The following is a 56,321-nucleotide window of genomic DNA, read 5'->3' on the forward strand; positions in this document are numbered from 1 at the left end:
CCCTGGATCCCCAGACGACGCACGAGGTGCTCGCGCTGCTTCGTCGGGTGAACGAGGAGCAGGGCGTGACGATCGTGATCATCACCCACGAGATGGACGTGATCCAGACGCTCGCGACCAAGGTCGCCGTGATGGAGAACGGACGCGTCGTGGAGAAGGGCGACGTCTTCCAGGTCTTCTCCGACCCGCAGAACCCCGCCTCGCAACGCTTCGTCGGCACGGTGATCAAGGGCGTGCCCTCGCCGGCCGAGATCGCGACACTGCGGGAGCGGCACGCGGGCCGACTCGTGACCTTCTCGTTCCGCGACGGCTCCGCCTCCCAGGCGCAGGTCTTCGTCGACCTCGCCCAGGCCGGGCTGGAGTTCGAGCTCGTCTACGGCGGCATCAACGACATCCGCGGCCGCGCGTTCGGGCACCTCACGCTCGCCATCCGCGGCGACGAGGCCGTACTGCGACGCACTCTGGCGGCGATCGCCGAGAGGGTCGACGTGACCGAGATCGGGGAGGTGCGCTGATGGACCGGCTCATCGAGCTTGCCCCCGAGTTCTGGACCGCGGCGGCCGAGACGCTGTACATGGTCGCGATCGCCCTCGTGGCGGGCGGGCTGCTCGGCGGCGTGATCGGCACGGGGCTGTACACGACACGTCCGGGCGGACTGCTGCGCAACCGCGTCGTCTACGGCATCCTCAACCTCCTGGTGAACTTCTTCCGCCCGATCCCGTTCGTGATCTTCATCGCGGCGATCCAGCCGCTCACCCGGGCGGTGATCGGCAGCGGGATCGGCATCAACGCGGCCGCGTTCGCCCTGTCGTTGGCCGCGTCCTTCGCCATCGGGCGCATCGTGGAGCAGCATCTCCTCGCGGTGTCGCCGGGGGTGATCGAGGCGGCCCGCGCCATGGGAGCGGGCCCCTGGCGGATCCTCGCGACCGTCGCCATCCCGGAGGCCCTGGGCGGGCTGATCCTCGGGTACACCTTCATCGTCGTCGGCATCATCGACATGACGGCGATGGCGGGCGCGCTCGGTGCGGGCGGGCTCGGCCACTTCGCGCAGTCGTACGGTTTCCGCCAGTTCGAGCCCGTGGTGATGTGGGCCGCGATCGTGCTCATCGTCGTCTTCGTCCACCTGGTGCAGACGCTCGGAACCTGGCTCGCCCGCGTCGTGATGCGGCGCTGACGCGGGGCGAAGATCATCCTCCCGTAGGGGGTCGGACGGTACCGCAGGAGGACGAGGGGCGGGGGAGCGTCTTCGTACCGTGGTGTCATGGCCGACCTCCTCCCCGCGCTCCTGACGACGCCGTGGCTGCCCCTGGTGGTCTTCGCGTTCTGCCTCATCGACGGCTTCTTCCCTCCGATCCCGAGCGAAACCGTCGTGATCGGGGCGCTCACCCTGATGCTGTCGGCGGGCACGGCGGCCGGGGGAGCGCCGTACGCTGCGGCCGGGGTCATCGCGGCGGCCGCGCTGGGCGCCGCGGCGGGGGACAGCATCGCCTACTACCTCGGCCGCCGATTCGGGCTCGCGCGCTGGGCGTGGCTGCGCCGGCCGCGCGTGCAGAAGGCGCTGGAGTGGGCAGGGGCCCGGGTGCATGCCCGCCCGGCGATGCTGCTGCTGACGGCTCGCTACATCCCCGTCGGGCGGGTCGCGGTGAACATGACCGCCGGCGCCACCCGGCTGCCGTACCGGCGCTTCCTGCCGCTGAGCCTGCTCGCGGCGGTCTGCTGGACGGCGATGAGCATCCTGCTGTCCGTGTTCGCGGCGAGCTGGCTGGGGCACTCGCCGGTCCTCGCGGCCGTGGTCGGCGTCGTGATCTCGGTGATCCTCGGTCTGGCCGTCGACCTCGTCGCCCGGCTCGTCCGGCGGATCCTGCAGCGCCACGACGGCGCGGCGGAGGCCGCCGACGCGGCCGGCACGGTCAGCGCCGGGGAGCGGCGCTCAGAGCTCGTCGGGTGACGAACCGGCGGTCCTCGCCGGTGAGCGGATCGGTGAAGCGCAGCTCCCGGGCGAGCAGCTGGAGCGGGTGCGCGAAGTCGTCCGGCGCCTCCGGGAGAAGGTCCGGGTAGAAGCCGTCCCCGAGGATTCCCGCCCCGAGCGCCGCGAGGTGCACACGGAGCTGATGCATGCGTCCGGTGTGCGGGCGAAGGCGGGTGTGCAGGACCGCGTCGTCGAACCCGATCAGCTCGATCCGCGTCTCGGCGTTCGGCTCGCCCTCCCGGTCCACCTGGACCGTGACGGTGCCGCGGAGCTTGTCGATCCGATTGCGGTAGACGATCGGGAACTCGTGACCCGCCAGCCGCGGGCGCGTCGGGTCCCAGTCCGCGGGCAGGGCGGAGACCGCCTCGTACACCTTCTCGACCTCGCGCCGCTCGAACAGGAGCTGGTACGCGCCGCGGGTCTGCGCGCGGGCGGAGAACATCAGCAGGCCCGCGGTGGCGCGGTCGAGACGGTGGATCGGCGTCAGCTCGGGGTTCTCCAGGCGGTTGCGCAGCCGGACCAGCGCCGAGTTCTGCAGGTACTTGCCGCCCGGGGTGGTCGGCAGGAAATGCGGTTTGTCGATGACCACGAGGTCGTCGTCGACGTGGAGGATCTCCTCCTGGAACGGGATCTCCCGCTCGACGGGCGGCTCGCGGTAGTACCAGACGAAGTCGTGCGCGCCGAGGGCGGTGCCCCGCGTGAGCGCGGAGGCGTCCGCCGCGACGATCTCGCCCCGGTCGAAGCGCCGCAGGAGCCGCTCGGGGTCGAGGTGGAAGAACCGCTCGACCATGTAGTCGGCGATCGTCGGCCACGGGCCGGTGCGGGGGACGCGCAGGCGGGTGGCGCCGACACCGTCGCGGACGGGGAGCGGGGACGCCATGCCCATGGGTCGACCGTCGCCGGGCTATCGTGCGTCGTAGCGGCAGGTGACCGTGCCCGTGCCCGTCTCCTCCACGACGATCTCGCCGTTCCAGAGGATCTGGCACTCGACCTGCGCGGAGGCGTCCTCGCGTGCGGCCTCGACGGTCAGCTCCGCCCAGGAGCCGGTGGTCGGGAAGCTCTTGTATCCGCCGTCGGAGGGCCAGGTCATCGTGTCCGACTCGCCCTCGGAGGAGAAGGTCGCGTACAGCGTGCCCGGGCCCTGTCCGCGCAGCTCGACCTGGTCATGCGGGGCGGACAGCGCGGCGAGACCGAAGAGGAAGACGGCGAGCAGCGCCACGTCCACGGCCAGCGCGACGATCGCCGAGACCAGGGCGGCGCGAGGACGGCGGGCACGGATGCCGAGCACGAGCCCTGTGACGGCGGCCGCGGCCGCGATCAGCAACAGGATCCCGAAGACGACGTTGCGCGGTGCGAGGTACGGGATCACCAGGGCGGCGCACAGGAGCAGGGCCGCGGACGACAGCCAGATGGCGGTCGTCGCCGTGCGTGACCGGACCCGCGAAGGCGCGTCGGATGCGGCCGGGAGAATGGTGTCGTCAGACATGAGGCGCTCTCGAAACTTCTGGGGGCGTGCCCGACATGCCGCAGGGCGTGGACTACTCTACCTGCGGGGGGAGAGTCGCGCTTCTCGTGCTCTTCGATCCGTCCTCATCGGGCGAACGACGAGCGACGGGCTCCCCGGACGACGATGCAGGGAGATGTGCGGTGGCGACCTACGGCGAACTCGACACGATCATCGGCCAGATGAAGAAGGCGGCGATCGACTGCTGGATGGCGGATCAGGACTTCGACCCCACCTGGGGCAACGCGGACTGGTCCTACAACAAGTGGGGCTGGGCCCCCTACCAGTACCGACGGCCCGCGGCGGACGGCAGCGGGGGCGGTCAGAGCGTCGGCTACGGCGACGGCGTGACGTGCGAGGCGCAGTTCGACGAGATCCGTTCGGCGATCGACAGTCTCGTCGAGCGCTGGAAGGGGCTGCCGACGGGATCGGCCGCGGAAGGGCCGCAGGGGCAGAACGCCGCGGCGGCCGCGATCCTCGGCAGCGGCGGAGCCGGGCCCTCGGTGCAGAACAGCGGTGAGATCTCCGACGCGAACAACAAGGTGTACGGTGCCGTCCAGGAGATGAAGGGCCTGTTCGTGGCCCCGTTCCTGATGAAGTACTGCACGAAGACCTCGACGATCCAGAGCGGACTGGCTCAGGCGAACGTCATCCTGCACGCGAACTACTCCGCGCAGGCCGCGATGTGGACCGCGGTCCGCAACGACGTGGCGACGATCTGCGACAACGCGCGCAAGGCATGGAAGACGCAGGCGGAGACCGCCGCCGCCGAGAACGCGAAGTTCCAGCTCTCCGTCGCGGGGGCCGTCGTGTCGGCCATCGCCGCGGTGGTGACCGCACCGACCGGGCTCGGCGTCGCCGTCGGGGCGCTGGCCACGGTGGCGGCCGGGATCACGACGGCCGTGGCCAAGGTCTCGGAGAACGCCGCCGTGGAGATCTCCGGGAACTCCTACAGCAGCATCTACAGGTCCACGGCCGAGGCGCTGAACAAGCTGAACGAGTCGATCACGGCGCAGGAGAGGGCCCTGAACGACGCGATGACCGAGGCGATGAACACGATCCACGGCAACATCGCGGACTACAACCTCGACGCCGTCTCGCTCGGAGACATCCCCGCCACGGACGGGACGATGCAGATGGACCGGACGCTGTCCTCGACCGCCTCCAGCCACATGGTCCTCGTCGACGAGGCGCTCGCCGAGGCCCACACCGCGCTGGGGAGCCCCCCGGGATCGAACCCGACCCCGCGCAGCTCCCTGGTGGGCGTCTATCAGGGCACCCACACGTCGGCGACCGCGCTGTGGACGCTGACCGCGCGCTGCCTCGAGCTGACCTCGGCCGAGTACAGCCGCGGACGCTCGCTGTTCGACGCGACGGTCGAGGACTACTTCTCGGCGGACGCCTCCGCGAAGCAGAAGGTCGCCGAGCTCCTGGCGGACGAAGCGCTGACGACCGAGGTGGGAGTCTGACATGTGGGAGAGCCGAGTCCTCGGGCCGATCGAACTCGACGGCGGGTCCGGAGGCGGGTGGATGGACACCGAGATCGACTTCCTGGGCACGCCCCTGCCGGTCCGTCTGGAGATCGACCACCCGGACCGTCTGACGCAGTCGTTCATCGACGGGCTCGACGTCGTCCTGGAGCGGCTGGAGATCCCGGACCGGATCTCGCGGGACGCCATCGCCTCCGCGCTGCGCAACGAGGCGTCCGCACCGGCGCAGCTGTACCGGGCGTGGGAGCGGACCCCGTCGGGCGCCCGGCGTTCCGCCGACGAGTTCCTCGCCGGGCTGCAGCCGAGGAGGATGACGATCACACCGGACGGCGGGCGGGTGAACCTCGACCGGGTCGTGCTGAAGTACGGCCTGGCGGACGCGTCGGTGTCGGGCGAGATCACCGTGCGTCTGCCCGCGGCCTCCAGCGGACCCGAGATCGATCCCGCGCCGCGTCAGGGGTACTGAGGGGCCGCCCTCAGAGGTCGAAGCTGAGGCTGAGCTTTCGCAGCAGGGCCGCGAGGCGGTCGCGGTCGCCGCGGGAGAGCGCCGACAACAGCGTCGCCTCGGCGTCCACCAGCCGGGTGATCGCGGCGTCCACGCGGACGCGCCCGTCGTCGGTGAGCGTGACGAGGACGCTGCGTCCGTCGCCGGGATCGGACTCGCGTCTCACCAGGCGGCGTCCGACGAGGCGGTCGATGCGGTTCGTCATCGTCCCGCTCGTCACGAGGGTCTGCTGCATGAGCTGCTTCGGCGAGAGCTGGAACGGCGCCCCCGCGCGACGCAGCGCCGAGAGCACGTCCCATTCCCACGCCTCGAGGTCGCTGCGGCGGAACACGTCCCGACGCGCGCGGTCGAGGTGGTGCGAGAGCCGGTCGACGCGGGAGAGGACCTCCAGCGGCGAGAAGTCGAGGTCGGGGCGCTGACGGTCCCAGGCCGCCACGATCCGATCGACCTCGTCGCCCTGTGCGGCCGCGTCCGTGCTCATCCGCCCATTATCCCGCCCGCGGCCCGCTGGCCGGTTCTCCCGGGTCCCGCGGACTGTTTCCCCGGTGTTCGCGCAGGGGAGCGGCGTCGGCGCGTGGCAGACTTGTCGGGCGGCCCGGGCGGCCGCGGTCCGCCGTGGTGTAATGGCAGCACGACAGCCTTTGGAGCTGTGAGGTTCAGGTTCGAGTCCTGGCGGCGGAGCATGACCGGTAACGACCTCGCCATCATCGTCCTGGCAGCGGGCCAGGGGACGCGCATGCGTTCGCGCCTGCCCAAGGTGCTCCACCCCATCGGCGGGCGTCCGCTCGTCGGGCACGTCCTGGCCACGGCCTCCCGGCTGGGCGCCGCGCACGTGGAGGTCGTCGTGCGCCACGAGCGCGATCAGGTGGTGGCCGCGCTGGCGGACGCCTATCCCGGGGTCGTGTTCGTGGACCAGGACGAGGTCCCGGGGACGGGGCGCGCGGTGCAGGTCGCGCTCGAGTCCCTGCCGACGGAGTTCGTCGGCGACGTCCTCGTGCTCTCCGGCGACGTGCCGCTCCTGGAGGCCGACACGCTGCGTGAGCTCGTGGACGCGCACCGGGCGGCCACGGCCGCAGCGACGCTGCTGAGCGCGGTCGTTCCGGATCCGACCGGCTATGGTCGCGTCATCCGCGACGCCGACGGACATGTCGCCCGCATCGTCGAGCAGCGCGACGCCACCGCCGAGGAGGCCGCGGTCACGGAGATCAACGCGGGGATCTACGTCTTCCGCGCGCCGCTGCTGCGCTCGGCCCTCTCGCGCGTCGAGCGGCACAACGCGCAGGGCGAGATGTACCTCACCGACGTCGTGGCGCTGCTGCGCGGCGACAGCGAGCGGGTCTCGGCCACCGTCACCGCCGACGTCCCGTCCACGTTCGGCATCAACGACCGCGTCCAGCTCGCCGAGGCGGCGCGCACGCTCAACGACCGGATCGTGCGCCGCTGGCAGCGCGAGGGCGTGACGGTCCTGGATCCTGCCACGACCTGGATCGACGACGAGGTGACGCTCGCCCCGGACGTGACCATCCTGCCGAACACGCAGCTGCTGCGCGCGACGGTCGTCGCGGAGGGCGCCACCATCGGCCCGGACACGACCCTGACCGACTGCGAGGTGGGGGAGGGCGCGACGGTGCGGCGCACCGACGCGAACCTCGCCGTGATCGGCGCCGGTGCCACCGTCGGGCCCTTCTCCTTCCTCCGCCCGGGCACCGTGCTCGGCGCGAACGGCAAGATCGGTGCCTACGTGGAGACGAAGAACGCGCAGATCGGCGAGGGCAGCAAGGTCCCCCACCTCTCCTACGTCGGCGACGCGACGGTGGGGCGCGGGGTCAACCTCGGCGCCAGCACCATCACCGCCAACTACGACGACGTCAACAAGCACCGCACGGAGATCGGCGACGAGGTGCACACTGGCGCGCACACGGTGCTCGTCGCGCCCGTTAGGCTGGGGGACGGCGCGAAGACGGGTGCGGGCGCCGTCATCCGCAAGGATGTCCCCGCCGGTGCCCTGGCCATGACCGTCGCCCCTCAGCGCAACGTCGAGGGGTGGGTCGAGAAGAACAGGGCAGGCACGGCGGCGGCGGAAGCCGCCGCGCGGGCCGATTCGGCGGAATAGGCGGGTCCGATGGGGCGCAGCAAGAAGAAGACGGTCGAGCTGGATCGGGACAACGGCATCGCGCCCGGCCTGATCGCCAAGACGAAGAAGCGGCTCGTCGTCGCGGGAGGGCGCTCGGTCCCCGAGCTCACTCGCCAGGTCGCCGATGCGCTGGGCACCGAGATCGCCCCCGTCGAGCACCGCACCTTCGCCTCCGGCGAGATCTACGCGCGCTTCGAGGTCTCGATCCGCGGCTGCGACCTGTTCATCGTGCAGTCCTTCGGAGAGCCGGTGAACGAGTGGCTCATGGAGACGCTCATCATGCTCGACGCGGCCAAGCGGGCCTCCGCCAAGCGCATCACCGTCGTCGCCCCGTACTATCCGTACTCCCGTCAGGACAAGAAGGGGCGCGGTCGGGAGCCGATCAGCGCCCGTCTCGTGGCGGATCTGCTCAAGACCGCCGGCGCGGACCGCGTGATGAGCGTGGACCTGCACGCCGCGCAGATCCAGGGGTTCTTCGACGGTCCGGTCGACCACCTGTTCGCCAAGCCCGTGCTGCTCGACCATTTCGAGCGGAACCTCACCGCGGAGGACCGCGAGACGCTCACCATCGTGTCGCCGGACATGGGCCGAGTGCGGGTCGCCGACACCTGGTCGGACAGCCTCGGCGCACCGCTCGCCATCATCCACAAGCGCCGGGATCCGAAGGTCGCCAACCAGGTCTCCGTGCACGAGATCGTCGGCACCGTCGAGGGCCGCACGTGTCTCCTCGTCGACGACATGATCGACACCGGCGGCACGATCGTGAAGGCGGCGCAGGCGCTCAAGGCCAACGGCGCCCGCCGCGTCATCGTCGCCGCGACGCACGCGGTCTTCAGCGACCCGGCCTCCGACCGACTGCAGGACTCCGCGATCGACGAGGTCGTCGTGACGGACACGATCCCGTTGACCGAGTCCCGTCGCTTCCCGACGCTCACGGTCCTCCCGATCGCGCCGCTGCTGGCGACCGCGATCCGCCAGGTCTTCGAGGACGGCTCCGTCACGAGCATGTTCGGCGGCGACGCCTAGGCACGGCTCCGTCCCGATCTGCACACTCCGTCCCGATCTGCACACCAATTCTGTCCATTCGCCCGCGGATCGGATCTTGGTGTGCGGATCGGACCGTGGGCCGCGGAACGGTCGGGCCCCGATCTGCACACGCCGTCCCGATCTGCACTCGAATTCGACCGGTTCGTCCGTGGATCGGGATCTGGTGTGCGAATCGGGACACGGGCGGGCGGGTCGCCGCTAGGCGGGACGGCGGTCGGTGGCTACGATCGTCCCATGGTCGCGTCTGCAGCACCGGAAGGTGATGCGAGGGGGGACGCCGCCGGACCGGGACGCCCTGGCGGTCCCGGACGGCTCCTTCTCGCACTGACGATCGCGTGCGGCGTGCTGCTCGCGACGACTCTCGGCCTCGGCGTCGCCGTGCTGGCGTTGTCCGGGGCGCGGGCGGATGCGGCGCGGCCGGCGCCGACCGCCTCCCCGACGCCGTCTCCGACCGTGTCGATCCCCGTTCCGGACCTGCAGGAGGTGCAGGGGTTCGAGATCGGCGTGGTCTCCGATCTCGAGATCGGCGGCGTCGTGATGGCGAAGGCGCCGACCGGCGAGTTCAGCAGTGTCCACGCCGTGATCGTCAACCGCGCCGAGACGGCGATCGACGCGTTCTTCGACGTCACCTCATATGACGCCGAGGGCGGGATCGTCGCCCGCTTCCCCACCAGCGCCTACCTGCTCCCCGGGCAGCGCTCCCTGCTCACCGGCATCCTTCCACGCGACCTGACCGGCGTGTCGCGGATCCTGATGGAGCAGACCCGCGGCGGAGAGACCGAGACCGTGGCCGCCGGCACCGTGGAGCTGAAGGACGTCCGCAGCGCCGCGGAGGGACGGGTGGAGGCCCAGTTCGTGTCCACGCTCGACCGACCGGCGCCGCTCGCCGACGTGTACGTGGTCGGGTTCAGCGGAGACGAGATCTTCGCCGTCGGGCAGACGGTCGTTGACATCCCCGCCGCCGGCGAGTTCGGAGCCACGCTGTCGATGTATCTGGCGACCAAGGGGGACCCCGCCGAGTTCACCGAGATCCCCGCCGACGCCGATTATGAAGCGTTCTTCGAGTTGGAGCGGCCGCGATGAGCACACCTCCGGTTCCGCCTCCTTCCGGTCCGCCCGCACGGACACTGGCCCTCCCTCGGCGCCGGCCCCTCATGTTCGCGCTCGCGGTGGGTGCAGCGGTGCTCCTGGCGGCGACGATCGGCCTGGGCGCGCGGACGCTCCAACTGCTCGCCGACGCGCAGGGGGCGTCTGCTCCCGCGTCGTCCTCGACGCCGACGCCCGACGCGACGACGCCCCCGCCCGATCCCCTCGGCGCGGCGCCGGGCTACACCCAGGAGCCGCTGACCGCGCAGGGCGTCCAGGTCCTGGTGAACTCCGTGTTCACGGTCGAAGAGCTCGCGCTGACGCGCTGGGTGTCGGACGACGCCTTCACGACCCTCTACGCCCCGGTGCGCTATGACGGAGAATCGCCGTTGTCCGGTTCCTTCTCCTTCGACGTGACCGCGTACGACGCCGAGGGCAGGATCCTCGAGCGATCGCCGACCAACATCTCCTGGCTTCCGGACCAGCGCGAGGGGATGCTCTCGGTCGCCCTCCAGACGGACCTTCCGGAAGCCGCGCGGTTCGTGATCGACCAGACCGTCGCCGAGGAGGCGCCTGCGCCGCTCGCCGGTGCGCTGTCGCTGCAGGGCGTGGAGGTGGAGGACGGGATCCTCCGGGCCGTGATCGCGTCCGGTCTGACGCAGCCGACCGGTCAGGCCGACATCCTGATCGGCGGCTACGCGGACGGCGTGCTCTTCGCCGCCTGCAGCGTTCCGACGCTCGGGATCCCTGCCGGCGGGAGCCTCGAGGAGTCCTGCATCTTCAACGCCGTCGGCTCTGAGTTCGTCCCCGAAGGGGAGATCCCGGTCGTTCCCGACGAGGCCGAGTACCGGATCACCCTCTCCCTCTCGCCCTGGTCATAGGACACGACCGGCGCTCGCCCGGCCGTCTCGACTCAGTGCGCGAGGTCAGATGACGGGCGCCCGGGGAGGACGTGGTCGCCGCTCGCGGACTCCGGGCTCGTGGCGTCCGGAGCCGGGGCGTTCGGGGTAGGGGCATCCGGAGCGGGATGCGCGAGGGGCAGGCGGATGAGGAACTCCGTGCGGCCCGGCTCGCTCGCCACCTCGATGGTGCCGTCGTGTCCCTCCACGATCGCCTTCGTGATGGCCAGGCCCAGCCCCGTGCCGCCGGTCGCGCGGGTGCGGGACCGGTCGCCGCGGGCGAAACGGGCGAACAGCTCGTCGCGCACCGAGGCGTCGATCCCGGGACCGTCGTCGAGGACGCGGAGCACGGCGTGCGCAGGCTCCGTCCCGAGCCGCACGACGATGCGGGTGCCCACAGGCGTGTGCGTGCGGGCGTTGGCCAACAGGTTCGCGATCACCTGCTGCAGACGGCCGGAATCCCCCCGCACCTCCACGGGCTCCGCCGGGACGTCGATCTCCCACTCGTGGTCCGGTGCGGTCGGGCGTGCGTCCTCCACGCCCTCGATCGCGAGCCGGGTGAGGTCCACCGGCGTGTGCACGAGCTCGCGGCCCTCGTCCAGCCGGGCCAGCAGCAGCAGATCCTCGACGAGACGGGTCATCCGCAGGGACTGGGCCTGGATGCGCTCCAGCGCCGTGTGCGCGGTCTCGGCCGCCGCCGGACCCTGGCTCTGCCGCAGCGACCGCAGCGACAGCTCCGAGTACCCCCGGATGGAGGCGAGGGGGGTCCGCAGCTCGTGGCTGGCGTCGGCGACGAACTGCCGCATCCGTTCCTCATTGCGCTGCCGCGCCGCGAGCGAGGTGTCGACGTGATCCAGGAGGGTGTTCAGCGCCGCGCCGACCAGCCCGGTCTCGGTCCTCGGGTCGGCCTCCATGGCGGGGACGCGCTCCTGGATCGAGACGTCGCCGCGGTCGAGCGGCTGGTTCGCGACGCGGTTCGCCGTCGCGGCCACCGCACGCAGCGGCCGCAGGCTCACCCGGATCGTGATGGCGGTGGTGACGGCCAGCAGGATGAGCCCGCCTGCCGTGGCCAGCGCGATCACCGTGAACAGCGTGGACAGCGTCTTCTGGATGTCGTTGCGCGGCAGCCCTACGATCATCGTGAACGCCTCCGTGCGCCCTCCCGAGACGAGCTGCACGGAGGGGACCTGCACGGCGTCGAGCTGGTAGGAGCCGAGCTCGCCCAGGCTCGCCGTGCTGTTGCCCGTGCGCAGTGCCGCGACGGCGCGGACGATCTGCTCCTGGCCGACCGTCGTACCCTGGTAGTCGGCCGTGACGATCAGGCCGTCGGGCGGCGTGCCCTCCGTGGGGATGACGACGAGCAGGAGGCCGGGCTGGACGTGCTGCTGGTCGAGGATCGTGCTGGCGCTGGGGGCGCTCACGGACATCCCGGAGCGGATCTGGGCGACCTGCTCCAGTCGGTCGGTGTGGGTGCGGAGCTGGTTGGCGAGGCTGTCCTCGAGGGCCCGCCCGAGGAAGACGCTGGTCACGATGGCCACGATCACGAGGATCAGCGACACGATCCCGATCACTGCGCCCATGAGCCGCGTCTGCAGCGTGAGCGGACGCCGCGGCGGCTCGGGGCTGTCGACCGGGGTCATCGGGTCCGGCTCACTGCGGCGCCTTGATCATGTAGCCGACGCCGCGGACGGTGTGGATGAGGGGGGTGCGCCCGGCGTCGATCTTCTTGCGCAGGTACGAGATGTACAGCTCCACGACGCTCGAGCGTCCGCCGAAGTCGTAGCTCCACACCCGGTCGAGGATCTGGGACTTGGACAGGACCCGGCGCTCGTTGCGCATCAGGTAGCGCAGCAGCTCGAACTCGGTCGCGGTCAGCTCGATCTCGGTGTCGCCGCGCATGACCTCGTGGCTGTCCTCGTTCAGCGTGAGGTCGCCGACCTGGAGGACCGAGTCGCCCGCGTCCGAGGCCGCGCCGCCGCTGCGCCGGATGACGGCCCGCAGCCGCGCGACGACCTCCTCCAGGCTGAACGGCTTGGTCACGTAGTCGTCGCCGCCGGCGGTGAGCCCGGCGATCCGGTCGGTCACCGCGTCCTTGGCCGTGAGGAACAGCACCGGCACCATGTTCCCGGACTCGCGCAGGCGCTTGAGCACCCCCATCCCGTCGAGGTCGGGCATCATCACGTCGAGCACCAAAGCGTCGGGGCCGAACTCCCGGGCCACCTGAAGGGCCTCGAGCCCGGAGCCGGCGGTGCGCACCTCCCAGCCCTCCATGCGCAGTGCCATCGAGAGGAGGTCCGTGAGCATCGGCTCGTCGTCCACGGCGAGGATGCGGAGGGGACTGCCGTCGGGGCGGCGGAGGTCGGGATGCGAGTGGTCGCTCATGCCCCCATTCTCCTCGGTCTGCTATGTGTTTCCTATGAGAGCGGCCGGACCGGGGGACCGGCGTCCGTAGGGATGTCGGTGGCCCGCCCTAGTGTCGGCGGAATGAACCCCGCAGAACTGCAGGATCACGTCTCCGGAACCGTGCTCACGGCGAAGGACACCGGGTGGGACGAGGCGCGTGCGTTCCACTCCGGACGAGGGGAGCCGGATGCGATCGTCCGCCCGGTGGATGCGTCGGACGTCGCCGCCGCGGTGCGGATCGCCGCGGCGTCGGCGACACCCGTTGTCGTCCGCGGCGGCGGACACAGCGCCTGGGCGCGTCTTCCCGGCGGCCTCGCGCTGGACCTCCGCGACCTCGACGACGTCGAGGTCGACGGGACGCTGGTGCGCATCGGGGGCGGCGCCACGTGGGGCGCCGTCGCGGAGGCGCTGGCGCCACACGGGCTGGCCATCAGCTCCGGCGACACCCGGTCGGTCGGCGTCGGCGGGCTCACGCTCGGCGGCGGCATCGGGCTGATGGTGCGCGCATGGGGCCTCGCGGTCGACCAGCTCGTGGGCGCGCAGGTGGTGACGGCGACGGGCGACATCGTGGAGACCACCGCGCACGACCACCCGGACCTGTTCTGGGCGCTGCGGGGCGGCGGCGGCAACTTCGGCGTCGTCACTCGCTTCGACTTCCGCGCTCACGCGCTGCCCGGTGCGGTGCACGGGATTCTCACCGTCCCGGAGGATCCTCGGCCGGCCCTGCGCGCGCTCCGCGACCTGCTGGCCGACGCGCCGCGAGAGCTGACCGCGTCGTACATGGACGTGCCGGCGATGGATCCGAGCGCCCCGGCGGGCGCGTCGATCGTCGTCGTGTGGGCCGGTGACGACACCGCCGCGGCGGAGCGGGCGCTGGCCCCTCTGCGGGCGGTCTCCGGCGTCGAGGGCGAACTTCGGCGCGTGCGTTATGCGGACATCCTGGAGGAGATGCCGGGGGTGGACGAGACCGGGCAGGAGATGCCGGGGTTCGTCGGCGGGAACATGCTCGCCCGCGTCGTGGACGACGATCTGATCGACCGCCTCGTCGCGTTCCGGGCCGCTTATCCCGCCTCGGTCGTCTTCCTCCGTTCGCTCGGCGGCGCCTTCGCCGATGTCGCGCAGGAGGACACCCCCTTCCCGGCTCGCGACGCGACCATGTTCGTGATGGCCGGGGCCTTCGACATGCCGCAGTTCCTCGACGACGGGGAACGCGAGCGGGTCCGCGCGGACTGGGCGGAGATCGCGGCACGGGGATCCGGGATGTACGGCAACTTCATCGCGGACCCGATCCCGGGACTGGCCGAGCAGCTGTTCGCACCGGCGGCGTGGGAGAGGCTGCGGGGGATCAAGCGCACGTGGGACCCGGAGAACCTCTTCTCCCGCAACCACAACATCGTCCCGGAGGGCGGGGCCTGAGCGTCGGGGCGGTTCCGCCCAGGGCGGGACCGCCCGACGCCGCCCCGGGGCGGAACCCCGCTCACTCGGCGGCGCGCTCCTCCAGCTCCCGATCCCAGATCGAGCTCATCTCGGCCAGAGCGCGCTCGGTGATGAGGACCATGGCCTGTGCGGCCTTGTCGGCGTTGCCGGTCTGGATGGCGGTGGCGATGTCGACATGGTTCTGCAGCGCCTCGACCGCGGGATAGCGCGGCATGAGGTCGTACTGCGTGCGGCTGCGCAGCACCTCCTCGACGAGGTGATGCAGCTGCGCGAACATCTCGTTGCCGCTCATCTCCAGCACCAGGCCGTGGAACTGCAGATCGAGGCGGACGAACTCCGCGGTGTCACCGCGCTTGCCCGCGGCCCAGAGACGCCCGGACAGGCCGACGAGGTCGCTGGCCAGGTTCAGCGGTGCGCGGATCGCGGCGAGTCGTGCCGCGGCGGGCTCGATCGCACCACGCAGCTCGGTGAGGGAGCGCAGCTGCGCCACCCGGCTGGGGCCGGCCAGTCGCCAGCGGATCACCTGCAGGTCGTACGCGTTCCATGCCGTCGCCGGGAGGACCCGCACGCCGACGCGGCGCTTCTGGGCCACGAGGCCGAGCGCCTCGAGCGCACGGAGCGCCTCGCGGACGACGGGACGGGAGACCTGGAAGCGGGTCTCCAGCGACTCCGTGGTGAAGGTGCTGTCCGCGGCGTACACGCCCCCGCAGATCTCGCGGCCGAGAGTGTCGAGCACGAGGTCTCGCAGGTCGCCGGCCACGGCCGGGGAGCGCGCGGCCAGAGCGTCGCCGGACGGGGGGACGGTGTCCATGAGGAGAGCATATCTTTTTGATCCCGGGGATTGATATGTCTGACTTATTCGGGTTACGGTGACGATTGAGCAGATGTAAAGCGGCATCTGCGCCCACCCGCACCCAGGGGAGTCGTCGCGAGGTTGCGCGGCTCAGGATGGAGTCACAGTGAAGTACGCATCGAAGCCCGCCCGCCTCGCCGCCGTGGCCGCGGTCGCCGTCGTCGCCGGAACGCTCGCCGGCTGCAGCACCGGATCCGCGGTGGACGAGAACGCCGACATCGACGGGACCACCCTCCGCGTCACGCTCGTCAACCACGTGTGGACCGAGGCGATCAAGGAGCTGATCCCCGAGTTCGAGAAGGAGACCGGCGCCAAGGTCGAGGTCACGCAGCTGGCCGAGGACCAGCTCTCGGACCAGTACAACGTCAAGCTCAACGCCGGCACCGACGAGATCGACGTCATGATGTACCGCCCGCTCCAGGAGAACAAGCTGTTCGCCGGCAACGGGTACCTCGCCGACCTCACCGAGCTCGCCGAGGGCGACGAGGAATGGGACTGGTCCGACTTCCAGGAGGGGCCGGCGTCCCTGACCTCCTACGAGGACGAGATCGTCGCCGTGCCGATCATCACCGAGCGCACCGTGCTGTACTACCGCAAGGACCTCCTCGCGGAGGCGGGCCTCGAGGTGCCGACGACGCTGGAGGAGCTGGACGCGGCCGCCGCCGCCATCCACGAGCGCCACCCGGATGTCGCCGGCTACATCGGCCGCACCGGCAAATCGGCGGCGGTCACGCAGTTCAGCGCCTTCCTCTTCAGTGAGGGCGGCGCGTGGATCGACGAGGACGGGAAGTCGGCGATCGGCAGCGACGAGGCCCGCAAGGCCTACGCCTTCTACGGCGACCTGATCCGCAACCACACCACCGCGACGATCAACCCGGAGATGAGCTGGGCCGAGGCGTTCGCCGTCTTCCAGCAGGGGCAGGCCGCGTTCATCGCCGATGCGGACAGCCTGTACAAGAACATGACGGACCCGTCGCAGTCCACCGTCGCGGACCAGGTCGGCTTCGCGCCGTTCCCCGCCGGCTCTGCGGGCTCGAAGCCGTACAACGTCGCCGCGTGGGCGCTCGGGATCAACGAGACCTCGGAGAACCAGTCCGCGGCCTGGCAGTTCATCACCTGGGCGACCTCCAAGGAGATGACCGCGGAGCTCACCAAGCTCGGCGTGACCGGCGCGCGATCGTCGGTCTGGGAGGACGAGGACGCCACGGCCGACTACCCGGCCGAGCTCATCGAGGCCATCAAGGTCAACGGTGAGAACGGCGTCGGTCAGGACCGGCCGCTGGTGGTCCAGGTGGCGCAGGCGCGCGAGATCGTGGGTGAGCCCATCGTCGCCGCGATCGCGGGCGGGGACGTGGACGCGGCGGTCGATGCCGCGGACAAGGCCTTCGGGGACTTCCTCGTCGAGGACGCCGAGTAGATCCGACCGACCGTCACCGCGGCGGCCCCGAGCGGGCCGCCGCGGTCCGATCCAGGGAGTCATCATGACCGCTCTGCGCACTCCGGACGCCGTGCGCCCGCCCGAGGCGGTGAGCACGGGGGAGCGCTTCAGCCGCTGGGCCGATCGGCACCGCAAGTGGCTGTTCGCCGGCCCGTCCGTCGTCTTCACCGCGCTGCTGCTGGCCGTTCCGCTGGGATGGACGCTGTTCCTGAGCCTGACCGACGCGAAACGGTCCGTCCGCCGCGACTTCGACGTGATCGGGCTCGGCAACTACGCGGACGTCCTCACGGACACCGAGCGCTTCTGGCCGTCCGTCTGGCGCACGTTCGCCTTCACGGGCGGGGCGCTGTTCTTCGAGCTCATCCTCGGGATGATCATCGCGCTTCTGCTGTGGAAGCCGTTCCGCGGGCAGGGCGTGGTGCGCACGATCGTCCTGCTGCCGCTGGTGGCGACGCCGGTCGCGGTCGGGATGATGTGGCGGCTGCTCTTCGAGCCGAACATCGGCTTCGTCAACGAGATGCTGGGGTGGGTGGGGATCCCGCCGCAGCCCTGGCTCGCGGACCCGGCCACCTCCCTGCCGACGCTGATCTTCGTCGACATCTGGCAGTGGACCCCGATGGTCGCGCTCATCCTCCTCGCGGGGCTCACGAGCCTCTCCGACGAGCCGCAGGAGGCGGCCCGGGTCGACGGCGCCAACGCCTGGCAGCGCTTCTGGTACATCACCGTGCCGCTCATGCGCCCCGTCATCATCGCGGCCGTCCTGCTGCGCGGGATCGACGCGCTGAAGACGTTCGACATCCTCTACGCGACCAAGGGCAAGGGCGGAGGGGCGTTCCACGATGTGGAGACGCTCAACGTCTACGCGTACGGCCTCAGCTTCGACTACAACGAGTACGGCGTCGCCTCGGCCGTGCTGATCCTGTTCTTCCTGATCATCCTCGTCGTGATCTGGGTGCTCCAGATGCAGAGAAAGGGCAAGCAGTCATGACCGCCCTCGCCGACACTCGCACCGTCGTCACCGGCGGACGCCCGGCGCCGCGCCGGCGCCGCACGCGGCCCGGCTCGATCGGCCGGTTCCTCGGACTGGCGCTGATCGTCCTCGCCTTCCTCGGCCCCATCGTGTGGATGGTGCTGGCCAGCTTCAAGCACAACGTCCAGATCTACGACGCGGCGCAGGCGCTGCTGTTCCAGCCGACGCTCGACAACTACGGGACGGTGTTCGACCCCCGGCGGGGGAACTACCTCGTCTACATCTGGAACTCGTTCTTCGTCGCATTCATGGCGACGGCGCTGTCCCTGGTCCTCGCGGTTCCGGCGGCCTATGCGATGAGCCGCTTCGTCATGGACAAGTCCGCCATGGTCGTGCTGCTGGCGAGGATCATCCCCGGGGTGAGCCTGCTCGTGCCGTGGTACTTCATCTTCGCCCAACTGAAGATGACCGGCGGCTACATCCCGCTCATCCTGTCGCACATGTTCGTCTCGCTGCCGCTGATCCTCTACATCATGATGTCGTTCTTCGACCAGCTGCCGGAAGAGCTCGAGGAGTCGGCGCAGGTGGACGGGCTGACCGCGATCGGCGCGTTCTTCCGGATCACCCTGCCGCTGTCGGTCCCCGGCATCGCGACGGCGACGATCCTGTCGTTCATCTTCTCGTGGAACAACTTCATGTTCGCCCTCGTGCTGTCGGGGAACGCGACCAAGACGCTGCCGGTGGCGATCTTCGACTTCATCGGCTACGCGTCGATCGACTGGGGAGCCCTGATGGCGGCCTCGGTCGTGGTGACCACGCCCATCATGCTCATCGCGCTGTTCACCCAGCGCTACATCGTCTCCGGCCTCACCGCCGGGGCCACGAAAGGTTGACCATGGCCGTGACCGGCGTCATCTCCCGCGTGGAGTCGTTCCCCGTCGCTCCGCGCTGGCTGTTCGTGCGGATCGAGACCGACGACGGCCTGGTGGGCTGGGGCGAGGCGTCCCTCGAAGGCTACGTCGACGTGGTCCGCGCGGCCGTCGACCAGTTCGCCCTGACGCTGGTCGGCGCCGACCCGCGCCGCATCGAGGACCACTGGCAGGTGCTGACCAAGGGGCAGTTCTACCGCGGTGGGCCGGTCCTGGCCAGCGCCGTCTCCGGGGTGGATCAGGCGCTGTGGGACCTGCAGGGCAAGCGCCTGGGGGTGCCGGTGCACGAGCTGCTCGGCGGTGCCGTCCGTGACCGGATCCGCGCTTACGGCTGGGTGGGAGGGGACGACCCCGACGAGGTCGGCGACCACATCGCCGCCCAGCTGGAGGTCGGGCTCACCGCCGTGAAGATGAACGCCTCGGGGCGGATGAGCCGCAACGGCTCGAAGTCGGAGCTCGACGCCGTCGTGGCACGGGTCGCCAGGGCGCGGGAGGTGCTGGGGCCGGACCGCGACGTCGCCGTGGATCTGCACGGGCGTTTCACGCTCGGGACGGCGCGCCGACTCGCATCGCTGCTGGAGCCCCTTCATCCGTTCTTCCTCGAGGAGCCGGTCGTGCCGGAGAACTCCCATGTGATCGAGCGGATGGTCGAGGCGACCACGATCCCCATCGCGACGGGGGAACGGCTCTACAGCCGGCAGGAGTTCCTGCCCGCGCTCCAGGCCGGGATCGCGATCGGCCAGCCGGATCTCGCGCACGCGGGCGGCATCTCGGAGAGCCGCCGCATCGCCGCGCTCGCCGAGACCTTCGACGCCATGATCGCGCCGCACTGCCCGCTCGGGCCCCTGGCGCTCGCCGCGTGCCTGCAGGTGGGCTTCGCCACGCCGAACCACCTCATCCAGGAACAGTCGATCGGCATCCACTACAACAAGGGCGCCGAGGTGCTCGACTACGTCGTGGACACCGAGCCGCTCCGCTTCGTGGACGGCGGGTTCGAACGGCTCACGGGGCCGGGACTGGGGATCGAGATCGACGAGCAGGCGGTGCGTGCCGCCGCAGGCCGCTGGGAGACGTGGCAGAACCCGGTGTGGCGGCACGCCGACGGATCGATGGCGGAGTGGTGAGCACGGCGGTGGCCGGACGAGGGGTGCAGGACCCCGGGACGATGCGCGCGGTGGTCAAGCACGGGCCGGGGCCGGCGGGCATCGCGGTGCAGGACCGGGAACGGCCGGTGGCCGGGCCCGGGGAGGCCGTCGTCGACGTCCGCGCGACGGGGATCTGCGGGACGGACGTGCACATCGCGCACGACGAGTACGCGCACCGGACGCCGGTCGTCCTCGGCCACGAGGTGCTGGGCGTCGTGAGCGCCGTCGGATCGGAGGAGGACGTCGACTGGATCGGGAGCGTCGTGGCGGTGGAGACCTACTTCTCCGCCTGTGAGCGCTGCGAGCAGTGCCGTGCGGGGAAGCGCAACCTCTGCGAGCTGCGTCGGTCGATCGGCTCGTTCCGCGACGGCGGGTTCGCGGAGCAGCTGCGCGTCCCGGTCCTCAACCTGCATCGCCTTCCGGAGACCCCCGGCGAGCTCGACGGCGTGCTCTCGGAGCCCCTGGCGTGCGTGGCGCAGTGCCTGCTGGACCCGCCGGTCGTGCAGCCCGGCGATCGTGTGCTGGTCACGGGACCGGGCGCGATGGGGCAGCTCGCCGCGCAGGTCGCGCGGGCGTGCGGGGGGATCGTGACGCTCGCGGGACTGCCCGCGGACGCGGAGCGGCTCGCCGTGGCGGCGGAGCTCGGCCTCGGCACGACGACCGAGACGCCGCCGACGGAGGCCTTCGACGTCGTGGTGGAGTGCTCGGGCGCCGCTCCCGCCGCGGCCGGAGCCCTGCGTGCCGCCCGCCGCGGCGGACGGTACGTGCAGGTCGGGATCTTCGGCCGCGACGTGACCCTGCCGTTCGACCTCGTCCTCTACAAGGAGCTCGTCGTGACGAGCGGCTTCGCGTCGACGCCCGCGTCGTGGCGCGCGGCGATGCGACTCATCGCGGCGGGCGCCGTCGTGCTGACGCCGCTCGTCACCCGCCGCGTCGGGATCGAGGACTTCCGGGAGGCGCTGGACGCCGCCGAGCGCGGCGAGGGGCTGAAGACGGTGATCGTCCCGGGCGGATGACGCGGTGGTCGCCCCGTTTCGTCTCGTCGCTGCGCTCCTCGCTCAACGACCGGTGGGCGTCGGTCGTTGAGCGAGCGAAGCGAGACGAAACGCGGTGACCCGTGGCTGGCGCCGTTTCGTCTCGGTGCTGCGCTCCTCGCTCAACGACCGGGGGTGGCGCGGTGTTCGGTCGTTGAGCGACACTTCGACTCGCTGCGCTCGCTCAGTGCGGGTCTCCGCGAGACGAAACGCGGTGACCCGGGGCGTCAGTGGGTGTCTTCGGCCTCGACCTCGGTGCGGTCGCCCGACCACAGCGTGTGGAACGTGCCCGGCTTGTCGATGCGGCGGTAGGTGTGCGCGCCGAAGAAGTCCCGCTGGCCCTGCACGAGCGCGGCGGGGAGGCGCTCGGCGCGGATCCCGTCGTAGTAGGACAGGGACGACGAGAACGCGGGAGCCGGGATGCCGGCGCGGGCGGCGGCGATCACCACGCGGCGCCACGCGTCCTGACCACGGGTGAGCGCCTCGGCGAAGTAGGGCGCCGTCATCAGGACCGGCAGGTCCGGGGTCTGCGCGTACGCCTCCGCGATGCGGTTGAGGAACTGGGCGCGGATGATGCAACCCCCGCGCCAGATCTTCGAGATCGCGCCCAGGTCGATGTTCCAGCCGTACTCGGCGGCACCGGCGCGGATCTCGTCGAAGCCCTGCGAGTACGCGACGATCTTTGACGCGTAGAGGGCCAGGCGCACGTCCTCGATGAAGGCGTCCTCGTCGGCGACGGTGAACGCCTCGCTCGGGCCGGGAAGGCCTGCGGCGGCGGCACGCTGCTCCGGGTGCGACGAGAGGGAGCGGGCGAAGGTGGCCTCGGCGATGCCGGAGACCGGCACGCCCAGCGCGAGCGCGGTCTGCACCGTCCACGCGCCGGTGCCCTTGGCCCCGGCCTGGTCGACGATCACGTCCACCAGCGGCTCGCCCGTGGCGGCGTCCACCTGTCGCAGTACCTCGGCGGTGATCTCGATGAGGTAGGACTCCAGCTCGCCGCGGTTCCACTCCGCGAAGATCTCCGCGATCTCGGCCGGGGACTTGCCCGTCCCGCGGCGGATCAGGTCGTAGGCCTCGGCGATGAGCTGCATGTCGGCGTACTCGATGCCGTTGTGCACCATCTTCACGAAGTGGCCCGCGCCGTCGTGGCCGACGTGCGTGACGCACGGCTCGCCCTCGGCGACGGCGGCGATGGACTTCAGGATCGGCCCGAGCGTCACCCAGGACTCGTCGGACCCGCCGGGCATGATCGAGGGACCGGTCAGCGCGCCCTCCTCGCCGCCGGAGATCCCCGCGCCCACGAAGTTGATGCCGGTCTCGCGCACGGCGCGTTCGCGGCGGATCGTGTCCGGGAAGTAGGCGTTGCCGCCGTCGACGATGATGTCGCCCGGCTCGAAGACCTTCACGAGCTCGTCGATCACGGCGTCGGTCCCGGCGCCGGCCTTGACCATGATGATCGCGGTCCGCGGGGTGGACAGCGACGCGGCGAACTCCTCGTAGGAGAAGGCGGGGAGGAACCCGGCCTCGGGGTGCGCGGCGACCAGCTCGTCGGTCTTCGCCCGGCTGCGGTTGTACACCGCGACGGTGTTGCCCTCGCGGCTGGCGAGGTTGCGGGCGAGGTTCGACCCCATGACGGCGAGTCCGACGACTCCGATGTTCGCTGCGGCGTTGGGCACTGTGATCTCCTCGATGTCACCGTTGGGGGATGCGTTCAGCGTATCGCTGTCACCGGGATCGGTCGTCCTGTGCGTCGCGCTCGCGTCGTCGACAGGACCGGTGCGCGGCGCACGCCGTGCGCGGTCGCCGAGGGGTGCGTCGTCGCCGAGCCCGTCGCGGGATGCGACGGGCGACGACGCTGGCCCGAGCCGGGTCAGTCCTTGCGGTAGCCCGAGCGGCCCATGCTGAACAGGGCGCCGAGCGAGAGGACGGTCGCGCAGACGGTCATGGCGCCGATGAGCCAGAACAGGGCATGGGACAGGAAAGCGCCATCGAACATGGAACTCAGCCTATCGGCAGATCCGGTACGATGGAGACGTTCCTCGGCGAGGGATGGCGTGCGTGCGCGCTCATCCGTGATCGACGCGGCGATGCGAGCCCGGTGCTCTCCTCACGTGTCCGCTGCCGAGACGACACCACCCAGACCACCGCGCAGCCCCGCCTGCTGCGCGCCTGAAGGAGAACATCATGAGCGAAGACACCACCGTCCACGCGGAGGTCCGCACCAGCTTCGGCAAGGGCTTCGCCCGCCGCCTGCGCGCCGCTGGCAAGATCCCGGCAGTCCTCTACGGGCACGGCACCGACCCGGTCCACGTCGCCCTTCCTGGCCACCAGGTCAGCCTGCTGATCCGTCGCGCCAACGCGCTGCTGGACCTCGACATCGAGGGCAAGAGCCAGCTCGCGCTCGTCAAGGACGTGCAGAAGGACCCGGTGCACCAGGTCATCGAGCACATCGACCTGCTCATCGTGAAGAAGGGCGAGAAGGTCGCCGTGGACCTCCCCGTCGTCGTCGTCGGCGAGCCCTTCTCGGGCACCATCGCCACCCTCGACGCGACCACGCTGGCGGTCGAGGCCGAGGCCACCCACATCCCCGAGCACGTCGAGGTCTCGGTCGAGGGGCTCGAGGAGGGCGCGCACATCACCGCCGCCGACGTGAAGCTGCCCAAGGGCGTCACGCTCGTCGCCGACCCGGAGACCCTCGTCGTCGCGGTCTCGGTCCCCGCCGCCACCGTCGCGGAGGAGACCGAGGAGACGGCTGCCGAGGAGGCCCCGGCCGAGGAGACCGCCGCGGAGTGATCCGTCCGGACGACACGAAGGGGGTGCGACGCGGTCGCGCCCCCTTCGTCGTCTCCGAGCGGTGAGCCCCTTCACGATCCGGAGGACAGGACATGGCGCAGACGTGGCTCGTGGTGGGCCTCGGCAACCCGGGGCCGCGATACGCGGCGACCCGCCACAACGTCGGGCAGATGGTCGTCGACGAGCTCGCCGCGCGCCGCGGCGAGAGCTTCCGTGACCACCGTGTCCGCGGACAGGGGAGCGGCGCACAGGTCGTCGAGACCTGGGTGAGGCCCGGAGGCGACAAGATCGTGCTGGCCAAGCCCACCTCGTTCATGAATGTGTCCGGGACGCCGGTCGCGTCGCTGGCCCGGTTCTACTCGGTCCCGGCCGAGCGCGTGGTGCTGGTGCACGACGAACTGGACATCCCCTTCGACACCATCAAGCTCAAGGTCGGCGGGGGGCACGGCGGACACAACGGCATCCGCGACGTCGCCCGGGCTCTCGCCACCCCGGACTTCCCTCGGGTGCGCGTCGGCATCGGCCGCCCGCCCGGTCGGCAGGACCCCGCGGACTGGGTGCTCGCGCCCTTCGGAGCGGCGGAGCGGCCGAACCTCCCCGTGCTCGTGTCCGATGCGGCGGACGCGGTCGAGCAGCTCATCGAAGAGGGGCTCGTCGCGGCCCAGCAGAAGCACCACGCCCCCCGACCCTGACGGCGGGATCGGGCCGATCAGGACAGGGCGTTGATCCCGGCCGCGGCTCCGGCCGTGAACAGTGCCCAGGCGACGCCGGCGAAGACGAACGGGCCCACCGCGGCGATCACCAGGCCGGCGATCCCCGCGCCTCGCCCGCGCCGCTTGACGGTGGCGACGATCCCGAGCACGAACGCCACGACGCCGAGGGCGGTCGCGGCCCAGAAGGTGATCTCGGCCCACAGCACCACGTCGCGCACGGGGGTGAGCAGGCGCAGCGGGTTGGTGGTCGACGAGGTCAGGTTGTCCATCGAGACGACGCCGCGACCGATCTCGAACGCGGCCCAGGACCCGAGCGCGGTGCCGAGGACCACCGCGATGAGGGCGAGCACCAGCGAGAGGACACCGGTGGTCGAGGTCGTGGGCCGCTCCGGCTCCGGGACGAACGGCGCCGCATAGCCCGCCGCGGGACCGGCGTAGGCGCCGGGAGGCGCTGCGTATCCGGTCGGTGCGGGGGCGCCGTACCCCGACGGAGCCGGTGAGCCGTACCCGGAGGGGGCCGGTGTGCCCGCCGGGGGAACGGGAGCCGCGGGGTACGCCGGCGCGGACGGCGCCGGGTGGCCCGGTGCAGGCGGGGCGAGCGGAGCAGGCTGCGCCGACGGACCGGCCGGGGCCGCAGGTGCGGCGGGCGACGGCGGAGGAGGCACGGACGACGGCTGCTGGGGATCGCTCACGCCCCCCATCCTAGGAGGCCGCCGGAATCCGGATGACCCGACGAGGACGCGGCGGTGTCGGCGCCGGACCGTAGACTCTTTCGGTGACTGTACAGGGGATCATCCGTGCCTTGGACCAGGAGGGTTCGCCGTTCCGCGACGCCCTGACATGGGCGCAGACCGACGCCGATCTGCTGGCCGTCGGCGGGATCGACGCCCCGACGATCGCCGGGCTGCTGGAGCGGCGGGCGGCCGCCGGGCGCCCCGCCGCCCTGCTGGTGGTCGTGCCCACCGGGCGCCGTGCCGACTCTCTGGCCGCGGCGCTGGCGTCGTACATCCCCGACGGCGAGATCCTGTCGTTCCCGGCGTGGGAGACGCTGCCGCACGAGCGTCTGAGCCCGAGCCCGGACACCGTCGGGCGCCGGCTCGACGTCCTGCGACGGATGCGCCGCTTCGAGGGCGCGCGCCCGCTCGTCGTGGTCGCCTCCGTCCGGGCCGCGCTCCAGCCCGTCGCTGCGGGACTCGGCGACGTCGAGCCGCTCGTGCTCCGTGTCGGCGGACGCGGCTTCGACCTCGACGCGATCGCCGCGGACCTCGTGGAGCGGGCGTATTCGCGGGTGGACATGGTGTCCCGTCGCGGGGAGTTCGCCGTCCGAGGCGGAATCCTCGACGTGTTCCCGCCCACGGCGGAGCACCCCGCCCGCGTCGAGTTCTTCGGCGACGAGGTCGACCAGATCCGGCTCTTCTCCGTCGCGGACCAGCGCTCCCTCCCCGGGGACGTCGGGGAGGTCGAGCTGGCGGCCAGCCGCGAGCTGCTGCTGACCCCCGAGGTTCGGGCCAGGGCGGGCGAGCTCGTGGAGGCGTACCCCGGCATCGCCCAGATGCTGCAGCGGATGAGCGAGGGCATCCCCGTGGAGGGGATGGAGTCGCTGCTGCCGGTCGTCGCCGGCCCCGTCATCCCTCTGTCCGACTATCTCCCCGAGGGCGCCGCCGTCGCGCTCGTCGACCCGGAGCGGGCCGGTGCGCGCGCGGCGAGCCTCGGCGAGACCAACCGCGAGTTCCTGGAGGCGGCGTGGAGCGCGGCCACCGCGGGGGCCACCGCGCCGATCGACCTCCAGCAGGGCGACTTCCTCTCCGTCGCGGAACTGCGCGAGGCCGTGCACGAGCACGGCGGCGTCTGGTGGCGGCTGAGCGCCTTCGACCCCGGCTCCGAGGACGCCGCGTTCGACCAGGGTGCGGACGGCCAGGCGGCGGCGCCGATCCCGTCCTTCCACGGCAACGTCGACGGCGCGGTGGAGTTCGTCGCCGCACGCGTGGCCGAGGGGTGGCGTGTCGTGCTGGTCGCGTCCGGCGCCGGTCTCGTCGACCGTGCGCGGGACGTGCTCGCCGACCGAGGTGTGGCGGCCCGGGTGGTGGCGGAGCTCCCCGACGTCCCGGACGCCGGGGTGGCCACGCTCGTCGTCGGCAGCATCGAGGCCGGTTTCCAGGTGCCGGCGGCCGGTCTCGCCGTCCTGACGGAGAACGAGTTCTACGGCCGCACGATCGGCGGCGACCAGCGCGTGGTGAAAAAGCTCGCCTCGCGGCGCAAGAACGTCGTGGATCCGATGCAGCTCAAGGCCGGCGACTTCGTCGTGCATCAGACGCACGGCATCGCGCGGTTCGTCGAGATGACGCAGCGCGAGGTCTCCTCGGGCGGGCGCAACGCCACCAAGACCACGCGCGACTACCTGGTCCTGGAGTACGCGCCGTCCAAGCGCGGTTACCCGGGGGACAAGCTATACGTCCCCACGGACCAGCTGGATCTGCTGTCCAAGTACGTCGGGGGCGAGGCGCCGACGCTGTCGAAGATGGGCGGCAGCGACTGGGCGGCGGCCAAGGGCAAGGCGCGCAAGGCCGTGCGCGACATCGCCGTCGAGCTGGTGAAGCTGTACTCGGCGAGGATGGCTGCGAAGGGGCACGCGTTCGGCCCCGACACCCCGTGGCAGCGGGAACTGGAGGAGGCCTTCCCGTTCGCCGAGACCCCGGATCAGCTCCAGACGATCGACGAGATCAAGGCGGACATGGAGCGGCCGATCCCGATGGACCGGCTGCTGTCCGGCGACGTCGGCTTCGGCAAGACCGAGGTCGCCGTCCGGGCCGCGTTCAAGGCCATCCAGGACGGCAAGCAGGTCGCCATGCTGGTGCCGACGACGCTCCTCGTCAAGCAGCACCTGGAGACGTTCACCGAGCGGTTCGCGGGGTTCCCGGTGAAGGTGCGCCCGCTCTCGCGCTTCCAGACCGACAAGGAGGCGCGACAGGTCGTCGACGGCCTGCTCGACGGCACGATCGACATGGTGATCGGCACGCACCGGATCCTCACCGAGAAGGTGCGGTTCAAGGATCTCGGGCTGATGATCATCGACGAGGAGCAGCGGTTCGGCGTCGAGCACAAGGACGCGCTGAAGAAGCTCAAGACGAACGTCGACATCCTGGCGATGAGCGCGACGCCGATCCCGCGGACGCTGGAGATGGCGGTGACCGGAATCCGGGAGATGTCGACACTGGCGACCCCGCCCGAGGACCGCCACCCCATCCTCTCCTTCGTGGGGGCCAAGAGCGACAAGCAGGTCGCCGCGGCGATCCGTCGGGAGATCCTCCGCGAGGGGCAGGTCTTTTACGTCCACAACCGGGTGCAGTCGATCCAGCGCGTGGCCTCCGAGATCGCCGAGCTCGTCCCCGAGGCACGGATCGCCGTCGCGCACGGCCAGATGGGCGAGCATCAGCTGGAGCAGGTGGTGGACGACTTCTGGGAGCGGAAGTTCGACGTGCTGGTGTCGACGACGATCATCGAGACCGGACTGGACATCTCGAACGCGAACACGATCATCATCGACCGGGCGGATCGCTACGGGCTGTCGCAGCTCCACCAGCTCCGGGGGCGGGTCGGGCGCGGGCGCGAGCGCGCCTACGCCTACTTCCTCTACGACGACGCCAAGCCGCTGTCGGAGACGGCGGCCGACCGGCTGCAGACCATCGCCGTCAATAACGACCTCGGCTCCGGCATGCAGGTGGCGCTCAAGGACCTGGAGCTGCGCGGCGCGGGGAACCTTCTGGGCGCCGAGCAGGCCGGCCACATCGCCGGCGTCGGATTCGACCTGTATCTGCGGATGATCGGCGAGGCCGTGGCGACCTTCCGCGGCGAGGAGACGGAGACCGGGGCGGAGCTGCGTCTGGAGCTGCCGGTCGACGCGCGCATCCCGGACTTCTACATCGACAGCGAGCGACTGCGGCTCGAGGCGTACCAGAAGCTGTCGTCCGCGGCGACGGCCACGGCTCCGGACGACGCGATCGATCTCGTGGTGGAGGAGCTCACGGACCGGTACGGTGCGCCGCCGGAGGAGGTGGAGGGGCTCGTCGCGGTCGCGCGCCTGCGCCGCCGCGCCGCGAAGGCCGGGCTCACCGACGTCGTCGCCATGGGGTCGAACCTGCGGATCGCGCCCGCACGCTTCGAGGACTCGATCAAGGTCCGTCTGCAGCGGCTCTATCCCAAGGCGAAGCTCGTCGGCGGGGGAGAGGCCCTGGTCGTGCCGATGCCCACGGTCCCCGCCGCCGTCGGCGTGGGGCTGGAGGCGCCGCCCGCGGGCGAGTTGCTGGAGTGGGTGGGTCAGCTCTTCACGGCGCTCTTCCCCGCCTCCATCCCCGACCTGCCGGCCGAGGGCTGACCCGCCGCCGCCTCGGACGGAGATCCGCGCCCCCCGCGGAGAGAATCCGGGGAGTCGTCCGCGGGGGACGCGGATCCGCGACGGAGGGTCCGGCGCCACGGATCAGCGCAGGCCGAATCCTCCATCGCTGGTGAGCACCTGCCCGGTGATCCACGCACCCGCATCCGTGCACAGCCACCCGATGAGGCGCGCGGGATCCTCGGGGCGTCCCAGGCGCCCCGAACGGCGTCTGCGCCAGCCATTCCTCGATGCCGGCGAGGTCGCGATCGGTGGTGTCCGCATCCAGGTAGCCGGTGTTCACGGGGCCGGGGTTCACGGTGTTGAGCAGGATCCCGACGTCGAGGAGCTCGGCGGCGACGGTCCGGGTGACGCCGGCGAGGGCCGCCTTGCTCGTGGCGTAGGCCACCTCGCCGCGCATCGGCCCGTCGAGCTGTCCCGAGGTCATCCAGATCACGTGCCCGGTCGGTGACGCGAACGGGCCCACATCCACGACCCGGTCTCCGGGTCGGGCGGAGCCGCGGGCGCCGCCGAGCTCGTCGCGTCGGCGGCGCGCGAGACCGGCGGTGAGCAGCAGGGTGGCGCGCGCGTTGGTCTCCCAATGCGCGTCGAGGGACGCGGCGGTGAGGTCGAACACGCTGCCGTCGGATCCGCTGAGCGCCTGGTTGCACACGAGGATGTCCAGGCGCCCGGTGAGCGCGGCGGCGGCATCGAGCAGTGGCTCGATCGTGGCGGGGTCGCGCAGGTCCGCGGCGATGTCGGTCATCGAGGCGCCTGGTGTCAGCGCCTCGGCGAGGCCGGAGCGGACGGCGTCGAGGTCGTCGGCTCCCCAGGGCTGGTCGACGTCGTGCGCGCGGTGGTGATGGATGACGACGTCCGCGCCCAGGCGGGCGAGGGTCGTCGCGACGGCGAAGCCGATCCCGCGTCGACGGGAGACGCCGGTGACGAGCGCGGTGCGGCCGGAGAGGGGGTGAGACATGGGAATCCTTCGTTCGAGAGCCGGGCGCGCGGGACGCGCGCCGCACGGCGGGTCGGGGACGGGATTCACCGGCATTGCATGCCGTCACCTTAGCAGCGCACGGGCGCGGACGACGGAGGGGCGGAGCCGTCACGGCCCCGCCCCTCCGTCGCCTCGCGGCGCGTCGTGGTCAGCCCTCGTCGGGGGAGACGGGGACCGGCGAGGCGCCGCGCCGACGCACGGCCGTCGCGGCCAGGGCGGTCGCACCTCCGAGGAGCAGGATCGTCGCGGTCACGAGGACGCTCGGATCGATGCCGCCACCGGTGGCGGGAAGCCCGCCCGGTCGGTTCGCGCCCGGTGCCGGGGGAGTCGGCTCCGGCGCGGGGACGAACGGGGTCGGCGTGCCCGAGGGCTCCGGCGCCGGCGTGGGAGACGGCTCCGGGGTGGGTTCGGGCGCCGGCGTCGGTTCCGGAGTCGGTTCGGGCGTCGGCTCCGGAGTCGGCTCGGGCGTCGGTTCCGGAGTCGGTTCGGGCGTCGGCGTCGGTTCCGGAGTCGTCGTGAGCGTGTTCGTCACGACGACGGCCACGGTGGTCTCCGGACCCACCGTGAAGGACGAGGGAGTGATACGCGCGTCGCCCCAGACGCCGCCGTCCACCGGATCCGGCGTCCGCTCGGCGAGGGTCACGACCGCGCCGAGAGGGAGATCCGGACTCTCGACGGGCGTCCCGTCCGCCGGGATCACCAGGGACCCGGATCCTGCCGGGAAACCGTCGCCCGCGGGGTAGTCGTAGTCGACGGTGAACGTGGCGTCGCCCGGGACGAGGGCCGCACCGCTGCCCTCGATCCGCTTCGCGACGGAGAAGCGCCCGACGCCCTCGCCCTGCCCGGTCCCGCCGCCGCCCTGCCGGACGACGGTGGAGGCCACCGGGACCGTGCTCTCGGTCCCGATCGTCACCTCGGCGCGGTTGCCGTACTCGCCCTGCGCTCCGCCGTCGACGACGCGGGTGGTGAACTTCACCTCGTAGAACCAGCCCTTCTCGGCGACGAACGACACCGTGGTCCCGTCGGGGGAGACGGTGACCTCGTCCGCGGGCTTCACGGTCCAGTCGCCCGGCCACTCGTAGCCGTTCTCGCCCACGACCAGTCGATCGGTCTCCATCACCCGGCCGGTCTCGGCGCCGTCCATCACGAGCTCCTGTCCGGGACCCGGGATGTCCGTGACGGTGATCCGCTCGCCTCCGGCCATGCCGTCGCGAGGAGCGGCCACGGCGACGGTCCAGAAGATCAGGTCGTTCTCGCGGTCGTACCAGCCCCACTTGCCGTTGTCGCGGCCGGTGAAGTCGCAGGACTCGGTGCACGGAGCCGGAGGGGGAGTGACGACGACGGTCGCGGGGACGTCGTCGAACCGGTACTCGACCACGGTCTCCTCGGAGACCTCGGTGGTGACCTCGACCCAGAACTCGAACGAGCCGTGCAGATTCCACGGGTGCGCCTCGATGTAGCCGGTGTCGATGTCGCAGAACAGCTGCGTCTCCGTCACCGTGCACTGCCCCATCTCGGTCCCGTCCGGAGCGAGGAGCGGGAAGGCGTCGGTGAGCCCGCGCAGGCCCTCGGGGAGGTCGACGACGAACCCCGCGGGCGTGGCGGGGTCATCCGGCAGGGACCAGGACGCCTCCAGGCGGGCGCTCGACCCGGACGGCACCGACTCCTCGGTGAAGCGGACGTCGTCCAGGACGGCCTCCGACGCGTACGGCGGCGCGGCGTGCGCCGGTGCGGTCATGCCGAGGACCACGATCCCGGCCGCGATGATCGCCGCGACCGCTCGTCGTCCCCAGCGTCTGACGTCGATTCTCGACATGATGTGTCCCCAGTCCTCTCGCGGCGGGTGACCCGCCGGTGCGGTACGGCGGTTCCCACGACCGCCATAGGCCACGAGGCGCCGCGCCCGTGCGAGCGCGTCCCCCGCCCCGTGTTCACAGGAAGAGAACCCCGATCGCGCCATCCGTTACGCCGAAATGACGGAATCCCGGAAGGCGATTCCGTGGGGCCGTCCCCTCGGAGGGCGCGGAGTACGCTGACGGTCATGATGTACGAGCACCTCGGGGCTCGCCCCCGGATCCACGACACCGCCGTCGTCGCTCCCACCGCCGTCGTGTCCGGCGACGTGGAGATCGGGCCGCACTGCCAGGTGCTCCATGGAGCGGTGATCACGGCGGAGGGCGGACCGATCCGGCTCGGGGAGCACGTCATCGTCATGGAGAACGCGCTGATCCGCGCGACCGCGGCGGACGCCGTGCACGTGGGCGATCACTCCCTGCTGGGCACGCTCTCCAGCGTCGCGGGGGCGGACATCGGGGAGGAGGTGTTCCTCGCCTCCGGAGCCCGCGTGTTCAACGGCGCCCGGATCGGCCGCCGCAGCGAGGTGCGCGTGAACGCGATCGTGCATCGGCGCAGCGTCCTCCCCGAGGGCACCGTCGTGCCGATCGGCTGGGTGGCGGTGGGCGACCCCGCGCGCCTGCTCTCGCCCGACCGCCACGAGGAGATCGCGGAGGCGCAGCCGGAGCTGGACTTCCCGGGCTACGTCTTCGGCGTGGACAGGGACACGCCCGATCTGATGGTCCAGCTCACGGAGCGCTACGCGAGCTCCCTGGCCCGGCACGCCGACGACCGCGCGCTCTGAGCCACCCACGTGCACTGACCCCTCCCACGTGCACTGACCCCTCCCACCCCCTCTGATCCTTGCGGCTTCTGGGTCCGTCCGTCCCATCTCCTCGCCTGTCTCCTCGTCGAGACCCCCTCTGCACGCCGAAACCCCCTCAGGAACGCGCGTTCCTGAGGGGGTTTCGGCGGCGAGAGGGGGTCTCGAGGAGAGGAACGGATCGGGTCAGATGACGCCCTGGGCGATCATCGCGTTCGCGACGCGCTCGAATCCGGCGATGTTCGCGCCGGCCACGTAGTCGCCGGGCACGCCGTAACGCTCGGCGGCACGGAACGAGGCCGTGTGGATGTCGGCCATGATGCCGCGGAGCTTGCGCTCGCTGTCCGCGAAGCTCCACCGCTGGCGCGCCGCGTTCTGGCTCATCTCCAGGGCCGACGTGGCGACGCCGCCCGCGTTCGCGGCCTTGCCCGGGGCGAACAGCACGCCCGCCTTCTGGAACAGGTCGACGGCCTCGGGGACGCACGGCATGTTGGCGCCCTCGGAGACCGCACGGACGCCGCCCGCGATCAGCGCCTCGGCGTCCGCTGCGCTCACCTCGTTCTGCGTCGCGGACGGCACGGCGATGTCGACCGGGACCTCCCACACGCTGCCGCCCTCGACGAAGCGCGCGCTCGGGCGCCGGTTCGCGTACTCGACGATGCGAGCGCGCTCGACCTCCTTGAGCTGGCGGAGCAGGCCCAGGTCGATGCCCGCGTCGTCGACGACGTACCCGGACGAGTCCGAGGCGGTGACGGCCTTGGCGCCGAGCTGGGTGGCCTTCTCGATCGCGTAGAGGGCGACGTTGCCGGAGCCGGACACGCCGACCCGCTTGCCCTCGAGCGACTCGCTGTGCACCGCGAGCATCTCCTGTGCGAAGAACACGGCGCCGTACCCGGTCGCCTCCGTGCGCACCTCGGCGCCGCCCCAGCCCGTCCCCTTGCCGGTGAACATCCCGGACTCGTGACGGTTGGTGATCTTCCGGTACTGCCCGAACAGGAACCCGATCTCCCGGGCGCCCACGCCGATGTCTCCCGCGGGGACGTCGGTGTGCTCGCCGAGGTGACGGTACAGCTCGTTCATGAACGACTGGCAGAAGCGCATGACCTCGGCGTCCGAGCGGCCGTGCGGATCGAAGTCCGACCCGCCCTTGCCGCCGCCGATGCCCTGGCCGGTCAGCGCGTTCTTGAAGATCTGCTCGAAGCCGAGGAACTTGATGATCGAGAGGTTCACGGAGGGGTGGAAGCGCAGGCCCCCCTTGTACGGGCCGAGCACCGAGGAGAACTGGATGCGGTAGCCGCGGTTCACCTGCAGGCGCCCCGCGTCGTCGATCCACGGCACCCGGAACATGATCTGTCGCTCGGGCTCGACGAGACGCTCGAGCACGCCCGCGTCGAGGTAGCCGGGGTTGCGCTCGAGCACGGGGGCGATCGAGTGCAGCACCTCGTGCACCGCCTGGTGGAACTCCGGCTCGTGCGGGCTCCGAGCCAGGACGGTGTCGAACACCGGCTGCACGGAGTCCGCGAGCGGATGGAAATCGGTGGTGGGGGAAAGAGTGTCGGTCACGCGAAGGGGACTTTCTGGACGACGAGTCTGGAGGCGCGTTCGTGTCGCGCGGAAGGAGGCCGGATGGGGCGAGTTTTCACCCTACCGCGCTCCGTACGGTCGGTCGCACGGGGTCAGCCGGTGTTCTGCAGGCCGGCGGCGACCCCGCTGACGGACAGCAGGAGGAGGCGCTTGAGCTCCGGATCGTCCGCCGGGCCGGCGTCGTCGCGGAGGCCACGGAGGGCGCGCAGCTGCAGGAGCGAGAGCGCGTCGACGTACGGGCTGCGCATCTTCACGGCTCGCTGCAGCACCGGCTTGTTCTCCAGCAGCTCGTGGCCGCCGGTGAGCCGGATCACCCACTCCCGGGTCAGTGCGAGCTCCTCCAGCACCATGGCGGCGAGCTCCGGCCGGTCGCCGAGCTCGAGGTAGCGGCGGGCGATCCGTTCATCGGTCTTCGCCAGGCTCATGGCGACGTTGTCGATCATCGTGCCCAGCAGCGGCCACTCCCGATAGGCCGTGCGCAGGAGGTCTTCGTCGCCGACCGCCTCCAGCGCGGTGCCGAGGCCGAACCAGCCGGCGAGGTTGATCCGCGCCTGGGTCCAGGCGAACACCCACGGGATCGCACGGAGATCCTCCAGCGACTCCACCGAGAGCCCGCGGCGCGCGGGGCGGGACCCCAGGGCGAGCAGGCCGATCTCCTCCAGCGGCGTGACGGTGGCGAACCACGGGGCGAAGCCCTCGGCGCGCACCAGGGCGAAGAACCGCTCGCGCGAGGCGGCGTCCATGGTGGCCGCGACCTCGGCGAACCGGTCGGCGGCCTCGCGCGTGCGCTCCTCCACCGTCGGCGAGGAGGCCAGCAGGGTCGCCGCGGCGACCTGGTCGATGTGGCGCATCGCGATGGCCGGCTCGCCGTAGCGCGCGAAGATGACCTCACCCTGTTCGGTGAGCTTGAAGCGCCCCTCGACGGAGTGCGGCGGCTGGGCGAGGATCGCGGAGTTCGCCGGTCCGCCGCCGCGCCCCAGCGCGCCTCCGCGGCCATGGAACAGGGTGAGCTCGTACCCGGCCTCGTTCGCCCAGTCGCCGATCCGCGCCTGAGCCTCGTACAGCGCCAGGTTGGCGGCGACGGGCCCGACGTCCTTGGAGGAGTCCGAGTATCCGAGCATGACCTCCAGGCGGCGTCCGGTCTGCGCCAGACGCGCCGCGAACTCGGGGCGATCGACGACCTCGGCGAGGATCCCCGGGGCGGCCTGGAGATCGGCGAACGTCTCGAACAGCGGGACGACGTCGAGGACCGGGCCGTCGCCGTCCGGGAAGGCGTGCGCCGCCAGCCGGTGGACGTTCGCGAGGTCCTGGGCGGACTGCGTGAACGAGACGACGTAGCGTCCCGCGGCGCGCAGGCCGTGCCGGCGTTGGATGTCCGCGACCGCGCGGAAGACCTCCAGCACCTCCTCGGTGCGGGCGCTGATCGCGTCGCCGGCCTCGAGCTCGGCGAGGGCCTGCGCGTGCACCTGCGAGTGCTGGCGGACCTCCAGTTCGGTGAGGTGGAAGCCGTACGTCTCGACCTGCCAGATGAGGTGCTGGACCCCGCCGAACGCATGGCGGTCGGCGCCCGCGGCGTGCAGGGACTCCTGCACGGCCCGCAGGTCCGCGAGCAGCTCCTCGGGCCCGGAGTACGCGCGCTCGTCCGCGGCCCCGCCCTGCAGACGGCGGGTGGCGGCGACACGGCGCGACATGAGCAGGAGGACCCGCCGGTGCGGCTCGGAGGGAGAGCGCTTGGCGATCTCGGCGGCGGCCTCGGCGTCCGCGGCGCTCAGCCGCTCCCACAGACCCACGACCGCGACGCTCGGCGGCGTGCCCTCGGCGTCGAGCGTCAGGGTCCGGCCGATGCGCGCGATCGCCTGCTCGAGCCCGCGGAGCACGTGCTCGGACGCGATCTCGGCGGCCTCCCGGGTCACGGCGGCGGTCACGAACGGGTTGCCGTCGCGGTCCCCGCCGACCCAGGAGCCGATGCGCACGAAGGCGGGGGCGAGCGGGGCGGAACTGCCGGAGTCCTCCCCGCGCAGCTCGTCGTCGATGCGGCGGTAGACGTGCGGCACGGTGGTGAACAGGGTCTCGTCGAAGACGCTCATCACCGTGCGGACCTCGTCCGTCGGCGTGGGCTTCTCGGCGCGCAGCGGCGCCGTCCGCCACAGCGTGTCGATCTCCTCGAGCATGCGGCGTCGGGCGCGGCGCTCCTCGGCGCCGCCGGGGCTCGCCGCGTCGTGCTCCACGAGCAGCCGGGCCAGGCGCCGGATGCTGGACGACACCGCGCGCCGCCGCGCCTCGGTGGGATGCGCGGTGAACACCGGGTGGAATCGTAGCGCCGTGAGCCGCGCTCGGGCCTCGTCCTCCCCGACCTCGTCGCGGAGGCGGGCGAACGCCGTGGCCACCGTGTCGGCCGCCGCCTCGCGACCGGGCTGGCCCGCTCGCTCGCGGAGCACGCGCACGCGCTGGTGCTCCTCGGCGAGGTTCACGAGATGGAAGTAGGCGGTGAAGGCGCGAGCGACCTCGTCGGCACGCGCGACGCTGAAGCTCTCGGCGATCGCCGTGGCGCGCTCGAACGCGTCGGAGCTCTCCTCGGCGTACGCCTGGATCGTCGCCAGCCGCAGCCGCTCCACGTCCTCGAACAGGGAGTCCCCGCCCTGTTCGCGCAGGACCTGGCCGAGCAGGGCTCCCAGCATCCGCACGTCGGCGCGCATCGGTTCCGGAATGCCGTCGGAGGCCTCGAAACGGCTGATGACGCGGATGGCCTCGGTGTGGGTGGGTTCGGGGGTCACGGTTCCGAGCGTAGCCCGCTCCGTGGGCGTGTCTTCCCCGTCGTTACGTCGCGGGATCGTCGACGATGCGGATCGCCGGTCCCCGCGTGGCGGCGGGCGCCGGCCATACGATGAAGGGGATGCGAATCTCGGCGAATCCCCTCCGCGGCCAGCAGTTCCCCGCCGTCCTCCTGCTCGTGGCAGCGGGCATCGGACTGCTGCTGGCGAACCTCCCGACGCACGACGCGATCGCCGGGGTCCTCGACGCGCACATCGCGATCCCGGGCACGGCCCTGGACCTGTCCGTCGCCCACTGGATCTCGGACGGGCTGCTGGCGGTGTTCTTCCTCGTCGTCGCGATCGAGCTGCGGCACGAGCTCACCCACGGGGAGCTGAACAGTCCGCACAAGGCCGTGCAGCCCGCGATCGCCGCGGCCGGCGGGGTCCTGGTCCCCATCGCGGTGTACCTCCTGATCGCGGGGGGCGCGGAGACCTCGGCGGGCTGGCCGATCCCCACGGCGACCGACATCGCCTTCGCGCTCGGGGTCCTGGCGATGTTCGGCCGCGGCCTGCCGCCGGCGATGCGGGTGTTCCTGCTCGCGCTGGCGATCCTCGACGACATCATCGGCATCGTCTTCATCGCCGTGCTCTTCGCCCACGACGTGGACCTGCTCCTGCTCGGGCTGGCCCTCGTCGGCGTCGTGGCCTTCTGGCTCCTGAGCCGGTGGCTGCACGCCTCGGGCCACGCCGGGATCGCGGTGACCATGGGCGTCGTCGGCGTGGTCACCTGGGGACTCGTGGCGTCGTCGGGCATCCACGCGACCATCGCCGGCGTGCTGCTGGGGCTCGTCATGGCGCCGGTCCCGGCCGAGCGGGTGCGTCACGGGCTGGAGCCGACGGTGAACGGGCTGATCCTGCCGCTGTTCGCCTTCGTGGCCGCCTTCGTGGTGATCCCCACCGTCTCCGGCGGCGGACTGTCCCCGGCGTTCTGGGGGATCCTCCTCGCGCTGCCGGTCGGCAAGATCGTCGGGATCACGGTGTTCGGCTGGATCTCGATGCGGATCGGCCCGCGCGGGACCGCCCCGTCCCTGCGGCTGCCCGACCTCATCGCGGCCGGAGCGCTCGGAGGGATCGGCTTCACCGTCTCCCTGCTGCTGGCCAACCTCGCCTTTGCGAGCGACCCGGCGGTGCGGGACCAGGCGATCCTCGGCGTCCTCGCCGGGTCCGTGATCGCCCTGCTGCTGTCCGCGGTGCTGGTGTCGTTGCGGGCGCGACACTTCCGGCGCGCGGCGGTCGGGACGGAGTCCGCATGAGCGAGGTGCGCGGCATCGCCGGCGGCGGATCCGCGGCCGATCCGCTGCGGACGGCCGCGGAGGTGATGCGCCGCGTCCGCGAGGACTGCCCGTGGTCGCAGCGGATCACCCATCGGGACCTCGTGCCGTACCTCGTGGAGGAGTCCCACGAGCTGATCGACGCCGTCGAGACCGGCGACCGGGCGGAGCTGCGCGAGGAACTGGGCGACCTGCTGTGGCAGGTACTGTTCCACTCCGCCGTCGCGGCGCAGGACCCGGAGGACCCGTTCGACATCGACGACGTCGCCCGCACGCTCTCCGAGAAGATGGTGCGCCGCCACCCGCACGTGTTCGCCGACGCCGTCGCCACGACGCCGGAAGAGGTCCTCGTGCACTGGAACGCCGCCAAGGCGGCGGAGAAGCGGGAGCGACGCAGCGTCCTGGACGGGGTGCCGCGCGCCATGCCGGCGCTCGCCCGCGCGCAGAAGATCCTCGGCCGCGCGGAGGCGGTGCGACGGTCGCCGGCCGAGCCGGGCACCGCGGATCCGGGGGTCCCCGACGTCCAGCGCCCGGCCAGCGAGGAGGAGCTCGGCGAGGCGCTGCTCGCCCTCGTCGAGACGGCCCGCGCCCACGGCTGGGACGCCGAACGGGCGCTGCGCGAGCGGCTGCGCACGGTGGAGGACGAGGTGCGCGCCGCCGAGGCCGCGGACTGAGCCGCGTCGGCGTCCGGTGACGAGCACCCCGCGAGCGGGGTCGCTCACGCGACCTGGGAAGATGGATCCGTGGCCACCGTGAACCCTCCGCGCGGGATGCGCGATTTCCTGCCCGCCGACAAGGCGCGTCGTGAGCGCGTGCTCTCCGTCATCCGTGAGCGCTACCGGGCGCACGGCTTCGACGAGATCGAGACGCCCGTGGTCGAGGAGTACGACCGGCTGCACGCCGGGATCGGCGGGGACAACGAGAAGCTGTCGTTCACCATCCTGCGCCGCGGCCTCGACGCCGAGGCGATCCAGCGGATCGGCGCGGCGATCGGCCAGGCGGCCGACAACATGGCGCAGCTGTCCGACCTCGGTCTGCGCTACGACCTGACGGTCCCGCTCGCGCGGTTCTACGCGACGAATCGCGGGCAGCTCCCCGGGGTGTTCCGCTCGATCCAGATCGGCCCGGTCTGGCGCGCCGAGCGCCCGCAGAAGGGCCGATACCGCCAGTTCGTGCAGTGCGACATCGACGTGATCGGCGACGACTCTCCCCGCGCCGAGGCCGAGCTCATGGTCGCCTCGCTGGACACCATCGACGCGCTGGGGCTCGAGGGCGGCGTGGTCCGTGTCAACGACCGCCGGGCGCTGGATGGAATGCTGGACGCGTTCGGCTTCCGCGACGACGAGCGTCCGGGTGTGCTCATCACCATCGACAAGCTGGACAAGATCGGCGAGGACGGCGTCATCGCGGAGCTCCGCGAGCGGGGGGCGACCGCTGCCGCGGTAGACGCCTTCGAGGCGTTCCTCCGCCGGCCCCGGACGACGGAGTACCACCCGTACGGTGAACGGCAGATCCGCGCGGCCCTTCCCGAGGGGGTGTCCGACGAGATCGTGGCGCACATGGTGGGCCTGGGCGAGGCCGTGGCCGCCGCCCGGCCGTCGGCGGCCGACGCGATCGACCCGATCCCGCTGGTGTTCGACCCGTTCCTCGTGCGCGGCATGGGGTACTACACGGGCACGATCTTCGAGCTCGGTCACCCGTCCGTGGACTACTCCCTGGGCGGGGGCGGACGGTACGACGGCATGATCGGGCGGTTCCTCGGACAGCAGGTCCCCGCGGTCGGCTTCTCGATCGGCTTCGAGCGGATCGTCGACCTCGTCACCCGCGCCGAGGCGGTGCAGGAGACGGCGGTGGTGCTCGTGCACGACGCCGACGTCCCGGTGTCCGAGCTGCTGGCGCACAAGGCCGCGCTGCTCGCGGACGACGCCGTGTCCCGCGTGCGACTGGAGCGCCGGACCAAGAACCTCAAGGCGCTGCTGGAGCGGGCCGCCGCCGACGGCTACTCGGCGTTCGCGACCGTCCGCGCCGGAGACGCGCCGGGGACGCTCGCGTCCAAGCCCCTGGCCTGACCGGATGACGCCTGTCCTGACCGGACGGGGCCTGTCCTGCCCGGGGGGCGAGGTCACCGTCCGTTCACGTCCGCGCGCTGTCATGAGCACATGCAGTCGGAACGGGCGCGGAGCGCGGCGATCACCGGCACGTCGGTGCTCGTGCTGACCGCGGCATCGCTGGTCGCGACGAGAGCCGCCCTGGCGCGGCAGGCCGCGATCGCCCGCCGCCGGATCGGCAAGCCGCTGGGGGAGGAGGCGCTGGACGCCGATCGCGTGTGGCGGCGTCGCATGGAGGGGAGTCCCGTCGAGCTCCTGGTCCTCGGCGACTCCCTGGCGGCGGGGCTCGGCGCGGAGCACCGGAAGCAGACGCTGGGCGGCCGGCTCGCCAAGGGGCTGGCGCGACGCCTCCGACAGCCGGTCCGGCTGCGGACCGGCGCCGTGGTCGGATCGGAGTCGCCGGACCTGGAGGGGCAGCTGGACCGGCTCCCGGACGGATACCGTCCCGACGTGGCGGTGATCGTCGTCGGGGGCAATGACGTGACCCATCGCATCCCCGTGTCCGTCTCCGCCCGCCATCTCGAGCACGCGATCGCGCGGCTGCGGCGCCGGGACGCCGAGGTGGTGGTGGGCACGTGTCCCGACCTCGGGGCGCTGCGTCCGGTGCCGCAGCCGCTGCGGAGCCTCATCTCCCGCCAGTCCCGGCGCCTCGCGAGGGCGCAGGCGGAGTCGGCGCGGCGAACCGGTGCCGTGCCGGTGGATCTGCGCCGCTCGGTCGGGCCGATGTTCTTCGCCGAGCCGGAGGAGATGTTCAGCATGGACCGCTTCCACCCGAGCGCCCTCGGGTATCGGCGCACGGCCGAGGCGCTGCTCCCTGTCCTCGAGCGCGCGGCGCACACCGCTCTCGCCCGAACGGGCCCGGCCGCGCTCAGGCCTCGGCGGTGACGCCGGCGGAGAACGAGGCCGCCCACTCGGCGACCCTGCGGGCGCTCTCCTCCTCCGAGAGGTCCTCGATCCGCGTCATCACCGACCAGCGCACGCCGAACGGATCCCGGATGCTCGCGTAGCGGTCGCCGGAGACGAAGTCGCTCGGCGCCTCGCGCACCACGGCCCCGGCGGCGACGGCGCGCGCGACCACCGCGTCCACGTCCGGGACGTACAGCCCCATCGAGTAGCAGTCCTCCTCGCCGGCCGGCGGGGCGACCAGGTGGTACTCGGGGTTCGGCTCCCCCAGCTGCAGCAGCCCGGTGCCGAAGTCGAGGTCCGCGTGCGCGACGGCGCCGCCGAACTCGGTGACGTCCACGACGCGGGCGCCGAAGACGTCCCGGTAGAACGCGATGGCGTCCGCCGCCCGGGGGAGGGCGAGGAACGGGGTCAACGAGGTCGCCGAGTGCGGACGGCCGTCGGCCGTGTGGCGCCCGGTCACGCCGGTGCGCGGGGTGGCGGTGCGAGGGGTGTCGGTGTCGGCGTTCGTCATGCCGCCACGGTAGGCCGGCCCGGCCCGGCCGGGCTTGCAGTTTCGCGACAACCTCGGACGGGCGTGGTTCGGGGCGCGTTTCGGGGCCGGATCGCCCCGAATCGGGCCCCGGATCCCCGAAACGAGCCCCGAACCGGGTTCGGCCTACGCTGGGCGCATGGTCGACCCCACTCGCGGCGTGCTGTACCCGGCCCGGCTCCCGACCTTCCACCGGCTGCCTCCTGCGGCGGAGGCACGGGACCTCGTCTCCTGGTACTGGATCCCGGAGTGGGACCTCGGTCCGGAGGAGTCCTCCCCGCAGGACGTCATCGGCTACCCGGCGGCGAACCTCGTGGTGGAGCCGCAGGGGGTGTCGCTCGTGGGCCCGACGACGCGGGCCGCACGGCGCGAACTGCGCGGACGAGGGTGGGCGGTCGGCGCGTTGCTGCGCCCCGCGGCGACGGCCGCCCTCGCGACCGACCCGGCGGCCCTCGTCGACAGCGGACGCCCTCTCGACGCCCCGGACCTGCACGCCGCCGTGTGCGCCGCGATGGCGTCGGGCCACGGACACCGGGAGCGCGCCGCGGCGGCGACGGGCACGTGGCTGGCGGCCCGCTCGGGGCCGCCGGGGGAGGCCGCCCGACAGGCGAACGCGATGGTCGACCTGCTCCTGGGCGACGCGACGGTGCGGACGCCCGAGCAGGCGGCGGCGCGGCTGTCCGTGTCGGTCCGCACACTGCAGCGGATGGCGCACCGGTTCGTCGGCCTGCCCCCTGCCGCGATCATCCGCCGGCGCCGGTTGCAGGAGGCGGCTCAGGCGGTGCGTGCGGGACGCGCGGCCGACCTCGCCGCGCTCGCGGCGGAGTACGGATACGCCGACCATGCGCACCTGGCGAACGAGTTCCGGGCGGTGCTCGGGCTCACCCCGTCGGAGTACCGCTCGGTGTCGGGGAGGTCGGCGGGGACGCCGGAGGAGGCGTGAACCGGAGCCGCAGCGCGCGGATCAGGACGCCGACGATCACCACCCCCGTGCCCGCGAGGGCGGACGCCGGGGGCAGCGTCAGCACGAGCACGGCGCAGCCGACGGCCCCGATCACCGCGAGCGCCCGCGGGTAGCGCCGCGCCCCGGGTCCCTGCGCGAGCGCGGCCGCGTTCGCGACGAAGTAGTACAGGAGCACGCCGAACGACGAGAACCCGATCGCGCCGCGCACGTCCGCGACGGCGACGATCCCCAGCACGACCGCCCCCGCGGCGAGCTGCGCCCGCACCGGCACATGATGACGCGCGTCCACCCGGGCGAGGAACCCGGGAAGGTCGTGCTCGCGGGCCATCGCGAGCGAGGTCCGGCCGATGCCGGTCAGCAGGGCGAGCAGGGCGCCGAGGGAGGCGGCGGAGGCGGCGACGCGCACGACCGCGTCACCGGCGGGTCCCCATCCGGCGGACGACACCACGTCGGCGAGCGGCGAGGCGGAGCCGACGACGGCTCCGCCCTGGGCGAGCAGGACCGCCCCACCGACGACGACGTAGACGGCCAGGGCGACGGGCAGGGCGATGCCGATCGCCCGCGGGATCGTTCGCGCGGGGTCGACGACCTCCTCGCCCATGGTGGCGATGCGCGCATAACCGGCGAAAGCGAAGAACAGCAGGCCGGCGCCCTGCAGGACGCCGTAGACGGTGGGATCCGGCAGCGGCGCGGGCGCGGCGTGGGACAGGGTCGTCCCGGCGGCGACGACGACCGCGGCGAGCCCGGTCAGGGTCACGGCGACGAGGATCTGCGTCAGCCGGGCCGTCCGCGTGATCCCGACGCAGGTGACCGCGGTGAGCGCCGCCACGGCCGCCAGCGCCACCGGCGTGCGCCATGCCGCCGGCGCGGCGTAGGCGGCGAAGGTCAGGGCCATCGCCGCGCAGCTGGCGAGCTTGCCGATGACGAAGCACCAGCCGGCGATGAAGCCCCACCACGGACCGAGCTCGGCGCGGCCGTAGGCGTAGGTCCCGCCCGAGACGGGATGGGCGGCGGCGAGCTGTGCGGAGGACGTCGCGTTGCCGTACGCCACGACCGCCGCGATCACGAGGGCGATGACGAGCGCCTGCCCGGCGGCACCCGTCGCCGGACCCCAGACCGCGAAGACCCCCGCGCCGATCATGGATCCGAGCCCGATGGAGACGGCGTCGGGGAGGGTGAGTCGGCGGGCGAGCGGCACCCGCCCATCGTGGCACGACGCGGTGAACGGGCGGTGTCGTGCCCGGTGTTCAGGCGCGGGCGGCGGTCACCCGCTTCTTCTCGCGGACGTAGACCTCGCGGCGGACCCGCGCGACGACGTCGCCGGATCGGTCGGTGATCTCCGTCTCGAACCACTCCAGGACCTTGGCGCCGCCCCGTGCTCGCTCCCGGATCCGGTCCGCCTGCTCCGTCGGCACGTGGAACTGCGCGGTCAGGACCCCGCGTCCCGGCTTGAGGAACTCGATCTCGCCCTTGGTGTCCCACACCACGTAGTCCCGGCCGAGCTGGTGCATGACGAGCATGAAGAAGTACGGGTCGGTCATCGCGGACATGGATCCGCCGAAGGCGGTCTTGACGTAATTGCGGGTGAAGACGTTGACGTGCAGCTCCACGGTCGCGTGGGTCCAGTCGTCGCTGAACCGGCGGACGCGGATGCCGCTGAACAGGTTGGGGATCCACAGGCTCATGCCCACGGCGAGACGGCGAGGGGTGATGCGCATGGATCCAGTGTGGATCGTCTCGGGTCTGCGTCCGACTTCTCTGGAGGGTAGAGACAATAGTTCTATTTGCACTAGATTAATTGAAGGAAGGGGGTGGCATGCTGATCAGGATCGACGAGGAGAGCACCCGGCCGATCTTCGAGCAGATCGCCGCCTCCGTGCGCGCGGACATCCTGCTCGGATCCCTGCGGCCCGGCCACCGTCTTCCCTCCGCCCGAGAGGTCGCGGAGGGGCTCGGCATCAACGTGCACACCGTGCTGCGCGCCTATCAGCAGCTCCGTGACGAGGGCCTCGTCGATCTGCGGCGCGGCCGGGGAGCGGTGATCGCGTCCTCCGCCGCGACCCTCCAGGAGCTGCACGACGACATCCGGGCTCTGGTGGACCGGGCCGCGACGCTCGGCCTCTCGGCCGGGGCGCTCGCCGCGCTCGTCCAGGAACCCGCGTTGCGGCGCGCCCCCGCACCCCGCCGCCCCGATACCCAGGAGCAGAACGCATGACCGACACCGACATCCGCCGCGCCCGCGCCGCCTTCGTCTGGGTCGGCGTGATCGTGCCGCTCGGCATCCTCGGGATCTCTTTCGGCACGGTGGCCGCGTGGCTGTCCGAGCTGCCCGACCCTGTGGCCGTGCACTGGTCCGGCGGCGGCCCCGACGGGTTCGCGCCGCCGCCGATGCTGCTGATCACCCCGCTCATCGGCATCGCCCTGGTGCTCCTGTTCGCGGCGACCGCCCTGTTCGCGCACCGCCTGCCGCCCGCGATGCTGTCCGGCGGGGGCGGTGTGGTCTCGGATCGGACGGGTCAGCCCCAGTGGTCGGTCACCGCCCGCTTCCTCGGCGCCATGAACCTCGGCCTGAGCGTGTTCATGGGCGTGCTGTCTCTCGTGACGGCGGGCGTGCAGCGCGGTTTGGACGACGCCGCGGAGGCGCCGGAGATCATGCCGTGGACGTTCGCGGGGTTCGGGATCCTCGCTGTCGTCGCGGTGATCGGCTGGTTCCTGCAGCCGAAGGTGGCGCCCGCGCAGCCCCGCCCCGCCGATCCCGGGACCGTGCCGATCGGCGCCGGAGAGCGCGTCGTCTGGTTCGGCTCGGCGTCGATGGCGAGGGCGGGGCAGGTGGTCGTCGGGGTCGCGGTGCTGCTGATGGCCGGGCTGACGGCCTTCATCGTCGCGACCGCCGCGGACACCGGCGAATGGTGGCCCGCGGCGATCATGGTCGTCGCGACGTTCCTCGTCCTCGTGGCTGCGGGGTCCGGCTTCGCCTTCCGCGTGCGGGTCAACGCTGACGGCCTCCGGGTCCGGTCGGTGGTGGGCTGGCCCGACACGCGGATCCCGATCGCCGACATCGCGCGGGTGGAGGTCGTGCCCCTCAACCCGTTCGCCGAGTTCGGCGGGTGGGGATGGCGGCTGGCCATGGACGGTCGCCGCGGGGTGGTGCTGCGCGCGGGCGAGGCGCTGCAGGTCACCCGCGTCGGCGGGACCGTGTTCGTGGTCACGGTCGACGGGGCACGGGAGGCGGCCGCCGTCCTGGAGACCCTGCGGGCCGCGAAGGGCCCGGGGCCGGAAGGGCGCGGGGAGCGAGCGTCGCGCACCGATGAGACCTGAGCACCGATGAGATCTGAGCACCGACGAGAGGGAGTCCGCATGACGAATCCGCCCGTTCCCGACGCGCCCGTTCCCGCGGCGCCCGGCGCCCCCGGGCCCGTTCCCGCGAGCGGCGGGCCGGAGCCGGTCCGGGTCGGCCTCGGACCGACCCTCGTGTTCCTCGTGCTGGCCCTGGGGCTGGCCTGGCTCGTCGCGCTCCCGCTGTGGCTGGGCGAGGGGCTGGCGAGCCCGATGTTCGGCCTCCTCGCGCAGCTCATGATGTTCACGCCCGCGATCGCTGTCGTGCTCGTGATGCTGATCCTGCGCCCGGTGCCCCGCGGGGAGCGTCTGCGGTTCCTCGGGATGTGGCCGCTGCGCCCCGCCAAGCGGGTCGTCTGGCTGAGCGTGATCGCGCTCTTCGCGCCGATCCTGCTCGTCGCCGCCTCGGTCGCGGTCGCGGCCGCGTGCGGCTGGGTGCAGCTCGACCTCGCCGGATTCTCCGGGTTCGCGCAGGTCCTGGAGGCCTCGGTGCCGGAAGGCACGCCGCTCCCGCCGCCCCTCGTCGTCATCCTCTCGCAGCTGCTGTCCATCCCGATCGCCGCCGCGACGATCAACGCGCTCGTCGCCTTCGGCGAGGAGCTCGGCTGGCGTGGCTTCCTCGTGCCCGCGCTGCGGAGGTACGGCACGTGGCCGGCGCTGCTGGTCAGCGGGGTGGTCTGGGGTCTCTGGCACGCCCCGGTGGTGCTGCTCGGGTATAACTTCGGTCGCACGGACCTCACGGGCGTACTGTTCATGATCGGCGGCGCCGTCGCGTGGGGCGTCCTGCTGGGGTGGCTCCGCCTGCGCTCCGCCTCGGTGTGGCCGGCGGTGTTCGCGCACGGCGCGCTGAACGCCTCGGGCGCGATGATCGGGTGGTTCTTCCTCGCCGGCACGACGTTCGACATGGCGCTGGCGGGTCCGCTCGGCGTCGCCGGTTGGATCGTCTGCGCGCTGGTGATTGTGGTCCTCGCGGTCACCGGGCAGTTCCGCCGACAGCCGTCCCTCGCGCCGGCGCGGGTTTCGGGGTCCGTTCCGGGGCCCCGGGACACCGCCGTGGACCCCGGAACACCGGGCAGCGTCCCAAACCGAGAGGCTTGACCGACGGGGGAGCGGCGCAGTTGGCTGAGCGTATGGAACCCACTCCGCAGAACTGGCGCGCCGCCGACGACTTCCTCGCCGACACCCTCGTCGGGAACGACCCCGCCCTGGAGGCCGCCCTCGCCGCGCAGCAGGCGGCGGGCATGCCCGCGATCGAGGTCGCACCGGTGTCCGGAAAGCTCCTCGGCCTCCTCGTCCGGATGAGCGGGGCGCGACGGGTCCTGGAGATCGGCACGCTGGGCGGCTACTCGACCATCTGGATGGCCAGGGCGGTCGGGGACGGCGGGCGGGTCGTCACGATCGAGGCCGAGCCGGGCAACGCGCGCGTCGCCCGCGCCAGCATCGACGCGGCCGGCGTCGGCGGCGTCGTGGACATCCGGATCGGACGGGGCGCGGACATGCTCCCCACGCTGATCCGGGAGGAGCCGTTCGACCTGGTCTTCATCGACGCGGACAAGGAGTCCAACACGCTGTACCTGGACTGGGCCGCCCGGCTCGGCCGTCCCGGCACCGTCGTCGTGCTCGACAACATCGGCCGGGACGGGGACATCGTCGACCCCGACAGCACGGACCCCAAGGTGGTGGGGACCCGGGAGGGACTGATCATGCTGGGCGAGGACCCCCGCTTCGACGCCACGGCGCTGCAGACGGTGGGGACGAAGGGATGGGACGGGGTCGCGATCGCCCTCGTCCTCTGATCCGCGTCCTCGCCGTTCGGATCGGCACGGCGTCGCTAGACTGGCCCACGGACCGACGCCGCTCCACCCCCTTCCACCCCTGCGAGCAAGGAGCACACCCGTGGCACTGATCGAGGCTGTAGGCGCACGCGAGATTCTCGACTCACGCGGCAACCCGACCGTCGAGGTGGAGGTGCTCCTCGATGACGGCATCGTGCAGCGCGCCGCCGTCCCCTCCGGTGCATCGACCGGCGCCTTCGAGGCGTACGAGCTGCGCGACGGCGACAAGGGCCGCTACGCGGGCAAGGGCGTGCAGAAGGCGGTCGAGGCCGTCATCGACGAGCTGGGCCCCGCCATCGAGGGCGTCGAGGCGAGCGAGCAGCGCATCGTCGACGAGATCCTCATCGAGGTCGACGGCACCGACAACAAGAAGCGTGTCGGTGCCAACGCCATCCTGGGCGTGAGCCTCGCCGTGGCCAAGGCGGCGGCCGACTCCGCGGACCTCCCGCTGTTCCGCTACCTCGGCGGCCCGAACGCGCACGTGCTGCCCGTGCCGCTGTTCAACGTCATCAACGGCGGGGAGCACGCCGACAACGGCATCGACATGCAGGAGTTCTTCCTCGCCCCGATCGGCGCCGAGACCTACGCCGAGTCGCTGCGCTGGGGCGTGGAGACGTACCACGTGCTGAAGGCCGAGCTGAAGGCCGCCGGATACGCCACCGGGCTCGGCGACGAGGGCGGCTTCGCCCCGGATCTGCCCAGCAACCGCGAGGGGCTGGACTTCCTCGTCAAGGCCATCGAGAAGGCCGGCTTCACCCCGGGCACGGACATCGCGCTCGGCCTGGACGTCGCGGCCACCGAGTTCTTCGCCGACGGCGTGTACCGCCTCGACGACAAGGACTGGGACGCCGCGGCTCTCACCGAGTACTACGTCGGCCTGGTGAACGACTACCCGATCGTCACGATCGAGGACGCGCTCGCCGAGGACGACTGGGACAACTGGAAGGCCCTCACCGACGCTCTGGGCACCAAGGTACAGCTCGTCGGCGACGACCTCTTCGTCACCAACCCGCAGCGCCTGGCGGACGGCATCTCGCGCGGCGTCGCCAACTCGCTGCTCGTGAAGGTCAACCAGATCGGCACGCTCACCGAGACCCTCGACGCGGTCAGCCTGGCGCAGCGCTCCGGCTACACGGCGATGCTCTCGCACCGCTCCGGCGAGACGGAGGACACCACGATCGCGGACCTCGTCGTCGCGACCAACGCGGGCCAGATCAAGGCCGGTGCGCCTGCTCGGAGCGAGCGGGTGGCGAAGTACAATCAGCTTCTGCGCATCGAGGAGGAGCTGGGCGACGCCGCGGTGTTCGCCGGGCGATCCGCCTTCCCGCGCTTCACGGCCTGATCGGGGCCGCGAACGGACGAGGGTCTCCGACCCGCACGGATCTCGACGAAGGGGGAGTCATGGCACGACGGCCGGCTCCCCCTTCGGCGTCCCCGGAGCGGCGCAGCCCGCAGGCCGCGGCTCGGGCGGGACGCCGCTCCAGCGCCGCCGGGATCGACGCGCGCGGCTGGGTCGGCGGGATCCGCCTGTCCGGCTTCATGGTCATCATGCTGTCGCTGGTGATCCTGGGCGCCTGGGTGCTCGTGCCGACCCTCGGGACGTACCTCGACCAGCGACAGAAGATCGCCGCGCTCGAGCAGTCCGTGCAGGTCAGCAAGGACCGGATCGCCGAGCTCGAGCTCGAACGCGAGCGGTGGAACGATCCGGCCTACATCACCACCCAGGCGCGCGAGCGCCTCTACTACTTCCGTCCGGGCGAGGTCGTCTACCTCGTGGACGACGACCTGGATCCCGCGGCGGTTCCGCGCGACCCCGAGCCCGTCAGCGACACGATCGAGGAGAAGCCCTCGGACTGGGCGCCGCAGCTGCTGCGCTCGCTCACCGCGGCGGGCCTGGCCCGGACCGCGACCGAAGCCCCCGCGGGCTCGTCCGGGGAGCCCGCGGAGGGCGACCAGACCCCGGCCCCCTGAGCCCTTCGGAGCCCGGCGGTCCTCACGGAGATCACAGCCGCCTCCCGTACGCTGGAGGGGTGACCGCCCCCGCCTTCGCTCCGCCCACGGACGCCGAGATCGCCGTCGTCTCCGCACAGCTCGGACGCGCCGCGCGCGGGGTCGTCGGCATCGCCGCGCGCTGCGTGTGCGGCAACCCGACGGTGGTCGCGACGTCCCCGCGCCTGGCGGACGGCACCCCGTTCCCGACGTTCTACTACCTCACGCATCCCGCCGCCACCGCCGCCATGTCGGCGCTCGAGGCGGGCCAGGTGATGCCCGAGATCGCCGCGATGCTGGACGACGAGGAGGTCGCGGACGCCTACCGTCGCGCGCATGACTCCTACCTCGCCGACCGTGCGCAGTACGGCGAGGTTCCGGAGATCGCGGGTGTCTCGGCGGGGGGGATGCCCACGCGCGTGAAGTGTCTGCACGCCCTCGCCGGTCATGCCCTCGCGGCGGGCCCCGGGGTGAACCCGCTCGGTGACGAGGCGCTGCGGCGTTCGCGGTGGTCGCCGCAGCGCTGCGAGTGCGACGAGCCCGGAGCCGCGGGAACCGGTCCTGCGGGGGAGTGACCGGGACGCCATGAACGCGACGGGGGGAGCGCAGGTCCTGCTGCGCACGACGCTGGCGGCCATCGTGGTCGCCGCGTCCACCCTGCTCATCGCGACCACGCCGAGCCCGACCCCGAGCCCGACGCCCACCCCGACGCCGGACCCGGTGCAGACCGCCGAGTACTGGCTCGACGGGGCCAAGATCCGGGACGCCTGGGCGGTCACCCGCGGCGCGGGCGTGACGATCGCGGTGATCGACACCGGTGTCGCTCGGGGGCCCGCGTTCGATGCTGCGGTCAAGGACGGCACCGACGTCTCGGACCTCGGCAGTCCCGACGGGCGCACGCCGGTGGGGCCGCTGGACAGCGATCACGGCTCGTTCGTGGCGTCGCTGGCCGCCGCGCGCCCGAAGGCCGACGGCAGCGGGATGATCGGCGTGGCGCCCGAGGCCGACCTGCTCTCGATCTCTCTCGGATTCGGCTCCTCGGCGCCGGTGCCGTTCGCGAAGCAGGTCGCCGATGCGATGGTGTGGGCCGTGGACCACGGCGCGGACGTCATCAACCTGTCCTTCACGACCAACACGCTCGACTGGGACCCGAGCTGGGACGAGGCCTTCCTCTACGCCTACGAGCACGACGTGGTCGTCGTCGTGGCCGCCGGCAACCGCGGCAGCGGGACGACGCAGGTCGGCGCCCCGGCGACGATCCCGGGCGTGCTCACGGTCGGCGGCGTGGACCAGCACGGGATGGCGAGCCGGTCCGCCTCGACGCAGGGCATCACGATCGGCGTGTCCGCGCCGAGCGAGGGGCTGCTCGGCATCGCCGCCGACGGCGAGGTCAAGTCGTGGAACGGCACCAGCGGCGCGGCACCGATCGTCGCGGGGATCGCCGCCCTGGTCCGCGCCGCGCACCCGGACCTCGACGCCGGCGACGTGATCAACCGGATCACCCGCACGGCCCGTCCGGCGCCGGCCGCCACGCAGCGGCCCGACCCGCTGTACGGGTACGGTCTCGTCGACGCCGAGGCGGCCGTGAACGCGGCGGTGGACCCCGTGGACACGAGCCCGAAGGACGAGCTGACGGAATGGATCCGGCTGCACCGGCGCGGCGAGGCTCCCGAGCTCCCGCAGCCGACCAGCGCGCCGGTGAGCATCCCGCCGCTGGAGGCGGCCGAACCGCCCACCGTGCCCGGTTCCCCGCTGATCCCCAGCGCCGATTCGCTGCTGTACGGTACCCTGCCGCTCATCGCGGTCACTCTGCCTGGTATTCTTATCGGGCTTGGCGTCACCGCAGCTGCCCGGCGCATCCGATCGGCGCGCGCCCGACGCACGCCAAGTCCCTGACGACGACGAGGAGTTGTCCCCCTGTGGCGAAGAATTCTTCTGTGCCCAAGATCCTGATTGTCGGCGGAGGTTATGCGGGGTTCTACACCGCCTGGAAGCTGGAGAAGCACCTGCGAAAGGGCGAGGCCGAGGTCACGATGGTCGACCCGCTGCCCTACATGACCTACCAGCCCTTCCTGCCGGAGGTCGCCGCGGGCTCGATCGAGGCGCGCCACTCGGTCGTCGCACACCGTCGCCACCTGAAGCGGACCCACGTCGTCACCGCCAAGGTCACCGGCATCGACCACGCCAACAAGATCGCGACCATCACGCCGCCGGCCGGCGAGCCGTACGAGTTCGCGTACGACCACATCGTGGTCACCGCCGGCGCGGTGTCGCGCACCTTCCCGATCCCGGGCATCGCGGACAACGCGATCGGCCTGAAGACGATCGAGGAGGCCGTCGCGATCCGCGACAAGCTGATGTCGAACTTCGACAAGGCCGCGTCCCTCCCGGCCGGCCCCGAGCGGGACCGCCTGCTCAGCGTGGTCGTCGTGGGCGGCGGCTTCGCCGGCATCGAGGTGTTCGCGGAGCTGCGCTCGCTCTCGTCCGCCCTGGTGTCGAAGTACCCGCAGATCTCGTTCGAGGACACCCACTTCCACCTCATCGAGGCGATGGGCCGGATCATGCCGGAGGTGTCGCTGAAGACGAGCGAGTGGGTGCTCAAGGATCTCGCCAAGCGCGGCGCGAACGTGCACCTCGACACCCAGGTCACCGGTGCCATCGACGGCAACGTCGAGCTCTCCACCGGCGAGGTCATCCCGACCGACCTCATCGTGTGGACCGCCGGCGTGATGGCGAACCCGACGGTCGTCCGCGGCGGGGACCTCCCCGTCGAGGAGCGCGGCCGCATCCGCACGCGTGCCGACCTGCGGGTCGGCACCGAGGAAGAGGCCGTCGAGGGCGCGTGGGCCGCGGGCGACGTCTCGGCCGTGCCGGATCTGACCGGCGGCGGCGTGGGCGGCTACTGCGTGCCCAACGCCCAGCACGCGGTCCGTCAGGCCAAGCTGCTCGCGAAGAACCTCGTCGCCGTCCTGCGCGGCGAGGAGACCAAGCAGTACGTCCACAAGAACCTGGGCGCCGTGGCCGGTCTCGGTCTGTACAACGGCGTCTTCCAGTCCGGCAAGATCGCGCTGAAGGGCTTTGTGGCCTGGGTCGCGCACCGCGGATACCACGGTCTGGCGATCCCCTCGTGGGAGCGCAAGTGGCGCGTGCTGTGGGGCTGGTGGCACAACCTGTGGCTCGGTCGCGACCTCGTGAACCTCGAGACGGTGCAGAACCCGCGCTACGTGTTCGAGGAGTTCGCGGCGCGGCCGCGCCCGGCCGCGGACGCGGCGCCCTCGGCCACGCCCAAGGCGGCGGCCCCGGCCGCGGAGAAGGCGGCGCCCGCGAAGAAGGCACCGGCGAAGGCCGCGACACCGGCGGATGAGGCGAAGCCGGCGGATGAGGCGAAGCCCGTGAAGAAGGCTCCGGCGAAGAAGTCCGCGCCGAAGAAGGCCGAGGCGGCTGCGAGCTGACCGCCTGACGGAGAACGCCCCGGGACCCGTGAGGACCGGGGCGTTCCTCGTATCAGGAGGTGGGACTCGTGCGTCGCGGTCGGGTGAGCAGGGCGGCGACGATGCCGCCGATCGCCCCAAAAAGGTGCGCCTGCCACGAGACTCCGGCGGGCGCCGCGACGATGCCCGCGAGCATGGAGCCCCCGTACAACGCCATCACGACGAGCGCGACGAGCGCATAGGCGATCCGATGCCCCACGGACCGGGCGACGAGGACGCGACAGAGCACGTAGGCGAAGAAGCCGAAGACCAGTCCTGACGCACCCACGGTCACGGTTCCCGGCGGGTTCAGCAGCCAGGTCCCGGCACCGCCGACGACGGCCACGACGACGGTCACGAGCCAGAACCGGCCGGCCCCCTCCACCGCCACGAGCGCGCCGAGGACGAGGAACGGCAGGCTGTTGCCGATGAGGTGCGCCCAGCCCGCGTGCAGCAGCGGCCCGACGACGATGCCGGGCAGGCCGCTCGGGTCCCAGGACCGCAGTCCCCACACCGTGAAGGTGCCCGGAAGCACCGCGTCGGCGATCTGAACGGCCCACATCACGGCGAGCAGCACGACGGGGGCGAGCAGCGGAGCGAGGGTCGAGGTGCGACGGGGGCGGGGATCGCTCATGCGCACCTCCGTGGAGTTCGACGATCCGGGGCACGCCCGACTCCGCCCCGAGACGCCTCAGCCTAGCGAAGGGTCGTGCGAGTCTCGGCAACGGGCGGCGCCCCGAGTTGCGGTCGTCATTGTCCTGGCATAAAGTGAACGAACGTTCATTTGAAAGGAGAGTCATGCCGCGGACGACGGAGCAGAACGAGGCGCTGCGCTCGGCTACACGATCCGCCGTGGAGACCGCCGCCGTGCGGGTGTTCGCGCATCGTGGTTTCGCGGCCGCGAGCATCCGGCAGATCGCTGACGAGGCGGGCCTCAGCATCGGCTCGATCTACCGGCACTACGACAGCAAGGAACAGCTCTTCGACGCGCTCCTCGACCAGGCCACGACCGGACTCGCGGCAGCCGCCGCCGAATTCTCGTCGGAGGGCGATCCCATCGAGATGATCCGCTCCTTCACGGAGGCGTATGTGGCGGACCTCGCAGCAGACGACGGAGCGGTCGAGTTCTCCGTCCTGATGAACCAGGCGTTCACGACAGATACGCCCGAGGGCGCGACCGCGCGGCTCGCCGAGACGCAGAACGCGCTCTGGCGGTCGTTCGCCGCGCTCGTCGAACGGGGGCAGGCGGCGAAACAGATCGCATCGGGAGACCCCGAGCGGATGACCGCCCACTACTTCGCCATGCTCACGGGCCTCACGATGATGCGCGCTGCACTGGGCGCGAGAACGCCGGTGGCGGATGTCGACCTCATCCTCCGGCTGATGGAAGGGGGCGACGGATGAGAATAGACGTCGCACGCGCGGACGAGCTGGGGGAGTCGTACCGGGACCGGGTCGCCGGGGTACTCGTCGGCGGGTTCGCCGAGGACTTCGCCTTCTTCTCCGCGGAAAGGGAGGTGCTCGTCGCGGCCTTCGGACCCATGCTGATCCTGGAGCGCTTCCACGTCGCGCTCGTCGACGGCGAGCCCGCGGCGGTCGCGGTCGTCACCGAAGGGGCTCAGGAGTGTTTCGCGCCCGATCGGCGTCATCTCCAGCGGGTGCTCGGTCCGGTGCACGGGCTCGTCTGCTCCTGGATCGTCCGGCGGCAGTTCATGGGAGCCCACGATGACGCGCGTCCGGGTCTCATGGAGATCGCCTATGTCACGACGGTGCCGCAGCATCAAGGCAAGGGCGTGGCCACGGCGCTCCTGCGTCGACTCCTGGAGTCGCCCTCGGACGAGGTCGTGCTGCGGGACATCAAGGACACCAACGCCCCCGCGCTCGGACTGTACGCGAAGCTCGGGTTCGCCGAGACGCAGCGGCGACGCGTCCCGTTCGCGAAGCGGGCGGGCTTCTCCGCGTACGTCTCCATGGGTCTGCGCCGCGCGCGGTCGGGCGATACGGGCTGAGCGCGAGCCCGACGTGTCGGATCACGGTTCGAGGCGTGCACGGCGGGTGCCCCCGCTGGGATTCGAACCCAGACTGAAGCGAGTTTAAGTCGCCTGCCTCTGCCGTTGGGCTACGGGGGCGTCCGCGACGGACGGCCCTCCGAGCCTAGCCGCCGCCGCTCGGCGCGTCGCCGGTGTCCGTGCCCGGCGCGGCCCCGACCGGAAGGCCGTTATGGTGGGGGAGTGCTCGACCTCATCGGTGACCGAGTCGGCTCTCCGGCGCCGCGCCCCGCTCGTCCGCCGTGGCACGACCCGGCCTCCTGGTGGCCGCGCCTGACCGCCGCGACGGCGCACCTGCCCGCGCCCGTGGGCGTGATCGATCTCGCCGCGCTCCGGTACAACGCCCTCGACATGGTCGTGCGCGCGGGAGGACGACCGATCCGGATCGCGACGAAGTCGGTCCGGGTCCGCGCCGTGATCGATGCGGCACTGCGGGTCCCCGGCTACCGCGGGCTGCTCGCCTTCACGCTCCCCGAGGCGCTGTGGCTCGCCGAGGAGCACGACGACATCGTCGTCGCGTACCCGACGGTCGACCGGACGGCGCTGGCCCGCCTGCTGGCGGACGAGCAGGCGGCCTCGCGCATCACGCTCATGGTCGACGCGGTCGAGCATCTCGATCTCATCGATGCGGTCGCCCCGCCGCGCGGGCGTCCGCCGGTCCGCGTCGCGATCGACGTGGACGCGTCCTGGCGGACGGCCGCCCTCGGCCATGTCGGCGTCCGCCGTTCGCCGCTGCATGCTCCGGACGAGACCCTGCGGTTCGCGCGGGCGGTCGCCGAGAGGGACGGGTTCCGCCTCGTCGGCCTGCAGATGTACGAGGCGCAGATCGCCGGCCAGGGCGACGACACCGGCAGCGGCGACGCGCTGATCCGCTCGGTGCAGGCGCGGTCGCGACAGGAGCTCCGGGTCCGCCGCACCGCGATCGTCGACGCCGTGGGCTCGCTCGTGCCGCTGGAGTTCGTCACCGGCGGCGGCACCGGATCGCTCGAGTTCTCCGGCGCCGACGAGGCGCTCAGCGAGATCACGGCGGGAAGCGGACTCCTCGCAGGACATCTCTTCGACGGCTACCGGACCTTCGATCCGGCTCCCGCCGC

The 56,321-nt window shown here is 72.0% G+C and carries 53 protein-coding genes and 2 tRNA genes (2 of these 55 only partly in view); 37 read left to right on the top strand and 18 right to left on the bottom strand.

The window, feature by feature from the left end:
- The 3 genes from V6R91_RS13800 to V6R91_RS13810 form a co-directional block, all read left to right on the top strand.
- Positions 1-515: the final stretch of a methionine ABC transporter ATP-binding protein gene (locus tag V6R91_RS13800; protein WP_271061047.1), read on the top strand. It extends 523 nt beyond the left edge of the window; only the last 515 of its 1,038 coding nucleotides appear in the window; its start codon lies off the left edge, out of view; it ends in the stop codon at positions 513-515.
- Entirely contained in the window at positions 515-1,174 is a 660-nt protein-coding gene (locus V6R91_RS13805) for a methionine ABC transporter permease (protein ID WP_067245513.1), read from the top strand. The genes V6R91_RS13800 and V6R91_RS13805 overlap by 1 nt, the downstream gene beginning before the upstream one ends.
- A gap of 87 nt (positions 1,175-1,261) precedes the next feature.
- Positions 1,262-1,948 (top strand): DedA family protein, encoded by a 687-nt coding sequence (locus V6R91_RS13810; protein WP_271061046.1) that lies wholly within the window; start codon positions 1,262-1,264, stop codon positions 1,946-1,948.
- Here V6R91_RS13810 and V6R91_RS13815 read toward each other — a convergent pair.
- Entirely contained in the window at positions 1,911-2,849 is a 939-nt protein-coding gene (locus V6R91_RS13815; RefSeq protein ID WP_336395939.1) for a pseudouridine synthase, read from the bottom strand. The two genes, V6R91_RS13810 and V6R91_RS13815, sit on opposite strands and share 38 nt — an antisense overlap.
- Before the next feature lie 24 nt (positions 2,850-2,873).
- Positions 2,874-3,455, bottom strand: a complete 582-nt coding sequence (locus tag V6R91_RS13820; protein WP_271061044.1) for a hypothetical protein — start codon at positions 3,453-3,455, stop codon at positions 2,874-2,876.
- Positions 3,456-3,616: 161 nt separating this feature from the next.
- Here V6R91_RS13820 and V6R91_RS13825 point away from each other — a divergent pair, with 161 nt between their 5' ends.
- Positions 3,617-4,942, top strand: a complete 1,326-nt coding sequence (locus V6R91_RS13825) for a hypothetical protein (RefSeq protein ID WP_271061043.1) — start codon at positions 3,617-3,619, stop codon at positions 4,940-4,942.
- A 1-nt stretch (position 4,943) separates the two neighbouring features.
- Positions 4,944-5,429 carry a hypothetical protein gene (locus tag V6R91_RS13830; protein WP_271061042.1) on the top strand — a complete coding sequence of 162 codons (486 nt, stop codon included), beginning with the start codon at positions 4,944-4,946 and terminating at the stop codon, positions 5,427-5,429.
- 10 nt (positions 5,430-5,439) lie between these two features.
- On the opposite strand, the gene V6R91_RS13835 is transcribed toward V6R91_RS13830, so the two are convergent.
- Positions 5,440-5,949, bottom strand: coding sequence for a MarR family winged helix-turn-helix transcriptional regulator (locus V6R91_RS13835; RefSeq protein WP_231820365.1), 510 nt, complete (start codon positions 5,947-5,949; stop codon positions 5,440-5,442).
- 128 nt (positions 5,950-6,077) lie between these two features.
- Here V6R91_RS13835 and V6R91_RS13840 point away from each other — a divergent pair.
- The 5 genes from V6R91_RS13840 (at position 6,078) to V6R91_RS13860 (ending at position 10,616) form a co-directional block, all read left to right on the top strand.
- A tRNA-Gln gene (locus V6R91_RS13840) sits at positions 6,078-6,149 on the top strand.
- 1 nt (position 6,150) lies between these two features.
- Positions 6,151-7,581, top strand: coding sequence for a bifunctional UDP-N-acetylglucosamine diphosphorylase/glucosamine-1-phosphate N-acetyltransferase GlmU (gene glmU / locus V6R91_RS13845; protein ID WP_336395763.1), 1,431 nt, complete (start codon positions 6,151-6,153; stop codon positions 7,579-7,581).
- A gap of 9 nt (positions 7,582-7,590) precedes the next feature.
- Positions 7,591-8,628: a ribose-phosphate diphosphokinase gene (locus V6R91_RS13850; RefSeq protein WP_336395764.1), complete on the top strand. Its 1,038-nt coding sequence runs from the start codon at positions 7,591-7,593 to the stop codon at positions 8,626-8,628.
- Positions 8,629-8,883: 255 nt separating this feature from the next.
- Positions 8,884-9,732: a hypothetical protein gene (locus V6R91_RS13855; RefSeq protein WP_336395765.1), complete on the top strand. Its 849-nt coding sequence runs from the start codon at positions 8,884-8,886 to the stop codon at positions 9,730-9,732.
- A gap of 71 nt (positions 9,733-9,803) precedes the next feature.
- Positions 9,804-10,616, top strand: a complete 813-nt coding sequence (locus V6R91_RS13860) for a hypothetical protein (RefSeq protein ID WP_336395766.1) — start codon at positions 9,804-9,806, stop codon at positions 10,614-10,616.
- A 32-nt stretch (positions 10,617-10,648) separates the two neighbouring features.
- On the opposite strand, the gene V6R91_RS13865 is transcribed toward V6R91_RS13860, so the two are convergent.
- Entirely contained in the window at positions 10,649-12,274 is a 1,626-nt protein-coding gene (locus tag V6R91_RS13865; RefSeq protein WP_336395767.1) for a sensor histidine kinase, read from the bottom strand.
- A gap of 10 nt (positions 12,275-12,284) precedes the next feature.
- Positions 12,285-13,016: a response regulator transcription factor gene (locus V6R91_RS13870; protein ID WP_067245551.1), complete on the bottom strand. Its 732-nt coding sequence runs from the start codon at positions 13,014-13,016 to the stop codon at positions 12,285-12,287.
- 102 nt (positions 13,017-13,118) lie between these two features.
- Between V6R91_RS13870 and V6R91_RS13875 the strand changes: the two genes are divergently transcribed.
- Positions 13,119-14,453: an FAD-binding oxidoreductase gene (locus V6R91_RS13875; RefSeq protein ID WP_336395768.1), complete on the top strand. Its 1,335-nt coding sequence runs from the start codon at positions 13,119-13,121 to the stop codon at positions 14,451-14,453.
- A 61-nt stretch (positions 14,454-14,514) separates the two neighbouring features.
- Here the strand turns inward: V6R91_RS13875 and V6R91_RS13880 are convergent, their stop codons facing one another.
- Positions 14,515-15,285: a FadR/GntR family transcriptional regulator gene (locus V6R91_RS13880; protein ID WP_336395769.1), complete on the bottom strand. Its 771-nt coding sequence runs from the start codon at positions 15,283-15,285 to the stop codon at positions 14,515-14,517.
- Positions 15,286-15,433: 148 nt separating this feature from the next.
- Here V6R91_RS13880 and V6R91_RS13885 point away from each other — a divergent pair, with 148 nt between their 5' ends.
- From V6R91_RS13885 to V6R91_RS13905, 5 genes are all read left to right on the top strand, one after another.
- The gene (locus V6R91_RS13885; RefSeq protein WP_231820371.1) at positions 15,434-16,744 is read left to right on the top strand and encodes an ABC transporter substrate-binding protein; all 1,311 of its coding nucleotides are present in this window, start codon (positions 15,434-15,436) and stop codon (positions 16,742-16,744) included.
- A gap of 64 nt (positions 16,745-16,808) precedes the next feature.
- The gene (locus V6R91_RS13890) at positions 16,809-17,753 is read left to right on the top strand and encodes a carbohydrate ABC transporter permease (RefSeq protein ID WP_067245564.1); all 945 of its coding nucleotides are present in this window, start codon (positions 16,809-16,811) and stop codon (positions 17,751-17,753) included.
- Complete coding sequence (locus V6R91_RS13895; protein ID WP_231820372.1) at positions 17,750-18,628, top strand: carbohydrate ABC transporter permease; 879 nt, start codon at positions 17,750-17,752, stop codon at positions 18,626-18,628. The genes V6R91_RS13890 and V6R91_RS13895 overlap by 4 nt, the downstream gene beginning before the upstream one ends.
- A gap of 2 nt (positions 18,629-18,630) precedes the next feature.
- A complete protein-coding gene (gene dgoD, locus V6R91_RS13900; RefSeq protein WP_067245570.1) occupies positions 18,631-19,788 on the top strand; it encodes a galactonate dehydratase in 1,158 nt (385 codons plus the stop codon).
- Complete coding sequence (locus V6R91_RS13905; RefSeq protein ID WP_336395770.1) at positions 19,785-20,825, top strand: alcohol dehydrogenase catalytic domain-containing protein; 1,041 nt, start codon at positions 19,785-19,787, stop codon at positions 20,823-20,825. Before dgoD ends, V6R91_RS13905 begins: the two co-directional genes overlap by 4 nt.
- A 245-nt stretch (positions 20,826-21,070) precedes the next feature.
- Here the strand turns inward: V6R91_RS13905 and gndA are convergent, their stop codons facing one another.
- Both gndA and V6R91_RS13915 read right to left on the bottom strand, forming a co-directional pair.
- Entirely contained in the window at positions 21,071-22,519 is a 1,449-nt protein-coding gene (gndA, locus tag V6R91_RS13910; protein ID WP_336395771.1) for an NADP-dependent phosphogluconate dehydrogenase, read from the bottom strand.
- A gap of 194 nt (positions 22,520-22,713) precedes the next feature.
- The gene (locus V6R91_RS13915; protein ID WP_255218122.1) at positions 22,714-22,839 is read right to left on the bottom strand and encodes a hypothetical protein; all 126 of its coding nucleotides are present in this window, start codon (positions 22,837-22,839) and stop codon (positions 22,714-22,716) included.
- Between the two features lie 188 nt (positions 22,840-23,027).
- Between V6R91_RS13915 and V6R91_RS13920 the strand changes: the two genes are divergently transcribed.
- Positions 23,028-23,636, top strand: a complete 609-nt coding sequence (locus V6R91_RS13920) for a 50S ribosomal protein L25/general stress protein Ctc (protein ID WP_336395772.1) — start codon at positions 23,028-23,030, stop codon at positions 23,634-23,636.
- Between the two features lie 92 nt (positions 23,637-23,728).
- A complete protein-coding gene (gene pth / locus V6R91_RS13925; RefSeq protein WP_271061643.1) occupies positions 23,729-24,328 on the top strand; it encodes an aminoacyl-tRNA hydrolase in 600 nt (199 codons plus the stop codon).
- 17 nt (positions 24,329-24,345) lie between these two features.
- Here pth and V6R91_RS13930 read toward each other — a convergent pair whose 3' ends face one another.
- Positions 24,346-25,041, bottom strand: a complete 696-nt coding sequence (locus tag V6R91_RS13930; RefSeq protein WP_271061642.1) for a hypothetical protein — start codon at positions 25,039-25,041, stop codon at positions 24,346-24,348.
- 83 nt (positions 25,042-25,124) lie between these two features.
- Between V6R91_RS13930 and mfd the strand changes: the two genes are divergently transcribed.
- Complete coding sequence (mfd, locus tag V6R91_RS13935; protein WP_336395773.1) at positions 25,125-28,721, top strand: transcription-repair coupling factor; 3,597 nt, start codon at positions 25,125-25,127, stop codon at positions 28,719-28,721.
- Here mfd and V6R91_RS13945 read toward each other — a convergent pair.
- Both V6R91_RS13945 and V6R91_RS13950 read right to left on the bottom strand, forming a co-directional pair.
- The gene (locus V6R91_RS13945) at positions 28,672-29,697 is read right to left on the bottom strand and encodes an SDR family oxidoreductase (protein ID WP_442928125.1); all 1,026 of its coding nucleotides are present in this window, start codon (positions 29,695-29,697) and stop codon (positions 28,672-28,674) included. The genes mfd and V6R91_RS13945 overlap by 50 nt on opposite strands.
- Positions 29,698-29,866: 169 nt before the next feature.
- Positions 29,867-31,534 carry a DUF5979 domain-containing protein gene (locus V6R91_RS13950; RefSeq protein ID WP_336395774.1) on the bottom strand — a complete coding sequence of 556 codons (1,668 nt, stop codon included), beginning with the start codon at positions 31,532-31,534 and terminating at the stop codon, positions 29,867-29,869.
- Positions 31,535-31,759: 225 nt separating this feature from the next.
- On the opposite strand from V6R91_RS13950, the gene V6R91_RS13955 reads away from it, so the two are divergent.
- Complete coding sequence (locus V6R91_RS13955; RefSeq protein WP_336395775.1) at positions 31,760-32,356, top strand: gamma carbonic anhydrase family protein; 597 nt, start codon at positions 31,760-31,762, stop codon at positions 32,354-32,356.
- Positions 32,357-32,560: 204 nt separating this feature from the next.
- On the opposite strand, the gene gdhA is transcribed toward V6R91_RS13955, so the two are convergent.
- Positions 32,561-33,886 (bottom strand): NADP-specific glutamate dehydrogenase, encoded by a 1,326-nt coding sequence (gdhA, locus tag V6R91_RS13960; protein WP_271062650.1) that lies wholly within the window; start codon positions 33,884-33,886, stop codon positions 32,561-32,563.
- A gap of 164 nt (positions 33,887-34,050) precedes the next feature.
- Positions 34,051-36,654, bottom strand: coding sequence for a phosphoenolpyruvate carboxylase (locus tag V6R91_RS13965; RefSeq protein WP_336395941.1), 2,604 nt, complete (start codon positions 36,652-36,654; stop codon positions 34,051-34,053).
- Positions 36,655-36,851: 197 nt separating this feature from the next.
- Here V6R91_RS13965 and V6R91_RS13970 point away from each other — a divergent pair, with 197 nt between their 5' ends.
- From V6R91_RS13970 to V6R91_RS13985, 4 genes are all read left to right on the top strand, one after another.
- A complete protein-coding gene (locus V6R91_RS13970) occupies positions 36,852-38,024 on the top strand; it encodes a Na+/H+ antiporter NhaA (protein ID WP_271062648.1) in 1,173 nt (390 codons plus the stop codon).
- On the top strand, positions 38,021-38,716 hold the full coding sequence (locus V6R91_RS13975; RefSeq protein WP_336395777.1) for a MazG family protein: 696 nt from the start codon (positions 38,021-38,023) through the stop codon (positions 38,714-38,716). Before V6R91_RS13970 ends, V6R91_RS13975 begins: the two co-directional genes overlap by 4 nt.
- A gap of 96 nt (positions 38,717-38,812) precedes the next feature.
- A complete protein-coding gene (locus V6R91_RS13980) occupies positions 38,813-40,111 on the top strand; it encodes a histidine--tRNA ligase (protein WP_336395942.1) in 1,299 nt (432 codons plus the stop codon).
- 90 nt (positions 40,112-40,201) lie between these two features.
- Entirely contained in the window at positions 40,202-41,035 is an 834-nt protein-coding gene (locus V6R91_RS13985; protein ID WP_336395778.1) for an SGNH/GDSL hydrolase family protein, read from the top strand.
- On the opposite strand, the gene V6R91_RS13990 is transcribed toward V6R91_RS13985, so the two are convergent.
- A complete protein-coding gene (locus V6R91_RS13990) occupies positions 41,019-41,567 on the bottom strand; it encodes a VOC family protein (RefSeq protein ID WP_336395779.1) in 549 nt (182 codons plus the stop codon). The genes V6R91_RS13985 and V6R91_RS13990 overlap by 17 nt on opposite strands.
- 157 nt (positions 41,568-41,724) lie before the next feature.
- Between V6R91_RS13990 and V6R91_RS13995 the strand changes: the two genes are divergently transcribed.
- On the top strand, positions 41,725-42,528 hold the full coding sequence (locus V6R91_RS13995) for an AraC family transcriptional regulator (protein WP_336395780.1): 804 nt from the start codon (positions 41,725-41,727) through the stop codon (positions 42,526-42,528).
- On the opposite strand, the gene V6R91_RS14000 is transcribed toward V6R91_RS13995, so the two are convergent.
- Positions 42,467-43,747 carry an APC family permease gene (locus tag V6R91_RS14000; protein ID WP_271061616.1) on the bottom strand — a complete coding sequence of 427 codons (1,281 nt, stop codon included), beginning with the start codon at positions 43,745-43,747 and terminating at the stop codon, positions 42,467-42,469. The genes V6R91_RS13995 and V6R91_RS14000 overlap by 62 nt on opposite strands.
- Before the next feature lie 49 nt (positions 43,748-43,796).
- Complete coding sequence (locus V6R91_RS14005; RefSeq protein WP_067245132.1) at positions 43,797-44,267, bottom strand: DUF4442 domain-containing protein; 471 nt, start codon at positions 44,265-44,267, stop codon at positions 43,797-43,799.
- A gap of 98 nt (positions 44,268-44,365) precedes the next feature.
- On the opposite strand from V6R91_RS14005, the gene V6R91_RS14010 reads away from it, so the two are divergent.
- The 9 genes from V6R91_RS14010 to V6R91_RS14050 all read left to right on the top strand — a co-directional run bounded on the left by V6R91_RS14010 (position 44,366) and on the right by V6R91_RS14050 (position 53,161).
- On the top strand, positions 44,366-44,764 hold the full coding sequence (locus V6R91_RS14010) for a GntR family transcriptional regulator (protein ID WP_271061615.1): 399 nt from the start codon (positions 44,366-44,368) through the stop codon (positions 44,762-44,764).
- Complete coding sequence (locus tag V6R91_RS14015; RefSeq protein WP_336395781.1) at positions 44,761-45,867, top strand: DUF1648 domain-containing protein; 1,107 nt, start codon at positions 44,761-44,763, stop codon at positions 45,865-45,867. The genes V6R91_RS14010 and V6R91_RS14015 overlap by 4 nt, the downstream gene beginning before the upstream one ends.
- A gap of 39 nt (positions 45,868-45,906) precedes the next feature.
- Positions 45,907-46,983 (top strand): CPBP family intramembrane glutamic endopeptidase, encoded by a 1,077-nt coding sequence (locus V6R91_RS14020; RefSeq protein WP_336395782.1) that lies wholly within the window; start codon positions 45,907-45,909, stop codon positions 46,981-46,983.
- 32 nt (positions 46,984-47,015) lie between these two features.
- Complete coding sequence (locus V6R91_RS14025; RefSeq protein WP_336395783.1) at positions 47,016-47,681, top strand: O-methyltransferase; 666 nt, start codon at positions 47,016-47,018, stop codon at positions 47,679-47,681.
- Between the two features lie 100 nt (positions 47,682-47,781).
- Positions 47,782-49,062, top strand: coding sequence for a phosphopyruvate hydratase (gene eno / locus V6R91_RS14030; protein WP_271061611.1), 1,281 nt, complete (start codon positions 47,782-47,784; stop codon positions 49,060-49,062).
- 59 nt (positions 49,063-49,121) lie between these two features.
- Positions 49,122-49,691: an FtsB family cell division protein gene (locus V6R91_RS14035; RefSeq protein ID WP_174522524.1), complete on the top strand. Its 570-nt coding sequence runs from the start codon at positions 49,122-49,124 to the stop codon at positions 49,689-49,691.
- Between the two features lie 59 nt (positions 49,692-49,750).
- Positions 49,751-50,284 (top strand): DUF501 domain-containing protein, encoded by a 534-nt coding sequence (locus V6R91_RS14040; protein ID WP_336395784.1) that lies wholly within the window; start codon positions 49,751-49,753, stop codon positions 50,282-50,284.
- A 10-nt stretch (positions 50,285-50,294) separates the two neighbouring features.
- A complete protein-coding gene (locus V6R91_RS14045) occupies positions 50,295-51,605 on the top strand; it encodes a S8 family serine peptidase (protein WP_336395785.1) in 1,311 nt (436 codons plus the stop codon).
- A gap of 41 nt (positions 51,606-51,646) precedes the next feature.
- Complete coding sequence (locus V6R91_RS14050; protein ID WP_336395786.1) at positions 51,647-53,161, top strand: NAD(P)/FAD-dependent oxidoreductase; 1,515 nt, start codon at positions 51,647-51,649, stop codon at positions 53,159-53,161.
- Positions 53,162-53,213: 52 nt separating this feature from the next.
- Here V6R91_RS14050 and V6R91_RS14055 read toward each other — a convergent pair whose 3' ends face one another.
- Positions 53,214-53,813 carry a rhomboid family intramembrane serine protease gene (locus V6R91_RS14055; RefSeq protein ID WP_336395787.1) on the bottom strand — a complete coding sequence of 200 codons (600 nt, stop codon included), beginning with the start codon at positions 53,811-53,813 and terminating at the stop codon, positions 53,214-53,216.
- Positions 53,814-53,977: 164 nt separating this feature from the next.
- Between V6R91_RS14055 and V6R91_RS14060 the strand changes: the two genes are divergently transcribed.
- Both V6R91_RS14060 and V6R91_RS14065 read left to right on the top strand, forming a co-directional pair.
- Positions 53,978-54,583: a TetR/AcrR family transcriptional regulator gene (locus V6R91_RS14060; RefSeq protein WP_336395788.1), complete on the top strand. Its 606-nt coding sequence runs from the start codon at positions 53,978-53,980 to the stop codon at positions 54,581-54,583.
- The gene (locus tag V6R91_RS14065; protein WP_336395789.1) at positions 54,580-55,188 is read left to right on the top strand and encodes a GNAT family N-acetyltransferase; all 609 of its coding nucleotides are present in this window, start codon (positions 54,580-54,582) and stop codon (positions 55,186-55,188) included. The genes V6R91_RS14060 and V6R91_RS14065 overlap by 4 nt, the downstream gene beginning before the upstream one ends.
- 47 nt (positions 55,189-55,235) lie before the next feature.
- On the opposite strand, the gene V6R91_RS14070 is transcribed toward V6R91_RS14065, so the two are convergent.
- Positions 55,236-55,308 (bottom strand) — tRNA-Leu (locus V6R91_RS14070).
- A 102-nt stretch (positions 55,309-55,410) separates the two neighbouring features.
- On the opposite strand from V6R91_RS14070, the gene V6R91_RS14075 reads away from it, so the two are divergent.
- Positions 55,411-56,321, top strand: the 5' portion of a protein-coding gene (locus V6R91_RS14075) for an alanine racemase (RefSeq protein WP_336395790.1). It continues 337 nt past the right edge of the window; the window shows 911 of its 1,248 coding nt (coding positions 1-911); it begins with the start codon at positions 55,411-55,413; its stop codon lies off the right edge, out of view.

It is taken from the genome of Microbacterium sp. CCNWLW41 (assembly GCF_037083505.1).

Coding starts and splice junctions, on each gene's coding strand:
- V6R91_RS13810 (WP_271061046.1), top strand. CDS start 1,262: ATGGCCGACCTCCTCCCCGCGCTCCTGACGACGCCGTGGCTGCCCCTG.
- V6R91_RS14045 (WP_336395785.1), top strand. CDS start 50,295: ATGAACGCGACGGGGGGAGCGCAGGTCCTGCTGCGCACGACGCTGGCG.
- V6R91_RS14020 (WP_336395782.1), top strand. CDS start 45,907: ATGACGAATCCGCCCGTTCCCGACGCGCCCGTTCCCGCGGCGCCCGGC.
- V6R91_RS14005 (WP_067245132.1), bottom strand. CDS start 44,267: ATGCGCATCACCCCTCGCCGTCTCGCCGTGGGCATGAGCCTGTGGATC.
- V6R91_RS13805 (WP_067245513.1), top strand. CDS start 515: ATGGACCGGCTCATCGAGCTTGCCCCCGAGTTCTGGACCGCGGCGGCC.
- V6R91_RS13985 (WP_336395778.1), top strand. CDS start 40,202: ATGCAGTCGGAACGGGCGCGGAGCGCGGCGATCACCGGCACGTCGGTG.
- V6R91_RS13895 (WP_231820372.1), top strand. CDS start 17,750: ATGACCGCCCTCGCCGACACTCGCACCGTCGTCACCGGCGGACGCCCG.
- V6R91_RS13880 (WP_336395769.1), bottom strand. CDS start 15,285: ATGGACACCGTCCCCCCGTCCGGCGACGCTCTGGCCGCGCGCTCCCCG.
- V6R91_RS13980 (WP_336395942.1), top strand. CDS start 38,813: ATGCGCGATTTCCTGCCCGCCGACAAGGCGCGTCGTGAGCGCGTGCTC.
- V6R91_RS13950 (WP_336395774.1), bottom strand. CDS start 31,534: ATGTCGAGAATCGACGTCAGACGCTGGGGACGACGAGCGGTCGCGGCG.
- V6R91_RS13970 (WP_271062648.1), top strand. CDS start 36,852: ATGCGAATCTCGGCGAATCCCCTCCGCGGCCAGCAGTTCCCCGCCGTC.
- V6R91_RS14025 (WP_336395783.1), top strand. CDS start 47,016: ATGGAACCCACTCCGCAGAACTGGCGCGCCGCCGACGACTTCCTCGCC.
- V6R91_RS14060 (WP_336395788.1), top strand. CDS start 53,978: ATGCCGCGGACGACGGAGCAGAACGAGGCGCTGCGCTCGGCTACACGA.
- V6R91_RS13860 (WP_336395766.1), top strand. CDS start 9,804: ATGTTCGCGCTCGCGGTGGGTGCAGCGGTGCTCCTGGCGGCGACGATC.
- V6R91_RS13990 (WP_336395779.1), bottom strand. CDS start 41,567: ATGACGAACGCCGACACCGACACCCCTCGCACCGCCACCCCGCGCACC.
- V6R91_RS13815 (WP_336395939.1), bottom strand. CDS start 2,849: ATGGCGTCCCCGCTCCCCGTCCGCGACGGTGTCGGCGCCACCCGCCTG.
- V6R91_RS13835 (WP_231820365.1), bottom strand. CDS start 5,949: ATGAGCACGGACGCGGCCGCACAGGGCGACGAGGTCGATCGGATCGTG.
- V6R91_RS14065 (WP_336395789.1), top strand. CDS start 54,580: ATGAGAATAGACGTCGCACGCGCGGACGAGCTGGGGGAGTCGTACCGG.
- V6R91_RS13830 (WP_271061042.1), top strand. CDS start 4,944: ATGTGGGAGAGCCGAGTCCTCGGGCCGATCGAACTCGACGGCGGGTCC.
- V6R91_RS13995 (WP_336395780.1), top strand. CDS start 41,725: ATGGTCGACCCCACTCGCGGCGTGCTGTACCCGGCCCGGCTCCCGACC.
- dgoD (WP_067245570.1), top strand. CDS start 18,631: ATGGCCGTGACCGGCGTCATCTCCCGCGTGGAGTCGTTCCCCGTCGCT.
- pth (WP_271061643.1), top strand. CDS start 23,729: ATGGCGCAGACGTGGCTCGTGGTGGGCCTCGGCAACCCGGGGCCGCGA.
- V6R91_RS13975 (WP_336395777.1), top strand. CDS start 38,021: ATGAGCGAGGTGCGCGGCATCGCCGGCGGCGGATCCGCGGCCGATCCG.
- V6R91_RS13870 (WP_067245551.1), bottom strand. CDS start 13,016: ATGAGCGACCACTCGCATCCCGACCTCCGCCGCCCCGACGGCAGTCCC.
- V6R91_RS13820 (WP_271061044.1), bottom strand. CDS start 3,455: ATGTCTGACGACACCATTCTCCCGGCCGCATCCGACGCGCCTTCGCGG.
- V6R91_RS13955 (WP_336395775.1), top strand. CDS start 31,760: ATGATGTACGAGCACCTCGGGGCTCGCCCCCGGATCCACGACACCGCC.
- V6R91_RS13920 (WP_336395772.1), top strand. CDS start 23,028: ATGAGCGAAGACACCACCGTCCACGCGGAGGTCCGCACCAGCTTCGGC.
- V6R91_RS14015 (WP_336395781.1), top strand. CDS start 44,761: ATGACCGACACCGACATCCGCCGCGCCCGCGCCGCCTTCGTCTGGGTC.
- V6R91_RS13875 (WP_336395768.1), top strand. CDS start 13,119: ATGAACCCCGCAGAACTGCAGGATCACGTCTCCGGAACCGTGCTCACG.
- V6R91_RS14055 (WP_336395787.1), bottom strand. CDS start 53,813: ATGAGCGATCCCCGCCCCCGTCGCACCTCGACCCTCGCTCCGCTGCTC.
- V6R91_RS14010 (WP_271061615.1), top strand. CDS start 44,366: ATGCTGATCAGGATCGACGAGGAGAGCACCCGGCCGATCTTCGAGCAG.
- V6R91_RS13865 (WP_336395767.1), bottom strand. CDS start 12,274: ATGACCCCGGTCGACAGCCCCGAGCCGCCGCGGCGTCCGCTCACGCTG.
- V6R91_RS13945 (WP_442928125.1), bottom strand. CDS start 29,697: ATGTCTCACCCCCTCTCCGGCCGCACCGCGCTCGTCACCGGCGTCTCC.
- V6R91_RS13915 (WP_255218122.1), bottom strand. CDS start 22,839: ATGTTCGATGGCGCTTTCCTGTCCCATGCCCTGTTCTGGCTCATCGGC.
- V6R91_RS13965 (WP_336395941.1), bottom strand. CDS start 36,654: ATGCGCGCCGACGTGCGGATGCTGGGAGCCCTGCTCGGCCAGGTCCTG.
- V6R91_RS13850 (WP_336395764.1), top strand. CDS start 7,591: ATGGGGCGCAGCAAGAAGAAGACGGTCGAGCTGGATCGGGACAACGGC.
- V6R91_RS13890 (WP_067245564.1), top strand. CDS start 16,809: ATGACCGCTCTGCGCACTCCGGACGCCGTGCGCCCGCCCGAGGCGGTG.
- V6R91_RS13855 (WP_336395765.1), top strand. CDS start 8,884: ATGGTCGCGTCTGCAGCACCGGAAGGTGATGCGAGGGGGGACGCCGCC.
- V6R91_RS14035 (WP_174522524.1), top strand. CDS start 49,122: ATGGCACGACGGCCGGCTCCCCCTTCGGCGTCCCCGGAGCGGCGCAGC.
- glmU (WP_336395763.1), top strand. CDS start 6,151: ATGACCGGTAACGACCTCGCCATCATCGTCCTGGCAGCGGGCCAGGGG.